This is a genomic window from Thalassospira sp. MCCC 1A02898, from assembly GCF_001618185.1.
In the GTDB taxonomy this organism is placed as follows: Bacteria; Pseudomonadota; Alphaproteobacteria; order Rhodospirillales; family Thalassospiraceae; genus Thalassospira; species Thalassospira tepidiphila.
In genome coordinates this window covers 341,606-399,276 of the sequence record NZ_LPXK01000010.1, presented here as the reverse complement: position 1 = coordinate 399,276, position 57,671 = coordinate 341,606, and the positions used below count along the sequence as shown (strand labels likewise).

45 protein-coding genes (1 of these 45 cut by a window edge) are annotated in these 57,671 nt (G+C 53.6%); 19 read left to right on the top strand and 26 right to left on the bottom strand.

Going from position 1 to position 57,671, the window contains the following annotated elements; all coding sequences use genetic code 11:
• Both AUQ41_RS10945 and AUQ41_RS10940 read right to left on the bottom strand, forming a co-directional pair.
• Window positions 1-2,864: the 5' portion of a hypothetical protein gene (locus tag AUQ41_RS10945; protein WP_063088454.1), read on the bottom strand. It extends 526 nt beyond the left edge of the window; the window shows 2,864 of its 3,390 coding nt (coding positions 1-2,864); the start codon lies at window positions 2,862-2,864; its stop codon lies beyond the left edge, outside the window.
• A complete protein-coding gene (locus AUQ41_RS10940; protein ID WP_198155630.1) occupies window positions 2,864-3,925 on the bottom strand; it encodes a DUF4007 family protein in 1,062 nt (353 codons plus the stop codon). The genes AUQ41_RS10945 and AUQ41_RS10940 overlap by 1 nt, the downstream gene beginning before the upstream one ends.
• Before the next feature lie 68 nt (window positions 3,926-3,993).
• Here AUQ41_RS10940 and AUQ41_RS10935 point away from each other — a divergent pair, with 68 nt between their 5' ends.
• Window positions 3,994-5,169, top strand: a complete 1,176-nt coding sequence (locus AUQ41_RS10935; RefSeq protein ID WP_063088452.1) for a cysteine desulfurase family protein — start codon at window positions 3,994-3,996, stop codon at window positions 5,167-5,169.
• A gap of 140 nt (window positions 5,170-5,309) precedes the next feature.
• Here the strand turns inward: AUQ41_RS10935 and traI are convergent, their stop codons facing one another.
• From traI to AUQ41_RS10920, 3 genes are all read right to left on the bottom strand, one after another.
• Window positions 5,310-6,443 carry a TraI/MobA(P) family conjugative relaxase gene (gene traI / locus AUQ41_RS10930; RefSeq protein WP_063088451.1) on the bottom strand — a complete coding sequence of 378 codons (1,134 nt, stop codon included), beginning with the start codon at window positions 6,441-6,443 and terminating at the stop codon, window positions 5,310-5,312.
• Window positions 6,440-6,814, bottom strand: a complete 375-nt coding sequence (locus AUQ41_RS10925; RefSeq protein ID WP_063088450.1) for a ribbon-helix-helix protein, CopG family — start codon at window positions 6,812-6,814, stop codon at window positions 6,440-6,442. Before AUQ41_RS10925 ends, traI begins: the two co-directional genes overlap by 4 nt.
• Window positions 6,815-6,889: 75 nt before the next feature.
• Entirely contained in the window at window positions 6,890-7,432 is a 543-nt protein-coding gene (locus AUQ41_RS10920; protein ID WP_143588764.1) for a toprim domain-containing protein, read from the bottom strand.
• Window positions 7,433-7,447: 15 nt separating this feature from the next.
• On the opposite strand from AUQ41_RS10920, the gene AUQ41_RS10915 reads away from it, so the two are divergent.
• Together AUQ41_RS10915 and AUQ41_RS10910 are read left to right on the top strand one after the other, a co-directional pair.
• On the top strand, window positions 7,448-7,819 hold the full coding sequence (locus AUQ41_RS10915) for a hypothetical protein (RefSeq protein ID WP_143588765.1): 372 nt from the start codon (window positions 7,448-7,450) through the stop codon (window positions 7,817-7,819).
• 220 nt (window positions 7,820-8,039) lie between these two features.
• Window positions 8,040-8,780 carry a hypothetical protein gene (locus AUQ41_RS10910; RefSeq protein WP_143588766.1) on the top strand — a complete coding sequence of 247 codons (741 nt, stop codon included), beginning with the start codon at window positions 8,040-8,042 and terminating at the stop codon, window positions 8,778-8,780.
• Window positions 8,781-8,998: 218 nt separating this feature from the next.
• Here the strand turns inward: AUQ41_RS10910 and AUQ41_RS10905 are convergent, their stop codons facing one another.
• Window positions 8,999-9,958, bottom strand: a complete 960-nt coding sequence (locus tag AUQ41_RS10905; protein WP_157092646.1) for a hypothetical protein — start codon at window positions 9,956-9,958, stop codon at window positions 8,999-9,001.
• Window positions 9,959-10,128: 170 nt separating this feature from the next.
• Here AUQ41_RS10905 and AUQ41_RS10900 point away from each other — a divergent pair, with 170 nt between their 5' ends.
• The 4 genes from AUQ41_RS10900 to AUQ41_RS10890 are packed head-to-tail and all read left to right on the top strand — an operon-like array spanning window position 10,129 to window position 13,698.
• The gene (locus AUQ41_RS10900; RefSeq protein WP_143588767.1) at window positions 10,129-11,151 is read left to right on the top strand and encodes a hypothetical protein; all 1,023 of its coding nucleotides are present in this window, start codon (window positions 10,129-10,131) and stop codon (window positions 11,149-11,151) included.
• Window positions 11,152-11,153: 2 nt separating this feature from the next.
• Window positions 11,154-11,987, top strand: a complete 834-nt coding sequence (locus AUQ41_RS10895) for a S9 family peptidase (RefSeq protein WP_063088444.1) — start codon at window positions 11,154-11,156, stop codon at window positions 11,985-11,987.
• The gene (locus tag AUQ41_RS20550) at window positions 11,977-12,585 is read left to right on the top strand and encodes a DapH/DapD/GlmU-related protein (RefSeq protein WP_083952898.1); all 609 of its coding nucleotides are present in this window, start codon (window positions 11,977-11,979) and stop codon (window positions 12,583-12,585) included. The genes AUQ41_RS10895 and AUQ41_RS20550 overlap by 11 nt, the downstream gene beginning before the upstream one ends.
• Before the next feature lie 3 nt (window positions 12,586-12,588).
• Window positions 12,589-13,698, top strand: coding sequence for a hypothetical protein (locus tag AUQ41_RS10890; RefSeq protein WP_063088443.1), 1,110 nt, complete (start codon window positions 12,589-12,591; stop codon window positions 13,696-13,698).
• 203 nt (window positions 13,699-13,901) lie between these two features.
• Here AUQ41_RS10890 and katG read toward each other — a convergent pair whose 3' ends face one another.
• Window positions 13,902-16,085 (bottom strand): catalase/peroxidase HPI, encoded by a 2,184-nt coding sequence (gene katG / locus AUQ41_RS10885; RefSeq protein ID WP_063088442.1) that lies wholly within the window; start codon window positions 16,083-16,085, stop codon window positions 13,902-13,904.
• 506 nt (window positions 16,086-16,591) lie between these two features.
• Here katG and AUQ41_RS10880 point away from each other — a divergent pair.
• The 3 genes from AUQ41_RS10880 (at window position 16,592) to AUQ41_RS10870 (ending at window position 19,383) form a co-directional block, all read left to right on the top strand.
• The gene (locus AUQ41_RS10880) at window positions 16,592-17,602 is read left to right on the top strand and encodes a cation diffusion facilitator family transporter (protein WP_063088441.1); all 1,011 of its coding nucleotides are present in this window, start codon (window positions 16,592-16,594) and stop codon (window positions 17,600-17,602) included.
• 108 nt (window positions 17,603-17,710) lie between these two features.
• A complete protein-coding gene (locus AUQ41_RS10875) occupies window positions 17,711-18,643 on the top strand; it encodes a 2-dehydro-3-deoxygalactonokinase (RefSeq protein ID WP_063088493.1) in 933 nt (310 codons plus the stop codon).
• An 80-nt stretch (window positions 18,644-18,723) separates the two neighbouring features.
• A complete protein-coding gene (locus AUQ41_RS10870) occupies window positions 18,724-19,383 on the top strand; it encodes a 2-dehydro-3-deoxy-6-phosphogalactonate aldolase (RefSeq protein ID WP_063088440.1) in 660 nt (219 codons plus the stop codon).
• 242 nt (window positions 19,384-19,625) lie between these two features.
• Here the strand turns inward: AUQ41_RS10870 and AUQ41_RS10865 are convergent, their stop codons facing one another.
• The 4 genes from AUQ41_RS10865 to AUQ41_RS10850 form a co-directional block, all read right to left on the bottom strand.
• Entirely contained in the window at window positions 19,626-22,148 is a 2,523-nt protein-coding gene (locus tag AUQ41_RS10865) for a tectonin domain-containing protein (protein WP_063088439.1), read from the bottom strand.
• Between the two features lie 29 nt (window positions 22,149-22,177).
• Window positions 22,178-23,965: a type II and III secretion system protein gene (locus tag AUQ41_RS10860; protein WP_168173435.1), complete on the bottom strand. Its 1,788-nt coding sequence runs from the start codon at window positions 23,963-23,965 to the stop codon at window positions 22,178-22,180.
• 298 nt (window positions 23,966-24,263) lie between these two features.
• The gene (locus AUQ41_RS10855; RefSeq protein ID WP_063088437.1) at window positions 24,264-26,714 is read right to left on the bottom strand and encodes a tectonin domain-containing protein; all 2,451 of its coding nucleotides are present in this window, start codon (window positions 26,712-26,714) and stop codon (window positions 24,264-24,266) included.
• Window positions 26,715-26,910: 196 nt separating this feature from the next.
• The gene (locus tag AUQ41_RS10850; RefSeq protein WP_063088436.1) at window positions 26,911-27,846 is read right to left on the bottom strand and encodes an AraC family transcriptional regulator; all 936 of its coding nucleotides are present in this window, start codon (window positions 27,844-27,846) and stop codon (window positions 26,911-26,913) included.
• A gap of 355 nt (window positions 27,847-28,201) precedes the next feature.
• Between AUQ41_RS10850 and AUQ41_RS10845 the strand changes: the two genes are divergently transcribed.
• The 3 genes from AUQ41_RS10845 (at window position 28,202) to AUQ41_RS10835 (ending at window position 30,058) form a co-directional block, all read left to right on the top strand.
• On the top strand, window positions 28,202-28,984 hold the full coding sequence (locus AUQ41_RS10845) for an SDR family oxidoreductase (protein ID WP_063088435.1): 783 nt from the start codon (window positions 28,202-28,204) through the stop codon (window positions 28,982-28,984).
• Window positions 28,985-29,154: 170 nt separating this feature from the next.
• Entirely contained in the window at window positions 29,155-29,427 is a 273-nt protein-coding gene (locus tag AUQ41_RS10840; protein ID WP_063088434.1) for a GIY-YIG nuclease family protein, read from the top strand.
• A gap of 283 nt (window positions 29,428-29,710) precedes the next feature.
• Window positions 29,711-30,058, top strand: coding sequence for a hypothetical protein (locus AUQ41_RS10835; protein ID WP_063088433.1), 348 nt, complete (start codon window positions 29,711-29,713; stop codon window positions 30,056-30,058).
• Window positions 30,059-30,139: 81 nt separating this feature from the next.
• On the opposite strand, the gene AUQ41_RS10830 is transcribed toward AUQ41_RS10835, so the two are convergent.
• The 9 genes from AUQ41_RS10830 to cysD form a co-directional block, all read right to left on the bottom strand.
• Window positions 30,140-31,243, bottom strand: coding sequence for an ABC transporter substrate-binding protein (locus tag AUQ41_RS10830; RefSeq protein WP_063088432.1), 1,104 nt, complete (start codon window positions 31,241-31,243; stop codon window positions 30,140-30,142).
• Between the two features lie 169 nt (window positions 31,244-31,412).
• Window positions 31,413-32,051 (bottom strand): CDP-alcohol phosphatidyltransferase family protein, encoded by a 639-nt coding sequence (locus tag AUQ41_RS10825; protein ID WP_063088431.1) that lies wholly within the window; start codon window positions 32,049-32,051, stop codon window positions 31,413-31,415.
• Between the two features lie 92 nt (window positions 32,052-32,143).
• Window positions 32,144-33,079: a glucosaminidase domain-containing protein gene (locus AUQ41_RS10820; protein ID WP_063088430.1), complete on the bottom strand. Its 936-nt coding sequence runs from the start codon at window positions 33,077-33,079 to the stop codon at window positions 32,144-32,146.
• A 63-nt stretch (window positions 33,080-33,142) separates the two neighbouring features.
• Entirely contained in the window at window positions 33,143-33,853 is a 711-nt protein-coding gene (locus AUQ41_RS10815; RefSeq protein WP_063088429.1) for a GNAT family N-acetyltransferase, read from the bottom strand.
• 118 nt (window positions 33,854-33,971) lie between these two features.
• Window positions 33,972-37,334, bottom strand: coding sequence for an error-prone DNA polymerase (locus tag AUQ41_RS10810; protein ID WP_063088428.1), 3,363 nt, complete (start codon window positions 37,332-37,334; stop codon window positions 33,972-33,974).
• A gap of 14 nt (window positions 37,335-37,348) precedes the next feature.
• Window positions 37,349-38,995, bottom strand: coding sequence for a DNA polymerase Y family protein (locus AUQ41_RS10805; protein ID WP_232308368.1), 1,647 nt, complete (start codon window positions 38,993-38,995; stop codon window positions 37,349-37,351).
• Window positions 38,907-39,719 (bottom strand): ImuA family protein, encoded by an 813-nt coding sequence (locus tag AUQ41_RS10800; protein ID WP_063088426.1) that lies wholly within the window; start codon window positions 39,717-39,719, stop codon window positions 38,907-38,909. Before AUQ41_RS10800 ends, AUQ41_RS10805 begins: the two co-directional genes overlap by 89 nt.
• 160 nt (window positions 39,720-39,879) lie before the next feature.
• Window positions 39,880-41,799 (bottom strand): sulfate adenylyltransferase subunit CysN, encoded by a 1,920-nt coding sequence (cysN, locus tag AUQ41_RS10795; RefSeq protein WP_063088425.1) that lies wholly within the window; start codon window positions 41,797-41,799, stop codon window positions 39,880-39,882.
• On the bottom strand, window positions 41,799-42,704 hold the full coding sequence (cysD, locus tag AUQ41_RS10790) for a sulfate adenylyltransferase subunit CysD (RefSeq protein WP_063088424.1): 906 nt from the start codon (window positions 42,702-42,704) through the stop codon (window positions 41,799-41,801). Before cysD ends, cysN begins: the two co-directional genes overlap by 1 nt.
• 350 nt (window positions 42,705-43,054) lie before the next feature.
• Between cysD and AUQ41_RS10785 the strand changes: the two genes are divergently transcribed.
• From AUQ41_RS10785 to AUQ41_RS10775, 3 genes are all read left to right on the top strand, one after another.
• A complete protein-coding gene (locus AUQ41_RS10785; protein WP_063088423.1) occupies window positions 43,055-43,864 on the top strand; it encodes a hypothetical protein in 810 nt (269 codons plus the stop codon).
• 199 nt (window positions 43,865-44,063) lie between these two features.
• Window positions 44,064-44,864 carry a hypothetical protein gene (locus AUQ41_RS10780; RefSeq protein ID WP_143588768.1) on the top strand — a complete coding sequence of 267 codons (801 nt, stop codon included), beginning with the start codon at window positions 44,064-44,066 and terminating at the stop codon, window positions 44,862-44,864.
• A 157-nt stretch (window positions 44,865-45,021) separates the two neighbouring features.
• The gene (locus tag AUQ41_RS10775) at window positions 45,022-46,239 is read left to right on the top strand and encodes a PLP-dependent aminotransferase family protein (RefSeq protein WP_063088421.1); all 1,218 of its coding nucleotides are present in this window, start codon (window positions 45,022-45,024) and stop codon (window positions 46,237-46,239) included.
• Between the two features lie 107 nt (window positions 46,240-46,346).
• Here the strand turns inward: AUQ41_RS10775 and AUQ41_RS20545 are convergent, their stop codons facing one another.
• The 4 genes from AUQ41_RS20545 to AUQ41_RS10760 all read right to left on the bottom strand — a co-directional run bounded on the left by AUQ41_RS20545 (window position 46,347) and on the right by AUQ41_RS10760 (window position 49,967).
• Window positions 46,347-46,481 (bottom strand): DUF2474 family protein, encoded by a 135-nt coding sequence (locus AUQ41_RS20545; protein ID WP_083952901.1) that lies wholly within the window; start codon window positions 46,479-46,481, stop codon window positions 46,347-46,349.
• The gene (gene cydB / locus AUQ41_RS10770; protein WP_063088420.1) at window positions 46,481-47,479 is read right to left on the bottom strand and encodes a cytochrome d ubiquinol oxidase subunit II; all 999 of its coding nucleotides are present in this window, start codon (window positions 47,477-47,479) and stop codon (window positions 46,481-46,483) included. The genes AUQ41_RS20545 and cydB overlap by 1 nt, the downstream gene beginning before the upstream one ends.
• Complete coding sequence (locus AUQ41_RS10765) at window positions 47,476-48,864, bottom strand: cytochrome ubiquinol oxidase subunit I (RefSeq protein ID WP_063088419.1); 1,389 nt, start codon at window positions 48,862-48,864, stop codon at window positions 47,476-47,478. The genes cydB and AUQ41_RS10765 overlap by 4 nt, the downstream gene beginning before the upstream one ends.
• Window positions 48,865-49,070: 206 nt before the next feature.
• On the bottom strand, window positions 49,071-49,967 hold the full coding sequence (locus tag AUQ41_RS10760; RefSeq protein WP_348638991.1) for a LysR substrate-binding domain-containing protein: 897 nt from the start codon (window positions 49,965-49,967) through the stop codon (window positions 49,071-49,073).
• A gap of 109 nt (window positions 49,968-50,076) precedes the next feature.
• On the opposite strand from AUQ41_RS10760, the gene AUQ41_RS10755 reads away from it, so the two are divergent.
• Window positions 50,077-51,081, top strand: coding sequence for a YeiH family protein (locus tag AUQ41_RS10755; RefSeq protein ID WP_063088418.1), 1,005 nt, complete (start codon window positions 50,077-50,079; stop codon window positions 51,079-51,081).
• 170 nt (window positions 51,082-51,251) lie between these two features.
• On the opposite strand, the gene AUQ41_RS10750 is transcribed toward AUQ41_RS10755, so the two are convergent.
• Window positions 51,252-51,653, bottom strand: coding sequence for a DUF779 domain-containing protein (locus tag AUQ41_RS10750; RefSeq protein WP_063088417.1), 402 nt, complete (start codon window positions 51,651-51,653; stop codon window positions 51,252-51,254).
• Window positions 51,654-51,725: 72 nt separating this feature from the next.
• Entirely contained in the window at window positions 51,726-53,246 is a 1,521-nt protein-coding gene (gene adh, locus AUQ41_RS10745; RefSeq protein ID WP_063088416.1) for an aldehyde dehydrogenase, read from the bottom strand.
• A 376-nt stretch (window positions 53,247-53,622) separates the two neighbouring features.
• Here adh and AUQ41_RS10740 point away from each other — a divergent pair, with 376 nt between their 5' ends.
• Complete coding sequence (locus tag AUQ41_RS10740; RefSeq protein WP_063088415.1) at window positions 53,623-55,527, top strand: sigma-54-dependent Fis family transcriptional regulator; 1,905 nt, start codon at window positions 53,623-53,625, stop codon at window positions 55,525-55,527.
• Window positions 55,528-55,620: 93 nt separating this feature from the next.
• The gene (asnB, locus tag AUQ41_RS10735; RefSeq protein WP_063088414.1) at window positions 55,621-57,555 is read left to right on the top strand and encodes an asparagine synthase (glutamine-hydrolyzing); all 1,935 of its coding nucleotides are present in this window, start codon (window positions 55,621-55,623) and stop codon (window positions 57,553-57,555) included.
• Window positions 57,556-57,671 lie beyond the last annotated feature (116 nt).

Below are 57,671 nucleotides of genomic sequence, written 5' to 3'. Positions count from 1 at the left end.
ACTTGCAGTTCAGCAAGCATAAGGTCCGTTAGGCGGACAAGCATTGACGGATATGAATCGACCAGTTCTTCAAGCCCGGCACGGACATCATTTACGACTGATTGGATCTCTGTTTCACTTTCCAGAGCGCCTCGTTCACCGAAAGCTGCTGGAATATCATCAAATAGGAACTTATTCGGGTCATTGGCAAGTTTGAACAGGTCGCGCACTCTTATGGCGTTCGCGGAAAGCTGTGTTGTGCGCTTGGTCCACGATTGAAGTCGGTCGAAAATTGCGATCAGTCCGCGCGCGACATCAATCGGTGCTAGATGTGTAAGACTGTTGCTTGTGTCGAGGTCCCGAACAACTTCCGCCATGCTTGAGAGCAGGCGTCTGGATAATACAGAGAGATCCATCCAACGCAGTTGAATCTCCTTTGCATCCTTTGCAAGAATTTCTACATCAATGTCTTTGAAGCGCGCTTGGAAAACACCCTCTCGGTATAGGGCAACCTGTTCACGTTGGGAAAGGATGAAGGCTACCGCAAGTATGGGCATAAGGCCGTCTTTTACGCCAAATGGCGGCTTCGACCAAAGATCATAAATTTCTGCCACGTTTACTGTGCGGTCGCCCGCTTGTTTGAGTAGTTCACTTGCAGCCTCCCACAGTAAATGAAGGCCGCAAGGGTCATTAGTATTTGAGGGCGAGCTAAACTCCCACCCTTCTCCATGGTCATCGTAGAGGCCTGTTGCCTCCAAAAGTGACGCGTAAAGGCCGCCTTCGGCAGGATATCCTTCAATACCTAGGCGCGGTGAGCCTTCTTTTGAGACCATCGCACGGAGCAAAGCGTTTTGCGCAGCAGTTGCATTGCTTGAGGGCTTAATGCGATTGAGAAGTTCATTGTTAAGTTTAGGGGAATTGGGATAGCGCGCAGCTGCGAGCTCTGAAGCAACATTGTTGAGTTCTGCATGTCGCCACTGTTGTGGCTCCCGGTCTTTTAGATACCAAGTGGCGTTATCGAGCGCGCGACGAATTTCTTCTTCAATTTGTCCCTGCAAGACAGCCTGGCGGGCTTGCAGCTCGCGTTGTGCCACGGCATCGCCCGCAAGGTCTGTGTGTTCTTCTTGCACTTCGTGAAGCGCAATCAGTTCTCGCGCGAAGTCTGTAATTGCCCAGGCTCTCTGTGACATGCCCGTCGCGACATCCCATTCTTTAGATCCATCGGCTGCTGCGCGACAAATCTCCTGGGCTTGTTCACTTGTTTCTCCTTCTGTAGGTATCGCTAATAGGAATTGACCTATTGTACCTGCATGAGGATGGTAGGTGCGAACTCGTTCTTTAAGGCTGTTCAAGGCTGTGACGCCAACGTTGAACCAACGTAGGGCTCCTGTTTCATGGTAGTGACGTTTTGCGAGGATTGGCTGCAGTCCTGCCAGCTTTTGCAGGGCAGTGAAATCCACTTCCCGAACGTGCTCTAGTGCTTCTTGCACCGCGCGGTCAATGTCGAAGTCACTGCCAGCGTATATCGTATAGGCGTCGGCGAACTTTCTGTATATGACAAGGGACCAGGACTTAAGCTGCTGGAGGGTTGCGTCAATCTGCGCTTTTGACGTTCCGTCTACACAAGCAGCGAGTAGCTCATTCGTTGGCACTAGACCGGATCTCTCCTTGAAGAGGTCAATGAGTGCTATTGCCTTCAATAGTTTAAGGTGGAGCTCATCGCCACCAAGCGCCTCGCAGCGCTCGATTGCTTCTGCTGCCATCGCCCATCTGTGACCGTCTGGTGAGGCGAGAATAGAGGGTTCCAAGTTGATACGCAGATAGTTCCAAAGGCGGTCGGGTTCGTAAAGGCTATCCTCGGTGTTGTGGCGAATGAAATCTTGAAAACCAGAAGGCTCTGCTGAATTAAGGAAGCCAAAAATGCTTCGTTGGTTTTGGCCAAAGCGGCGACGCGATATGGGGCCGAGCAAGCAAGTTGTGACGGGGTGTAAAGGCCAGCATCCCTCAAGGGTTTCTGCTAGATAGGTAGATGCTGCAGGGCGCTGACGTTTAATTTCCGACGCAACGACACACGCAATCTTTCCAGGTTCGGATGCGGTACGACCGTTTTCGATTGCACGTGAGATTAACTCTATCTGCTCTTCACCTGCAGCATTGACGGCGAGGTCAACAAAACGCCCTTGTATTTTCGACCATTCATCACGCACTTCGCGAGATAGGCGGTTGGCATACTCTTCGAAAGCTTGGTGAAGAATTCCAACTACAATCAATCGACCAGAACTACGTGACGCGGCTTCAGCGAGTAACTGAAATAGATAAACGTCAGCGCCTTCTTGAGCAGCGGACTCCAGGAACTTTCCCATTTCGTCAATGAAAAGGATCACGCCGCCATATGTGCGGGGTTTCGCATGCGCTAGTTCTGTTAGGGCTGAAACTACTGCGTCGTCGGTCCAGTGTCCTTTGGTCGATGGGCTGACCAGCCCCTGTTCTTGCAAGGTTTCCCCTATAACCGTTGCCGCGTCATCACGACGACCAACGATGGGAATGGTGCGCCATCCTTTTGTTTTGGGAGGCAAAGCAGCATAGATCTGTTTTGCTGCGGTCTTTCCAATCGACACTTCGGCCTTTTGTTTAAGTGCGCTATCGCCACCCAGTAGTGCGCTTAATGCAACGACAAGGCTCGACTTCCCACTTCCATATGGGCCGGTCCACGTAAAGGCGCCATGACCAGTTTCCGATACGTGTTGTCCGATAGAGAGCAATACCTCTATCGAGGACTTGGGGCAGACATAGCCTTCCAAAGCAGCCGCATCGTTGTAGTCTGAGTCGATACGGATAGAGCGTTGGAAGCGTCTTGCAACATATACGCTATCTTCGAGTGCCATCACGCAGCTGCCTTTGCTTTCTTAGGTTGATAGTCTGAGACGGCATAGTCGAGTGCGGTATCCTCTGCTAGAGACACTTCGCGAAATACTTGTTTGAGGCCTGCAGTTTCAGACCATCGGAAAGCGCCGTCAGTGAACTCCTCAAGATCAAGTAATCGATCAGCAATGTCGTTTTCGTCGAGAAGGAACGCGCGCCCCGGAGATCCGGGTTCATGAGCAATAGCCTCAAAAGACAATGTTTGTGCCGTTGAATAGTGTTTCCAGAAATTTATCAAAGCATACAAGAACACACCGTTCCCTAGGGTGGATTTTGGGCCACGGGCAAATCTGAAGCCATCTCGCTTGCCAACCGCTTTGATTAACCCTAACTCCGAAAGTGGGGATTCTAGTGTGTCTTCGGGCGAAGTCTTGCCAGAAGGAATCTTCGCAGCGTAGGTGCGGAGAAAACACTCTACATCACGCCTAACTGTAGTAGCAGAAACTCGTGGCCAAGCACGATCTTCCGCAACTTTTTCAAGGGCTTGAACAAGTCTCTCGCGTTCAAATGTTGCACCCGGAAAATTGTTGAAACTCCAATGCCAAGTGGTTTTTTCGGGTCGCCCTGCTAAATGCCAATGAATTAACCAAAGGCTTGCAGGATGCTCCATATACGGATCGAGCCCGTTCTTGCCAAAAATTTGATCTCCAAGCTCAGTGGTAGTCAGCTCGTTCGCGCTTTCGCCATCGGCGATAATGCCGCAGCAGGTCGCCCAATGACGCATCGAGGAGACCATATTCTTGCCAACCCCAAACCGCGCGATTGCATCTTCACTAGTGAAGACAGCTTTGCTGTTCGGATCTCCGGCACGCTCCGCGACCGCATCATAAGCCTTTTTTAGCCATCCGTAGCGTAACGGAAAGGTTTCGTGTCCGGAAAACTGAGGCTTATATGTGTCTTGAAAAATTGGGCCGCGTGGCATCGCTTTTTGTCCTGGATTGTTGATCCAGGTCGACATTAACGCATAAAATGTAGTAGGGTCAATTTCATTCCTGGAGATATCCTCCAGAAAGGCAGAGAACAAGCGCTCGTGTTATTAATTCGAGGTTGATTTGAAGTTAAGTATTTGATGTGTAAGTGCAAAATCACAACATGATATATCTTGATCACCATGCGACAACACCGCTCGACCCTAGGGTTCGTGAAGCTATGCAGCCCTATTTCGGCGAAAAATTTGGGAATCCCCATTCGTCGGACCATGCAGTCGGCTGGGAAGCTTCTAAGTCGATTGAAGTTGCAGCAGATGCAGTAGCTGCAATGATCGGTGCAGATGCAGATGAGATTATCTTCACATCTGGAGCAACCGAGGCCAATAACATGGCATTGTTGGGAGTTGCAGGGCATGCAGTTGGTGGGGCCCGAAATAGAATTCTACTAGGCGCTACGGAGCATAAATGCGTTCTTGAGGTGGGGCGTGTACTGGAGCGTCGGTTTGGGCTTAAGGTCAAAAGAATACCGGTAGACTCTGAAGGACGTCTTGATCTGAATTTCTTGGCTGCTGAACTTGACGAAGATGTTCTGCTAGTTTCTGTCATGGCTGTGAACAACGAGATTGGAACGCTGCAAGATATTTCTGAAATCGCGCGAATGACTTCTCAAGTCGGCGGTTTGCTACACTGTGATGCAGCGCAAGCACCTTGTGCGATAGAAATGTCAATGTTTGCAGACTGGGCTGACTTGCTAAGTCTATCTGCTCATAAGATGTACGGACCAATGGGGGTCGGCGCTCTGTTTATCAGGAGAGAGCTTCAGAGTAGAATCGAGCCACTTGTGCACGGTGGAGGGCAGCAAAATGGGTTGAGGTCTGGAACGTTGCCAACAGCTCTGTGTGTTGGGTTTGGTTGTGCAGCAAAGCTTGCCTCCAATGAACATTCCACTATTGAACGAGAAATTTTAGCATGTCGCAGAGACTTCCTTCTCGAGCGCCTTAGGACACTGCCGTATCCTAATTGGATAAATGGTCCAAACAATCCAAAGTACCGCCATCCTGGCAACATCAATATTGGCTTCAAAGGGGTTGTTGCTGCTGATCTTTTAGGTAGGGTTCAACCAAATCTTGCAGCAGCAACCGGGTCAGCCTGTACAAGCGGGATTCCCGAACCATCGCACGTGCTTCGAGCAATAGGCCTAAGCGATGACGAAGCCGGGGCATCTATAAGGCTTAGCGTGGGCAGATATTCGACTGAAGACGAGTTGGCTGAGGCTGCTCATATTCTAGGGGCTGCATTGGAGAAGACATTTAGCGAGACCTCTTCAATATTCGCATAGATCGTCGCATCTCTTCAGCGTTGTTCGATATGTCATAATGAGAGTTCATGTATGCTGAGTTGAATATTCAGCTGATAGTTCTTGCGATAGTGAGGCAGTTAAAACGTTAAGATGGCTAGGGATAGCTTAGATGTCTTACTCTAGCTCAGTGTGCCTAAGGCTATGTTTTTTTCTGGAGTGGATGTTTGGGAATGGGGCTGTACCGGCTTACCCGAAAAAACACCGAGCATCTCACGATGTGCAATGATTAGTACCATTGCGAGCGGATCCTGAGATGATTCCATCAGAAGAAACGCCTTCCAATTCCGCAAAGCTCTATTGGTCATACTTGGCTGCTGATGTATGAATCTCCGAGCGCTGAGATAGCGTCGCCAGAGAAGCGAAGTGTTGTGATTTCGAACGAGCGGTCGAGGCTTGTAGCTTCGATCTAACTTGGTTCGGTATTTGCCTTCTTTGGTTAATCCGGTTTGCCGCACCTCAAACATCCCAAACCGCTCTTCCATTTTGTTCTTACTACAAGATCGATCTAGCTGACTGGCTTTCATTGCCTGATCATCTGGGCTCATCAGCACCATGCCATTGCCGCGCAACTTGAGGCTGATGTCATATCTAGCCAGAACCTCGTGCGATTCCTGCCAATTTGTCGCGTTCCCCAAACCTTCCAATATTTCCTCACGATGTTTCAACACATGCCTCTGGAATGATTCCTGCCAGGTATGGGCCTCATAGTTTCGAGCTGCAGGGGACAGCTTGTTTGGATCACGCTCCTTGCCATCGGTCATGCCAGGATCGATGGCGAGACCGTGTTTCCTCTCCATTTCGCGCGAGACCTTGGCAAGGATATTAAAGTCCCTATGTGGTGTGATCACCTTGAGCGTTTCCGGATGCACCTTGTTAAAGGCGATGTGCATGTGGAAATTATCGGTGTTGATATGCGTTCCCGCCACACGCTGATGATCGCCGTAGCCAAGTGCCTTGGCATATTCCGCCTCGATGGCCATCAGATCATCCTTTGTCAGTTTGTCTTGCTCGCCAGGACGAAATGAGATGACAAGATGATAGGTTTTGTCGGCAATATCAGGTTTCAGTCGTCGAACCGCTTCGATCTCCAGAAGGGCCAGATCAAGATCCTCGATATTTGTGCCGGCATCGCAATTGCGGATCCAGAACTGATGGAGTTTCTCGCCTTTTTCCTCGGCGGCTGCGATGTATTCCCCAAGGCGCGTGTAATTATCCGGCACCCCTGACTTTTTGCCAATCTTGGTCGCGATCATGACTTGGCCTGTTTGCGAATGCCTGGCTGAAGCTGATCACGGATCTCGCCAATGGCGGCTTTGAGCTCTGCCTGTGTTTCTTCAATATCGCGGATCAGATCATCGAACTTTTTGAGAAGGTCTGCTGAAAGCGGTTCATCAAGGGCGAGTTTGAAGAGGTTCCCGAGCATTGCCTGGTCAGCGTTGACCTTGAGCAAATCTCGAATGCCTTGCCATGCGGCGAAGTCGCTGGCACTGGGCAGCTTGGTATTCATCAACAAGCGTTTGAGCAGTTCAGAGCGGGACAGACGCATCTGATGGGCAAGCTGATCAATGCGCTCTTTCTCTTCGTCGTTCAGATAGGTTTTTATGACGTGGCGTTCGGTGGCCATGGCATGGTTCCAGTCTCGATAAAAAGGTGCCGGTGGCATTCATTCCGCCACCGGCCCAAGGGATGCAAAGCTGGATCAGGCGTCCAAGCTGGCGGTCTGCTGCTCGCGTCCCCGTGTTCTGGATTTGGCCTTCGGTTTACTTAGGCCGAGCTGCTCGGTGACAAGACCTTTCAAGGCCTCAAGACCACGTTCCTGATAAATGTCGTTAAAGTCGGTCAGGCCTTTGGCTTTTTCATCCTCATTTAGATCTGGACGCAGGATCTTCGCCCCGGTCAGCTCAGATGCTCGCTCAGCGCCCTTGATCCCGGCATTGATCTGCTTGGCATGATCGTCATCGGCGGCAATTACCAGGGCGCGATCCGGATGCTTCTTGTGAAGGGCCTCGGCCACCGGGGCGAGATTGCCGGAATCGAGCGCAACAACGACCGTCAGCCCGCTGGCCATATGCAAACTTTGGCCCGTTGAATAACCTTCAGTGACGATCATCGGACCCTTGGGGTCACCTCCGATCACATGCATCAGGCCGCGCTTCTTCCCGTCCTTGAGATACATTTTAGTACCATCGGGATGGATGGTCTGGATGTTCTCGATAAAGCCTTTGTCATTGGCCATCGGCATCAGAAGGTTGCCCGCTTGATCAATGCGCAGATCGCCTGCAGGAACCTGCTTGGTTTGCAAATAGGCGTGATTGGTCGGCGCGGGGGCGGCGTTCTGGAAAATCCCGTAGGCGCGTTTGGCGACAGCCCGATATTGCGCGCGGAGTTCCTGTTCCTGGGCTGCCTTGCGAGCCGCTGTTTCGGCTCTCGCCTCTTCCAGCTCCTTGGGATCGATCTTGGTGCCGGTCGCAACCCATTTGACCGGATCTTGCCCGGACTTGTAATTGGTTATGTTGCCTGCCGGGAGACCTTCGAGGAACCCGCGATAAGATCCACTTTTCTGGCCCTTGCGATCTCCCTCGACGGCAACCCGATGCCACTTGGCAGCCTAAGCATATACTCAGTGTAATCCGACTAAAAAAGGGGGCGAAAATCCGCGATAGATATTTGGTGAGCTCTAATAATGCTTGTATCAATACGCTTGCTCTGAGAAGAATGAGGTAATCGAACGAGCTACAGTTGTCTGTTGGGGGTTCGCCATTATACAAGCATGATGCCTTCGTCGTTGAAGCAAATGCATATGTCGATAAGTCATTCTTTGGGAAAAGGGCCTTTTTAGTACAATGCTTATGAGCTGGAAGAAAAAATGGGTTAAGTATTTTGGAACCCTAGAAGAAAAAGAGCGATTCAATACCATCAAGCGAGCAAGTTACGCTCACGGCATGATCAAGGCTGCTCTGTATGCACGAGAGATTGGCGTGTCGTCTATTTCTGCTATTGAGTTTGGGGTTTCGACCGGTGGCGGTCTGATGGCTATGGAACGTATCGCGCGGTTGATCGAAGATGAGTACGGTATCAAAGTCCATGTTGTTGGATATGATAATGGTAAAGGCCTGCCTGATCCGGTCGATTATAAAGATCACCCGGAAATTTGGGGAAAAGGCGATTTCGTTATGTTCAACAAGGATCAACTGCTCGAAAATGTAAAAGACGCAGAAATCGTTTTCGGGGACGTTAAGGATACGGCGGGTGAGCGGGAGGGGTGGTATCGATCAAATCCTATTGCCTTCATCTCAATTGATGTTGATTACTATTCATCGACGATGTCCTGCCTTGAGGCCTTGAAATTCCATCCGGATTGTTATTTGCCGGCAGTGAGCATGTATTTTGATGACATCTCTTTCTTTACAGCAAATCGCTGGTGTGGTGAGTTGCTTGCAATTGATGATTTCAACGCAGCAAACGAAAAACGTAAAATTGATATTGATCGGACATTGCCTGGCAACCGCCCTTACCAAAACGTAGGTTGGTACCGAAACATGTATGTTGGTCACATTTTGGATCATACCTTGAGGTCTGTCGAACAATAGATATCTTGTTTTGGGCAGCGGGGGGATAAACTTCTAACCCCGGAAATATCGAAGGCTCGCCATTAGGCGGGCCTTTTTGCATTCTGGGTGGGGTGAGGGCAAAGGGAACGCTCATAACTTGAAGGCTGAGAGCGTTCAAAAAACGTGCCAGTGGCACGTTTTTAGTCTGAAGGTCGAGCACGGCAAAGCCGCGCGCAGACTGCGCTGGTCCGGCACGCTCACTCCTCAACCACTCCATCAACAACCCCGGCCTCCATCAGCTCCGCCACCTCCGGAAACCAGATCCCTGAATGCGGGGCGAGGAAGACTTGCTTCAAGAAACCCTCGGCAATGCCCTGGCTGCGATAGAAGGTGATTTCCTTTTCCTGCTGGCCCTTGATGTCATAAAGCGGCACGGGGTAGTCGAGATCGATCTTGTATTGATGGAAGCCAAGCCGCCCATTGGGCCCAAGATAGCGTTTGGCACCGCCAATAAAGGCGGTCGTGCAGGCGGAGCTACAGGCTTCAAACACATAAGTGTCCAAACCCCGATTCCGGATCAGGAAGCCGACACCGCGCCCTTCATAGACATGCCCGCCATCACTGTGCAGGGCGATGCCGGTCACACCCGGATTTTCGTCAAGCAGGGCAGCCAAGCGCTGCGCCATACCCAGTGCAAAAGTGCCGGTGATGTGAATGCGGGTGTTATCCGGACTCAGTGTCAGCGCATACTGGCTGGCGCGGGCATCTTCAAGCTCCATCAGGTTGACCGGTATAAACCGCTCCGGGGCGAGGGCGCGGAAAGAGGCCGCGATGCTGAGTACGGTAAAGACCAGAGAAAGCCCAATCACCCCATAGGTCACAACGGTCCAGATATTGGCAAGAATGCTCGATTGAAGTTGGGTGGCGCGCAGCACCCCAACCACTTGCCAGACAAAAACAACGCCATGAAAAAGAAGAATAAACGCAACCGTCGCGATCAGTGCGGGAATGCGGTCTGAGATATAGGGTGGGAGCGTATAGCGGTCGGCAAACAGGATCAGAGCCCGGATCAGGATCAGGTTGATGCACAGCGCGAATAGGAGTGCGTGCTTTCCTTGCCAGTGATCCCGGATATATAGCAAGTGATTTTTCCTGTTGGGGTTGCAGATAATAGACCAAGTGCTTTTTTTTAGGGAAAAAGTGCTTCTGGTTATCATTATGATTTTATGTGATGTCTTGAATCGGCAAGTCAACCCAAAGTAGATATTTGGAGTTCAAGGGGCGAGCGGGCGACTGTGTATTAGGGAACTTAAATTTAATGTGACGTCAAAGATGACGTATGCTACCATAAGTTGTTTAGTTTCCGTGACGGAGGGGGAGAGCGCTTGTGGCTAGCGTGGTAGAAAAAGAACGTTCGTGTGTCGTTCCGAGAGAATTTATGCAATTCAAATTGACGCCCGTGAAACACACACCTGATGAATGGCGAAAAATTGACGCAATCTATATTCCAACAATACTATCTAAGTGCATAGGTTTTGACGGATTTTATCAAGATCTCCAGAAATTTGCTAGGAATGTTATTGTTATCGGAAATTCAAATTCAGCAATTACGCTGCCGGATTCAGTGCTATCTCTGCTTGGTAGTGCAGATGAATTTGCCCAAGGGTTTGAAACATTTCATCATGACCTCATAGGCATGAAAAGTAGCAATAATCCATCTTTAGTACATTCTGTTTCATATGATCTGCCCGCAAAAAGAAATTTTGCACTTTGTCACGCAAGAAAAAATGGTTTTACCGAAGTTATGCTACTTGATGATGATATTTATATTGAAGAAAGAATGTTTCGCAAAGCAGTGTATTTATTAAGTGAAGGTTTCTCCATGGTGGGGTTCTATGTTTTGGATTTTCCAGATATTTCAACAATTGATCATATTAATAGAATTACAACAGAAAAGAAAACAGGTGTTAGTGTCGCAGCAAATTGCATCTTAATTAAGGTGCCGGATGTTAGAGGGTTTTTCCCTTACGTTTACAATGAAGATTGGCATTTTATTTATGTTTCCAATTTTCACGTGCGCAAGGCGGCAGCTGGTACCGCATACCAATTGCCGCATCGGCCTTGGTTGCAGCGTGGGCGTGTCGCATTTGAGCAATTTGGCGATGTCTTGGCTGCGGGGATTAAAAGGAATCTGATATCAAGTCGCGAGCCTCTTGAGGGGGAAAGGCATTTTTGGTCATTAATAAGAGATGAGTACAGTCAACTGCTTGATAGCCTCTTGTCTCATTCGTCTATCAGCAGGACTCATTTGAAAGCAGTCGTGGAGGCGAAAGCGGCTCTCGATCTGTTTGGTGTGGATGACTTGTTGAAATTTATTCAGTCGTACGTCAAGGAAATAGAAGGAGTGTAGTAATGGAGGATAATAAATGTTTTTTTCACGAAGTTGATGGTTGCAAAATACCAGTAATATTGTCGCGTGCAAATAATGAAAACAATAATCGTCACGAGCCGCTGTTGATAATGTGTCACGGCATTTCGACGGATAAAAATGAATACTTGAATTTTCTGGTCACGATGGAGAAAAGTTTAAACGAGGTAGGTGTGTCTACCTTAAGGTTTGATTTCCGAGGGCATGGAGAGAGCAACTTATCACCAAGTCATTTTTCGATTTCTTCTCAAATATTCGATTTGTTTAATGTAATTCATTGGGTAAAGGATAAGATCCCAAACAGCCGCATATCGTTGTTTGGTATCAGTTTTGGCGCACCACCTTGTATCATGATTGATAGGTGGTTGGGAAATGAGGTGCTGGGTAAGCGCTTTCTTCTAGCGCCAGTTCTTGATTATAACCGTACGTTTCTGAACCCAGAGACAGCTTGGGGAAGAGAGAACTTTTCGCCGGAGCGGCAGATGGATGCCATGCGCGGTAATCCGGTCTACCTAAATGACGATTTTTACATGACTGGTCGGCTCTTTTCTGAAATGGCGTCCATTAACATTTTATCTAACTTTCTGTTGTGCAAAGGAACAGTGTCGATCTTCCATGGAGATGAAGATGATATGGTTCCAATTGATATTTCTCGGGACATTTCTAGAGCAGTACAGCGCGCGGAATTAACGAGCTTTGGTGGCATGGAGCACGGTTTTACTGCAAAAGGTGATGAAACAGGAAAGTCAAAGGAAACGCTTAGAAATGTCGGTAAAATGGTATCCCTAATTGAAAGTGGTATAAAAAATGGGTGTTAGAAGTATTCACGAAACTGCTGTAATAAATGCACCATTACGTTTGTTATCGGGTTGTGTTGAGTCAAAAATGGCACCAACTGTCAATACTGTGTTGCCTGAAGTATGTTTTATCGGTCCATATTGTGTTGTCGGCACAGGTGTCACTATCGGCGAAAGGGTCGTGTTGGATAGTTACACATCCGTTGATCCTGGTGTGATTATTGGAGATGATACAATAGTGATCTATCGCGCATCAATTGGCGGAGGCGCGAAAATTGGGAAAAACTGTGTAATTGGTGGATTTATTCCTGAAAACACTGTGATTGGGGATCGGTCGCGGATACTGGGCACCCTTACTCATTTGCATAGTGACGCTTCAATGGACTGGGATCATCATGAAGATTCAGAAGATTCCCCTGTTGTGGAGAGTGACGTTTTCGTCGGCCTTGGTGCCCTTGTTGTTGGCGGAGTAAAGCTGGGGCGTAAGTCTTATATCTGTGCTGGTGCTGTTGTAAATTCGGATGTGCCAGAAAAGCATATTGTGTCTCGTGGCGGGAAAGTAATTCACTATAGAGAGTGGAATGGAAAGCTTCGACACAGTCCTTTCTTCTTGGGGTGAGAAATGCAGTTTTTGTTCACAGCATTTGGTTTACACAATCCATTTCTAAGTATTCCTCTCCCAGACCACGCTGTTTTTCCCTTGGCAAAAGAGATTCGCGGAGAGTTGGACCTAGACTATACAGCGTTGATGATTGGCAACAGTTTTATCATGGACGCACAAGCGTTTGATTTCGTAGTGTCTGGGCAGCGCGAGTTTCTGTCACCGATGGCTGATACTCTTATCAGACTCAAGACTGAAGGTCTGCTAAAGACAATTGATTATAATGAGATCGTCGACGATAAAATTCCAGAAATCAAAAAAAAAGTTGAGCTGGCTTTGGAGGATCCGATCCCCTGGTTTCGTGTCGTCCAAGCGCAGTGGAGAGCGCTTAAAGACGAGTTCTCTTCTTTTCATGAACTTTATGGTTCTGAAGAAAACGAAGAAACAAACACGGTACATTCGGGGGTTCTTCAATATGTCAATGAGTGTGGAAATGTTGGCAGAGAGAAATTACTCACGCATTTGAATGGTTTACTAGAGCGTAAGCGCTCTCGTTATAGTCAGTCGGATGTCGGCCATATAAAGGAAATTGTTAAGCCACTGATTGCTCAAATTTTTATAAACGATTTGATTCGCAATCAGGTTGGTAGTCCATTTCTCGACTGGGATGATGCAAAGGGTTACTACGAAAAGCTATATGCGTTGAGTTGGCGGGATAATGTGGATAATTTGGAGTTGTTGCGACAGGCTAATCTTTTATTTGATGCCGTAATTCCGGATTTAAAGCCAAACAATATTGATGCGGTTATTCGATTTATTCGAGATGACAAAGCCGTTGATTCAATGAGATCAGAGCTAAACAGTCTTCTCGAAGCAGGGGAAACAATATCGAAAGATTTTTTCATTAAATATTCCAATAAGGTAGTTCAAAGAGAATTGGCTTTGAAATCGAAGATGAAGAAATATCGTTTTTGGGGAGCTGCAATAACTTCGCTAATTCCGGGAGGTGGAGTCGCGCAGGAACTAGGAGTAGCGGCCGCAGAAGAAAAAATAGAAGATTTAGTTTCAGATGTTAGTACGTCCAAAATGCGTTGGTACTATGCTCTACAGAATGAAGCGTACCGAAAGTAGGGTGATCACTTATCAATCTTCATCAAGTATAAAAATCAGAAAGTTTTCTATATTTGTGGGTCGAGAAATATAGAAATATTTAACCTCAATCTCCTTCTGATTTGCATACCTTTTAAACATAAAAAACACCCCCGGCCATCCGACCGGGGGTGTTCTCACATCAAAGCCCTAAAGCTCCAAATCACATCAAGGCCATCAGCCCCTCACGCCAGATCAAAGCGATCAGCGTTCATGACTTTGGTCCAGGCCGCGACGAAGTCCTTGACGAACTTCTCGTGGTTGTCGTCCTGGGCGTAGACTTCGGCGTAGGCGCGCAGGATGGAGTTGGAACCGAAGACCAGATCCACGCGGGTGGCGGTGAATTTGGTTTCGCCGGACTTGCGATCAACGATGTTATACAGGTTGTCGCCCGCCGGTTTCCAGCTGTAGCCCATGTCGGTCAGGTTGACGAAGAAGTCATTCGTCAGAACACCTTCGCGGTCGGTGAAGACACCGTGTTTGGTGCCGCCATGGTTGGTGCCAAGGGCCCGCATACCACCGATCAGGCAGGTCATTTCATGAGCGGTCAGGCCCATGAGCTGTGCCCGGTCGAGCAGCATTTCTTCCGGTGAGACGACATAGTCCTTTTTCGACCAGTTGCGGAAACCATCCGCAAGCGGTTCGAGGACATCGAAGCTATCGGCGTCGGTCATTTCATCGGTTGCGTCACCCCGGCCCGGTGCGAACGGGACGGTGATGTTAACCCCGGCATCTTTTGCGGCCTTTTCAACCGCGGCCGTACCGGCGAGCACGATGAGATCGGCAATCGAGACTTTCTTGGCAAGGCCAGCCTGGAAGTCTTCGAGTGCTTTGAGAACCTTGGCAAGGCGTGCGGGTTCGTTGCCTTCCCATTCCTTCTGCGGGGCCAGGCGAATACGTGCGCCGTTGGCACCACCACGACGATCCGACCCACGGAAGGTGCGCGCACTGTCCCACGCGGTGTTGATCAGATCGGTCGGGGAAACGCCAAGACCGAGCAGCTTGGATTTGAGATCGGCGATCTCGGAGTCCGAGAGGGTGTAGTCAACTGACGGGATCGGGTCCTGCCAGATCAGGTCTTCTTTCGGCACATCCGGGCCGAGATAGCAGGCCTTCGGGCCCATATCACGGTGGGTCAGTTTGAACCATGCACGGGCAAAGCAATCGGAGAAGTATTCAAAGTCGTTATTGAATTTCTCGATGATGGCGCGATAGGTCGGGTCCATCTTCATTGCCATGTCGGCATCGGTCATGATTGGCATGCGGCGGATCGACGGATCTTCAACGTCGACTGGCATGTCTTCTTCTTTAATGCCGATCGGTTCCCACTGGTTGGCACCGGCCGGGCTTTTCTTGAGCTCCCACTCATAACCCAGCAGCAGCTTGCAATAGCCGTTATCCCACTTGGTCGGGTGGGTGGTCCAGGCCCCTTCGATGCCTGAGGTCACGGTATCGCGGCCAATGCCACGCTTGGTGTGGTTCATCCAACCAAAGCCCTGTTCATGGACATCGGCGGCTTCGGGTTCGGCCTCAAGCAGCGATGCATCGCCATTGCCATGCGTTTTACCAACCGTGTGACCACCGACGGTGAGGGCAGCGGTTTCTTCGTCATCCATTGCCATGCGGGCAAAGGTTTCACGCACCTGGGCGGCGGTCTTGAGCGGGTCTGGCTGACCATTGACCCCTTCCGGGTTCACATAGATCAGGCCCATCTGGACCGCGGCCAGCGGATTTTCCATGGTGTCGGGCTTGGAGACATCGTCATAACGATTGTCAGATGGTGCCAGCCATTCGCGCTCAGCCCCCCAATAGGTGTCCTTTTCCGGGTGCCAGATATCTTCGCGGCCACCGGCAAAGCCAAAGACCTTAAGACCCATCGACTCATAAGCCATGGTGCCGGCCAGAATGATCAGGTCAGCCCAGGAAAGCTTGTTGCCGTATTTCTTTTTGATCGGCCAGAGAAGACGGCGCGCCTTATCAAGGTTGGTGTTGTCAGGCCAGGAGTTCAGCGGGGCGAAACGCAGGTTGCCCTTGCCGCCGCCACCACGGCCATCGGCCAAGCGGTACGAGCCGGCAGAGTGCCAAGCCATACGGATCATCAGCCCGCCATAATGGCCCCAGTCGGCCGGCCACCAGTCCTGGCTGTCGGTCATGAGATTTTTGATGTCGGTCTTGACCGCTTCAAGGTCGAGCTTTTTGAATTCTTCGGCATAGTTGAAGTCTTCACCATAGGGGTTCACCTTGGTGTCGTGCTGGTGAAGAATGTCGAGATTAAGCGTCTTTGGCCACCAGTCGCTTACTGATTTGCCCGTCTCGGTCATGCCACCATGCATTACCGGACATTTCCCTGCGGTATGTTTTCCGTCCATTTTTTCTCTCTCCGTCGTGGCTGAGATGTTTTAAACAGCTCCTGGACCCGTATCGCGTGTATCGCGCGGTCGTGGGACGCGTTGATGTGTTGCGTCCGTTTGTTGTTTCTCCCTGACCTAGTTTAACCAAAACCGGCACGATGAAACCAGAAGTTATGCGTGACGGTTTCATGTTGAAGGTAATCATCAACTCAGGGATCGCAATGCGACACGGGGTAATCAATTTTGCGCAACGGGTTTCCCATCGCTTTGAGAAGGCTAACAACGATACAGGTAATAGGGGAAATAGTTATTTCATGTGTTTTCGATAGTTTTTATCGATGAATTGATTTGGGGTGGTGAAAGTGCCGGTTTTGGCCGGGGGGCGGTTGGGGCCGTGACATTTGCAATCAGTCGGGTAGACTGTGTTCGAGTTCACATTCTTAAGGCTTTAAACATGCGGGGTTTTCCTGATCCCGAATGTTGCCAGGCCAAATCATCGCCCCACAGAAAGCGGAAATCCCCATATGTCTCATTCTTCAAAAGGTGCCATCTATATGGCGGCAGCGGCCAATTTGCTGATTGCTGTGGCCAAGTTTGGCGGGGCGGCGATTACCGGATCAGCCGCGATGATGTCAGAAGGCATTCATTCGCTTGTTGATACCGGCAATCAGGGGCTTTTGCTTTTGGGCTTGAAGCTTTCAACCCGTGAACCCGATGAACGGCATCCGCTGGGCTATGGCAAGGAGACCTATTTCTGGTCGTTCCTGGTGGCGGTAATGATTTTTGGCCTTGGTGCAGGCGTTTCGATCTGGGAAGGGGTGGACAAGGTTATTCATCCGCATGCGCTGGATGTGCATGTGGTAGCCACCCTTGGCGGGTTTGATATCCGCACCTATCACGTGGTGTTTTCGATCCTGGTCATTGCGATTGTGCTCGAAGGCCTGGCGTTTCGCACGGCCTATATCACCTTCCGGGCACAGCATCCGAATGTGTCGCTGATCAAGGCGGTACGCAGCAGCAAGGACCCGACCGTATTCGTCATTTTGTTTGAGGACTCAGCCGCCCTTTTGGGGCTTGTTGTGGCGTGTGTCGGGATTGCGGCGGCGTATTTGCTTGAAATGCCGGTTCTTGATGGGCTGGCATCGGTGATGATCGGGCTTATTCTGGCGGTGACGGCCTTTATGCTGGCGGTTGAGTGCAAGGGGCTTTTGATCGGTGAAAGTGCCAACAGCCAAAGCCGCAAGAAGATCAATGATATGGTCGCGGCCATTCCTGGCATCCTTAAGGTCAACGAGATCATTACCCTGCATCACGGGCCGCAAAGCCTGATTGTGTGTGTCAGTGTTGATTTCGAAGATACGGTCACATCGGTCGCATTGGAGGCCGCCGTATCGCGGCTTGAAAGCGATATTCGCGCCGAAATTCCCGAAGTATCGAAAGTGTTTATCGAAGCACAGAACTGGCGCGCCCATCAGAAGATTCTCGATGAATTGGGCAGTGGCCCCGATGCCGCCCCCTTAACCCACCCGGTCTAAAGCTAGGTGCTATTGGCGTGTGCGCTGGTTGCAGTTGAACTGGCGTGCGCGAAATAGTATGAGGAATAAAACCAATAAGGAATTTCACGGGAAGGGATGCGTTCGAACATGACTAAAAAGATCTTCCCGAGCTGGATCGCGGTTGATTGGGGGACGTCAAACCTGCGCCTCTGGGCGATGGATGATACCGCGAACATCCTTGGTTCGGCGGAAAGTCCGCTGGGTATGAATGCGATTGCCAGCGACCCCAAACTTTCGTTCGAGGCGGTCCTGATCGGCTTGATCGAAGATTGGCTGGGCGCTGACCCGGCAAAGCTGCCGGTGGTGATTTGCGGCATGGCTGGCGCCAAGCAGGGCTGGATCGAGGCGCCTTATTGCGATGTGCCGGCACGGCCATCCGATCTGGCCAAGGGGGCGGTAACGCCAAATGTGAGTGATCCTCGTATTTCTGTTTTTATCCTGCCGGGGCTTTGTCAGCGCGGTGACCCTGATGTCATGCGCGGCGAGGAAACCCAGCTTGTTGGCTTTATGGCGCAGAACCCGGATTTTTCCGGTTGGGTCTGTTTGCCCGGTACCCATTCGAAATGGGCGCAGGTCGGCGATGGCAGCATCAAGGCATTTCGCACCTATATGAGTGGCGAGGTGTTTGCGTTGCTGTCACAGCAATCGATCCTGCGTCATTCGGTCGATGATGCCTGGGACAATGCTGCCTTTGCCGATGCGGTGCGCAAGGCATCCGAACAGCCAACCGCCTTCCTGCACAGTCTGTTTACCGTGCGGGCAGGGGCATTGGTGGCAAAGGGGGATGCATCTGTTGCGCCGGGGGCAGCGGTTTTGTCGGGTACGGTCATCGGGGCCGAGATTGCCGATGTGTTAGGTCGCCTTGCACCGGGGGATGACATTGCCCTGATCGGAGCAGGCAAGCTGGCATCGCTTTATCAGGCGGCCTTGGCGGTTCATAACCACAAGGCAACGCCGCAGGACGGGGCTGCGATTACGCTTGCCGGGCTGTCGCGTGCTTACGGCGTTGTGACGGGCTAAAGCATGTTGCATTTAATTCCCGATCTATTCGGCCCCGGATGCATGAAATGCAAGCGGGCTTAACAAACAGGAAGACAGTTATGGCTTATCCGACATCCGTCAATGATCAGATCACCGATAGCACCTCAGGTGCCGGGCATCGCAAACTGATCGCGATCCTGCGCGGCGTGCAGCCCCACGAGGCCGTTGATATGGTGCGCGCGCTGGTCGATGCCGGGATCACGATGATCGAGGTGCCGCTCAATTCCCCCGAACCGCTTAAAAGCATTTCTGCCATGAAAGAGGCGGTCGGGAATGCCGCGATGATCGGGGCGGGTACGGTTTTGACAACCGATGACGTTGCCAATGTGAAGGCGGCGAACGGTGAATTTGTCGTATCGCCCAACTGCGATATCGAGGTGATCGCCAAAACCAAGGAACTTGGTATGGGCTCCTGGCCCGGTGTTTTGACGCCCACCGAATGCTTTGCCGCGATCAAGGCCGGGGCAGACGGGCTTAAGATTTTCCCGGCCAGCATCATCGGTGCTGAGGGCATCAAGGCAATGCGCGCGGTCTTGCCAAAAGATGTGCCGGTTTATGCAGTTGGCGGTGTCGGCCCGGATGATTTTAGCGTCTATGCCAAGGCGGGCTGTGATGGCTTTGGCCTTGGTTCGGGCATCTATAAGCCCGGCATGACGGCGGGGGATGTGTCAAAGGCCGCCATCGCCTATGTCTGCGCGCATGATGCGGTGTTTGGCTAGGCTCATCTGGCGAGACCGCAAACTTCATCGGGATCGATAGCCCATATGCGATACCCGAGAACTCGGAAATCAGATGTTGTGACTTGAGTAGACAGCCAAGACAAAATTGAAAACCCGGCAGGATCATCTGCCGGGTTTTCTTTTACCCGAGGACAGAAAAGTCCACGGGAAGGGGCTTGGACGCGATAGACCATACCAATTGCACATAATGGAACATGCGATTGGCTTGGCTGAGGATGCCCCTATTGGCGTGCGCGTTTGATTTCTGGCGCAGTATCGAACGTGATCCATGGTCGGCCGGTCTGATCAACGGTCAGGTGATTGATTTCGATATTGTTGACCTTATCAAAGCTTTGGTTGGCGCTGTTCCATTTTGCTAGGTCATTATTGATGCGGATATAGACAGAACCATCTGCTCCGACACTGATCGCACTCGCTTCCTGCCCTGTGCGTGGACGCTTCACAAAATCTTGGCCATCCCACTGACGCACATAGCCATCAAAATCGATCACCCAGATTTCTTGCGCGCGCCCAACAGCAACTTTGTCGATGCTCACAGTTGATCGGATTTCACGGAAGGTCGCGGAATTCGACGGCTTGCGATAGAGCTTGTTATTGCCGCTGGCAAAGCTGCAAACGACGTAAAGCGTATCATCAGGCGCAATACCAACATCCTCAATCGTGTTGCACGGATCATCATATTTGCGCAACGAACCGTCAAAATCGCGATACAGCCCCTGCAAAGTTGCTGATTGTCCGACATTATTGACATCTGCCCAGATTGCACCGTTGGAATCGACAACAAAGCCTTCAATCTCGTAGCTATTCGTGCCTAGAACTGTCTTTTTCGAAACAAAGGTTCGGCGGCGTTCGTCATAGGTATGGAAGCTGCGGGTCTGAGTGCTGTAGGCATAGACAAGTTCATCGTTTCCGGCCTCGATCCAGGCCTCGCCGCTTGTGATATCGCCGTTATCAAGGGTATCAAAGCGCATGTTCTTGGAAAATGTAATCGCAGACGGGCTATCTGAAACCGGACTTTCACTTGCCCCAGTGCCGACGGTATCACCGCTGCTGCGTGCCGCAATCATGCGATCTTCACTTTCATCCCGCTCGAAATAAGACGAGGCAAAAACACTGCCGTCAGTCGCAACAAACCAAGGCAACCCGTTCGGGCCACTGGCCACATCACGCGGTTCCTGCCCCAGGGTGGTTACCACCTCGAACGTTGACCCATCTTTTTTCAAGCGCATCAAACGACCCTGCTCGGACACAATCCAGACGCGGCCATCCGGGCCGATGGAAATATCGCTCGCCTTTTGCGGCAAAAGCTTGCAGGGAAAGTCATCGCAGCGCTGAACGAAGCCATCGGCATTGATCACCCAAACATCACCATCAGGCGAAACGGCAACATCAACCCCGGTTCCTTGTATACGGTTGAAGCGTTTTCTGGTCTCGTCAAACTTGAAAAGCGTACCGGATGCATCAGCAATCACAACAGTCCCGCCCGATCCAATCGCGATGTTGGAGGCGGTTGCGTCCTGCACCTGTTCCCACTTCGTACCGTTATTGAAAAAGACCCTGCCAAGATTGGAAATTCCCCATGGCGTGCCTTCGGGGTCAACAGCAATCCGCACGAGAGATCCCGGGAAGCTCTCAAAATCGCGTCGACTGTTGGACCAGCGCAGGACATTGCCGTCCGAATCAAGTGCGAAGATGCTGCCATCTTTGCCAATGGCAATACGGTCTGCTGACTTGTTTGTATCAAAGAACGTGATTGGTCCATCAGCCGTTATCGTTGCTGGATCAATCACCCCCCCCCGATCCTGGTTTGGCGGAGTGTCTTCAACCACCGCGGTTTGTGTCGAAACGTCCGGGGCAGCTATTGATTGCGCAGACTGAACGGGCGCTGACGGAACCTCTGCCGCAATGCTCTCGGGGGTGATTGAGCGGGCGGTGATCGGTTTTGCCCGCTGGTTTTCGGCTTCCTCCCCCGTCGATGAAACAGGCCTATTGGTATAGAGATCGCCATCACTCTGAACAGCCCAGACAGCACTGTCAGGCGCGATCACCAAACTGACGACATCATTAATCCCGGCAAGCTTCGTCCATGCGGCATCCGCTTCGCTCAAAAGTCGAATGTCCCCTTCGGGTGTGGCAATTCCGACTTGCCCGATGCCCCCCGCAGCAATATCGCGCGCGCGTCCATTCCATGCCTGCCAGCTTTCCCCGTCAAAGGATTGAACTGTGCCGTCAGACGCAACCGCCCAAAGCGTGCCGTCATAATCAAGCGCAAGTCTAACCGCGCTGCCTGTTACCGGACGCCATTCACTGCGCAGATCGTACCATTTGAAAACTGCACCATCGTTTTTGGCGATATAAACATTTCCAAGAGTGTCGGCTGCAACATCGACAACGTCTTCTGCCCGGTTTTCCCACCACAAACCATTATAACGAAACACAGTTCCGTCGTCCGACACCGCCCAAGGGCGATTGCCTTCGGCAGCGGCAATACGTTGCATTTTCCCCGACATCGGACGCCAGCGAACTTCAATACGGTCCCACCGCCATACCGTCCCATCCCGGCCGACCGCATAGGCCTGACCATCGGCATTCATCGCAATATCGGCTACAGAACCTGATAGCGGCACCCACGGTGCAGACGGCGGGGGTGGTGCTTCTTGTGCTGCAACATGCACAGTATTTGTCACGCCAAGAGCAACCGAAAACGTGGCAAGCCAAACAAGGGCAAGCTTCTTCTTTTCCAAACGCAACGTTCCTTCTAGCAAAGGGTGTCTCACTGCATCAGAATACGTGACTGAACCATGGCGATGTTGTCTTGAACTGTTTCATCTTCATGCCAAGACACGAGATCAACATCGCCAGAGCGGAATTCCTTGAAGAATTCCTGACCCTGGATTTTGCCAAGAATCTCGTTAAAGGCCGGACGGGGGGTAAACCAATCCTGATGACGGCGATGCAAGCGTTCAAGGTCCTGCTCAAGCGGGGAAAGCTGTTCGATTACAGCATCGCGGCTTTCTTCGGATTGACGGGCGAATTGCGGTCGACGCGGCGTCAGCAGGATCAGAACCGATCGTTCAAATTCGCGTTCGGTGCGCTGAGAGAACAGCATGTTGAGTCCCGGAATATCCATCAGCAAAGGCACACCATCGACAGATTTCGATGTTTCGCGTTCGCTTAATCCGCCAAGAATAAGCGTTTCGTCAAATTTCATGGTGACAGTGGAATTGACGTTGGTCTTGGTCGTATCGAGACGGAACTCAAAGACAACCGAGTTTGAAGGGTCGGTCAAAAAGGTACGTTCGGCCACGACATGCAGGCGTAGCATGTCGTCTGGCAAGATCTCGGGCGTTATCGCCAGTTTGACACCAACCTCTTTTTGGACCGAAACACTATCCCCATTACCACCGGAAACTGCGGCAGCCAGAATTTCGGTTCCCGAGAAGAATTCGGATGTTTGACCGGTTTGGGCCACCAGGCTTGGCTTTGCAAGTACCTGATTGTCCGCGTCGGCAGAGTTGGCAATATTCAATGAATAGGTCACCGCAGGAATAGAAATCAAGCGCGTAATGGTCTGGGTGCTCCGCTCAAAACCGTCATTGTGGTAATCCTTCACCCGGTTCGACCCGATAGAATAACCGGGGGTACCAGACAGTGGATCACCGAATTGCAGTTGCAAGCCATTAAGCAAATTGACACCGCGTGAATGACGAACATCTTCCTGCGTACCGATCAGGACAACATCAACCACCACCATGGATGTGTCACTAAAGGACCCACCTGCACCCGGAACGTCAACAGTTGGCAACGGGGCCGTCCCGCCACCATATGCCGACCCACCATATGCCGACCCACCATATGCTGAACCGGATCCGCCATAGGATGGCTGCGAAGGTTGGGATGGAAGCGCATAGGGGTCAGCGCTCTGGAATTGCGCCATCAGGACTTTGGCATCGGTCTCATAAAAACTGTCCCAACCCGACACCCGTCGCTCAAGCATCCTGACCTTGCCGGGATCATCAACAAAATCACGATAGCTTTCGAGGTAATTGCGTGCGGCCGCATCATTCATCGCCGCCAGACTGACAGTCATCGCCTTTACCACATTGGGGTCAGAAGCCTTTTCCGGAGCAATCTCTATCAATTGCTTAAGAGCCCCTTCGGCTGTTTTGGGGTCATGGGCGTAATAGGACGCGGCGGCAAGGTTATAAAGTACATGCGGGTCATCTCCGTAATGCTGCGCAACGGCGGCAAATTCCAGCTGTGCCAGCCCATAGCGACGCTGATCCATGTAAAGATGACCCAACTGATATTGGGCGACTATGTTACCCGGATCGAATTGAAGGGACTGCTTATAGCCCTGTTCCGCCAGTTCAAATTTCGACGCATCACCCGACTTGCCCATCAGGTGATAAACAAACCCGTTCAGGAACTGCAGGTCCGAATTGGTGATATCCATCTTGAGTGCCACATTTACAAGCCGCGACGCTTCTTCAAATTCATTCGATTGCAATTTTCCCATCGAGGCATTGACCAGCTCATGAATAACACTGGTATTGCGCATCGATGCGACTTCAAACCCCTGATCTTTTGTGCCCAGAGATGTATTCGAAGTCGAAAATCCCGGTTCTCCCAGTGTTTGGCAGCCTGCAAGCATCATGATAATCGGCAATGCAGCACCAGAGAGACGCATATTTTTCTTTGAAATCATTCTCGTAAAGCCTTTTAGGGTTTATTGCAGCCACACCAGGCCGCTATACCCCGCTATGTCTAAGCAGTGGTTTCCCGCGAAGGGAAAAAGGAAAAGGAAGCGTGAAAGAAAGGGGGCAACGTTAAAACGCGCCCCCTTTTCAGGCGAGGACCTAGCGCCACTGGGACGCTTTGCCCGATGCGGTGATACGCCACAGCTGGTTTCCGCCCGCAGCAACTTTTACCGCGTCGGTTTTATTCCCGGTTGCGGCCCAGCTTTTCTTGTCAGACTGATAGCTATAGATCTTGCCATCCGTGCCAACGACGTAGCTTAAACCGGACTGGAACACAGCGACGTCTGTTGCGGCACCGCTCATGCGTTGCCACTGGCCGCCATCCTGCATCCAGATTTCCTGTTTCTCGTTGACGGCCCAAAGCTGACCATTATTTGCAACATCAATACTGGCTGCTTGGCCGGATTGACGCATCCAGCGATTATTCTCAAGGCGATGGAGCGTGCCTTGTTCGTCAAGCATCCAGACATTCCCGTCTGTCGCGGCGATATCAACTGCTTTGGGCCCCTGGATGACGTTGACCTTGTAGGGGGCACTATTGCCATAGGCATAGAAGGTCTGCCCCTGATCATTGATACCCCAAAGGATATTGCCCGCAACGGCAATGCGTTTTGCCGCAAGACCTGAAATGTCTTCAAACCTTTGAGACTGGGTATTGAACATCATGACCCGCGAAGCCTCACCTTCCTCGGCAACATCACGAAGGGTTATGACGCCATCGTTCATGGTCTGCTGACGTTCAAGCAATTTGTCCGACAGGATGAAGACCGAACCGTCTGTTGCAATGGCGATATCGCGTGCCATCTGGTCGTGATCAACCCATTTTGTACCTGATACATTCGGGGATGCCTTTGCAATATCGCGCATCAGGGATGCCCAATGGGCAGGGTTCGGCTTGATCGGTTCCTGGGTCATCAAAGCCCAGTTGGTCATCAACTCATTGCGCGTGGAGTCCTGTTGCAGCATCAGGTTCAAGTTAATCGGACGCTTGGCGATCTGCTGCGCATCAAGGACGATCGATTCCTGCTTGTCCATTTCCTCGGCATTTTCGGCCGCGATACTTGTGACAATGGATGCAATAGTGACAACAACGAATGGAATAGAAAAGGCTCTGGCACCAATCCCTGCGTACCTTGCCGTATCGCGAAACGCATAGGGCAGGATCTTTTTAGCAAGTGTCCCCGCCGCATTTTGGAATGCCGACGCGAAAGCTTCCACCTTGATCGCAGCCGCATATGCAAGCGCGACGGCGGCACTTGGTGCCAAATTCACGCCTGCATCAACCAGAGTGTCCACCGATGGCGGCCGGTAGCCGACATCATACAGACGCGCCATATTTGTGCGCATGTTATTTGCACCGGCACGCAAAGCGACACCGCGCTGCCAGCTTTCCCACGAACGGCTCATTTCCGTTGCCGTCCATTTGCGGGTGTCCTGAATATAGGTCGCAAAATAGGTCAGGAAATCAAGTTCGTAGGGATGTTTGTAGCCCTGGGTAATCAGTTTTACAACGCGTTCATATACTGCCACCAAAAGGGCTGGTGATTGTTCAGGTTCAGTCCGAATCACTTCCATTGCATCGGTGAAGTAGGATTCGTCAGTGATTTTCTGCGCTTCCATATAGCGTCGGATAACGCTTTCAACCGCATCCGGCGTTTTCAGGATGTCTGCGACAATTTCCATCCCGCCCGGGATGGCGAACAGACCGTTCGTTGTACGCGGCGTGCTTTCCCAGCGCATGGTCAGGAATTCGCAAGCCTTGTCTGACCTGACATCACTTAAAGAACGGGTCGAACCTTTCGGGCAGCTCCAGCACGTCCCGCCATCGACGAAATCGAAATGCTCGCCTGGCTCACATGTCAGAGGGGCTTCTCTATTTGCTGCGGTCAGGAGCTCGTTACGGACACATGCACGCGGATGCGAGACGGCTTCCCAAGTGCGCACCGAGTTTTCAGGGCAGCTGTAACAGCCGCCATTCGGGTCCGCAAATGTCCCTGACGGGCAAACCGACCCAAGAAATTCAGCAGAACGCGCGTTTGCGAATGCCTTGCCGCAGGCATTCCACTCTGTGACCGCGGCCCAGGTACGGCCGTAACCATCCGGGCATTTCCAGCATTCACCGCCATTGCGCGGGTCGGTCTCACTTCCTGCTGGGCAGCGATTATGTGATCCAACGCGGGTTGCAGCAAGAAACTCCGGGGGATTTACTGCTTTGGAGCAGGCCACATTGGTATCAACAGCATTACCTGTGCGATTATAGCCTTCCGGGCAGGTGTAGCACGCCCAAAGCCCGACATCGAAGAAAGAACCCGGCGGGCACTCACCCTTGGCCTGACCAACCTTTGTTGCCTTCTCAAACCCACAAGCAGGTAAAAGCTCTCCGGTGAAAAGGTCAGCTGCACCACATAGCGCGTTGCTGGTAATTGCACCGCGTTGCGTCTGAATGTTTTGGGCCTGCGCCATATTGATATGCGAGAAGAAAAGCAGTGCGAAGATACCGGCCAGGAAAATACCTGCGTATCGTTTCGACTGCCACACCAGATAAGCCATTAGTCGTTCCTTACCACTGCAGTTCGTCAATAGCAGTCGCCAGGATACGGGCCGCGTGAGACCGATTCATAAGATTTTTCAGCGCCTGCTAACAGTTGCTTTAGGTAGCGACCAAGCGTTCGGCAACTGCATATTTCCAGGGCGTTTCTTTTTTGTCGTGAAGTGGATATCTGTGTCTAAAATTGGATATTTTGGCCTAAGCCTCGCGTGCTGTTTTGGTCGGACGCTCGCCAAATTCTTGCATATATTCCTGTGCAAAACGTCCCATATGACCAAAGCCCCATCGCCGGGCGATGGTCGCAACTGAGTCCGTGCTGTCAGTTGACATCAGATCATTGCGAACAAGTTTTAAGCGGACCTTGCGAATATATTGGCGCGGCGTCAGCCCAAAGGCATCAATGAAGCCACGCTGTAAAGTGCGGTAACTGCACTCGGCAATTTCCGAAAGCGAAGCCATATCAAGGGTTTCAGACGGGTTCGCGTGGATATAGTCCTGTGCGCGTTTGACATGACGCGGAACAACACGCGAAACTTCCTGGCCGGTGAGGGTATCCCGCACATTGCTTTTCAGATGGGTCAGGATCTGGGTCAGCAATAGATCGCAGGCTTGGGATGCCACCAACATATTTGGATCATCCAGCAGCCCGTGATTAAGGGAGTTTTCAAGAAACTGCATATATTGCCGGATCATTTGCCCGCCGGGGGTCGCAAGGTCGGCAACCGGATCAAATTCTATCTGGTAAAGTCCCAGATGCTCGCCGCCAAGGCTTCTTGCATGTTCCCTGATCCGTGTTTTAGAGATCGGCAGGACATAAGAATAAAACTGTTCCTGATAGGCGGTTGCTTCAATGCTGAGATCGCGCATCATGCCTTGATCGGGGGTCAGATCCCACGTGCGGCCAAGATGGGTGATTTCGCCCCAACCATCGGTAGGAACGAACAGCGCCATTGTATCGTGGCATGCCCCCGCAGACTGCCAGTCGACACGCGCTGTCCCGAAAGTGCCATGCAAAAAGGGTTGATCCCCGATCATGGCAAGCGCCATATCGGCATCAATCTCTTCACCTTGTCGATTGATTGTGAGTTGAACCGGCGACGAAAAATCAGAAACGACTTCCTGCAGTTCGGCCAAGTCCTTCGACCGGACTATTGTAAATTTCGAATGCAATGCCATACGCTGTGCTGTGTCCCTAGCAAGCGACCACGACGATCTAAGCCCTTGATTTGGGCCATCTCTTTATTTCTCATACAATAAGATAGAACCCAGTAGCCTGCAACAGAAGTCAGCATTTTATCGCGACTAACTCTCAATACAGGCAAAATGCTTCCTGACATTGTGGGTCGAGATCACGGATAGCCGACACAAGGACGGCGTTTTGAGGATAACTCGACCTTGCCTCTTTAAGCTGCGAAGGGCGTTTGACCTCAAGGGGGCGTGCGGGCTAAATTCCTGCCATTATCTGAATTCCTGAACATGGGAGGATCCATTGGATCTTGGAATTAAGGGCCGCAAGGCCATCGTTTGTGCGTCATCCAAGGGGCTTGGTCGTGGCTGCGCGATCAAACTGGCCGAAGCCGGTGTTGATCTTGTGCTCAATGCGCGTTCCGAAGGGCCGCTGAATGAAACCGCGGAATATATTCGTGATACCTATGGCGTGAATGTCACAACGGTCGCTTGCGACATCACAACCGAAGAAGGCCGTAACAAGGTTCTGGCCGCTGTCGATGCGCCGGACATTCTTGTCAACAACGCCGGTGGCCCACCCCCGGGTATCTGGTCCGACTGGGGCCAGAAGGAATGGGAAGCCGCCGTTCAGTCCAACATGCTCACCCCGATCCTGCTGGCGACTGCGGTTCTGCCGGGCATGATTTCGCGCCAGTGGGGCCGGATTGTGAATATCACGTCGGGTTCGGTTAAATCGCCGATCCCGCATCTGGGCCTTTCGAACGGTGCGCGTGCCGGTCTGACCGGTTTTGTTGCCGGGACCTCGCGCCAGGTGGCCAAGGATGGGGTGATTATGAACAACCTCCTGCCGGGCCAGCACGATACGGACCGTATCAATGCGCTGATGACCAACAAGTCCAAGGCCGAAGGCATTTCGCTGGAAGAAGCACGCACCAAAACCCAGGCGGGTCTTCCCACGGGCCGGTTTGGTGATCCGCTTGATTTCGGGGCGACCTGTGCCTTCATGTGCAGCGAGCATGCGAAATTTATGGTCGGGCAGAATGTCCTGCTTGATGGTGGTGCCTTCAACTCCACCATGGGCTGATATGTCGCCTTTCGTCACGGGACGGTCTGCAAACACCCATTTGCTGCGCTTCCGGTGCTCACGTACGTCAAGTACGCTGCGCGCCGGTTCTCGCAAACAGGCATTTTCGACACGCCCTGTGACGAAATCCAACATATCACCAAGTGCCCAACACAAAGGGTGGTGCTAGCATGGCGTCATTCACCTTTGTTTATGTGCTGCGCGAATGTGATTTCAGGCCGGGGCAGGGTAAGGCCACTTTGCCCCGGACCTATGTCGGCTGGTCGACCGATGTTGAGGCGCGTCTTGCCACGCATAATAGCGGCAAGGGGGCCAAGACCACGCGCGGGCGGCAGTGGGAACTGGTGTATGTCGAACGGTTCCGCACCTTCGGGCAGGCGATGAGCCGGGAATGGCATCTTAAGCGCGATCGCAAGCTGCGTAAGATGCTGGCAGGTGGATAGGCTGGTTGATTTGGACACAAATCAGGGCTTGCATCATTGCGCCAAGTGACAGATATGTCCCAGAGCCTGTTACGATTAGCTTGCATAACTTTCGTTCGCGTTTCGCGAACCCTTCGGGCCGGGACATTCCTCAGCCCTGCAGCGTCAAGGGTCTTGACCGTAGCACCGCTACGCTCTGCGACCCTTTCCTTGCTGGACAGAGGACTGCCCTCGGCAAAAGCGGTACAAGCTAATCGCAACAGGCTCTAGCAAATAACGCATTTAAACCGGGGTACCATCGATCATGGCATTCGTTCGCAAAAATCCACTGAAACTCAACAATCTGCAGCTGCGCACCCTTGTGCTGGCCCAGGTGATTGCCAAGGACCCGAATTCGGGCAAGATTGACGAGGCCACCGGCGAAGCAACGCTTTTGCGTGTTCCCCATGCCCATGGCGACCACGTTCATGTTGGCAAGTTTACCGTGGCCGCCCGCGATGCCAGCGGGTTCGATAACCCGGCTGTCTGGGTCGCCCTTGCCCGCAAGGGGCTGGTCAAGGAAGGCTATCCGGCCAGCATCGTTCTGACCAAGGACGGCATGGAATATGATACCGGCCTTGGCGATCATTTCCTTGAGGAAAGCGATCACTAGGATCAGTTGATAGCGATACCAACCTGATACGAAAAAGCCCTGCATGTGCAGGGCTTTTGTTTTTGCAATGATGTGCGTTGTTTAGTCGACCCGGATGAATTTTCCGTCCTGGATGGCCACAAAATAGATGTTGCGATTGCCATCGCCAAAGGCATCAAACACCAGTTCCTGATGCAGCCCCTGTTGCGGCGGCAGATTGGTCAGCGCATCAGCAAGCGATTGATCCGGGTGCTTGGTACGGAGTGCGGCAAACAGGACGGTCGCCGCGTCATAGCCCAGAACCGCGGTATAGCCGGGCTGACGACCGAACATTTCGTTGAATGCGGCGACAAATTTCTGGAAGCGCGGATTGGTGTCATAGCGGTCATAGGCCTGTGCCAGTTCCACGCCCTCGACCGCCTCGCCACCGACCTCGATCAGGGCCTGTGAACCCGCCCATTCTGAGACCGCAAGCGGAACGCTTGAGGACAGTTTGCGGATTTCCTGCGCCATCATCGCACTGTCTGTGCTGTTGGTGATCAGAACGATGGCGTCGGGATCGTCGGCCAACAATTGGCTCGCTGCTTCGGCGTGGGTGATATTGTCGGTATTGATCCAGATTTTGGAGATGACCCGCCCGTCAAGGGCATCAAGTTCCAGAAGAAATTCCCGATACCAGCTGTCGGTAAAGGCCTGGTTCTGGCCGTCAAGGGCAAGGCCGACCCGTTCATAGCCTTGATCAATATAGCGACGGGCATAGGCACGCGCATTCTCACGCGTAGTGGTGTTCATGCGAAACAGGTTGTCACGAAAACCGGCAAAGTCGGCCGCAGAGACCGTCGGCGAAATGGTCACGACACCCAATTCATTGATCACCGGCAGCATTGCCATGCCGATCGAGCTGATGATCGGACCGACAATCGCGTCAACGCCAAGACGCTTGAGCTCGCGCACGTGATTTTGGGCCACTTCCGGTGTTTTCAGATCATCACGTGGAATGATTTCCACCATGCGACCATTGATGCCGCCATCGGTGTTGACCTGTTGGGCGGCCAGTTTCAACGCATCAAGCGCGTCCGTTCCGGCATCCGATCCGGGGCCGGACAGGCCGGCAATGAAACCGATTTTGATCGGGCCTGATTGATCACAGGCAACCAGCAAGAAGCATCCGACAAAGACAGAGCTCAGAAACCTGATGGACCGCATTTTATTCCTTGCAGTTTTTCTTGATCGGCCCGATAGGCTGGCCCTTTGTTATTGCCTTATCCTGTCATGATCGTCAGCGACAAGGCGACAGATCCGATATGGCAGTTCCCCGAATGTGTTTCAAGCGGTTGATATTGCGATATTTGCCACAATAACCGTAACCCAAGTCCTAGCCAAAGTCGCGTCTGGCCTGCAGCACCCGTCCCATCGTGGTCATCAGGCACAAGGCACCGAAAATGGCGGCGATCATGTTAAACGAGGCCGGGAAGATACAAATAAGACATAAGACCAGTATGGTCTCGCTGCCTTCGGTGATGCCGGTCAGGTAGAAAAAGCTCTTCTTGCCCTGGGCGTCGCCATCCGTGCGCCCCTGCTTGGCGGCAATGATCGCATAGGCCAGAAAACTCGACCCGGTGCCGACAAAACAGAAAATCAGAAACGCCGCCATCAGGGCATGTTCCGGGCGACCGATGGCAAAGGCCAGAATGATTCCCGAATAAAACAGAAAGTCGGACACGATATCGTAGTAACCGCCAAGATCACTTTCCTGGCTTTTTGCATTGGGATGGCGCGACCGTGGCGCTGCATGGCGTGCAACCGCGCCATCAAGCCCGTCCATGAACCGTGATCCAAGGATCAAAACAAGTGCTGCGTAATCAAGTTTCAGCACAAGACAGCCTGCCGCCAGCAGGCCAAGGAAAAAGCCAACGCCGGTGATGAAGTTTGGCGTAATGCCCGTGCCCGAAAGCGTACGCGCAATCGCATTCAACGGCACATCAATCAGCGGGCGCAGGCGGGCATCAAACATCTGGTGTTTCCGGTTATCTCGTTGAAACAGCGACTATAAGCGCAAGTTCGATGGAATGAAAATCACCAGTTTGTTGATTGCAGGTAAGATGGCTATTCACCCGACGGGATCAGTTGGTAATAAGGGCTTTCTTCAAGCACCGCGTCATCGACGGGGCTGAGTTTGTTTTGTCGAATGACGGCCTGGATTTCTTCGATATAGACATTGCCGCGTTCGGAATATCGGGTCAGTGTTTCGGCCAAGACAGATCCCGAAAGGGGTTCCTGATCGGCGATCATTCTGGCGCGCAAATCGCGAAATTCCGTGTAAGCCGACCCGGTATTGAGGTTCATCATATAGGCCCGGACCGAACCGAACGGTGTCTTGAAAGCCGCGATCTTGTAATCACCAAGGTGCTTTCGCTGTTCTTCGGGTGTGATGCCTTCGCCGCCATAGGTCCATTGACCAAACAATGCGTTGCCAAGGGCGGCAAAGCGCGATGTGCCCCAGCCGCTTTCGATGGCCATTTGCGCCATGGCAAGCGACGGGGGAACCGGTGCAATGCGTTTTTCAAGTTCCACGATGGTTGCCGGGTCTTCGGGGGCTGTTTCAACACGGTATTGTTCGGCCAGTTCAGCAATGATCGAAAGATCGTTGGTGCGGATCGCATCGCGAAGGACACTGCTTTGCAGGGCGATTTCCTCGTTCGCAAGCAGGGTCAACGGGCCGAGTGTCCGGAAAAATGTGCGTTTCTTGGCCGTGACCGTCAGTTGATCGGCAAGTTCGTCACGCCATCTCGTCGGGATGGTTTGCAGGAAAAGCCGGGGAACGATGCGTTCCCCCGCGTTCCAGCGTTCTGCGGTATAGCCAAGATCCTCAAACAGCTTTTCAAGCTGTTCATAGCCATTCAGTTCAATGCGGATAACGTCGCTTTGGTCGGGCGTTTGCAGAAGGATATCCGCCCGTGCAGCGGGAAGGAGACCCGCTGCCATCCCAAAGGTGGCAACCGCCAGAACGGAAAATGTGCGTATCAGGACACGTTTAAACATGGTGTGCCTCGCTGATCTGACCTGACATCGGTGCAGGATCAGAATGCTACCATGCTTTGGGGTTTAACGGCGAAAATCTTCAAGACGTTTGCGCTGTTTTCCTGCCTCGTCAAAGTTATCGGGTGCCAGCCACGCCTCGAACGCGGCCTTGACGGCAGGCCATTCTTCAACGATGACGGAAAACCATGCGGTGTCGCGGTTGCGACCCTTATAAACCATGTGGTTGCGAAACGTGCCTTCATAGGTGAAGCCATACCGTGTGGCGGCGGCACGCGACGGGGCGTTCTGATCGTCGCATTTCCATTCATAGCGGCGATAGCCCAGCTCATCAAAGGCACGCTTCATCATCAGATACATCGCCTCTGTCCCGCCGATGGTTTTTGAAAGGGCCGGGGCATAATTGATATTGCCGATTTCGATCACGCCATTGTTGGGATCCATCCGCATGAAGGCGGCAACGCCGACGGCCATGTTGGATGCCTTGTCGATGATGGTATGGAGCATCGGGTCGTTATTGGCGTTCATGCCATCCAGCCACGCCTTGTAGGCGGTGAAATCGGCAAACGGTCCGGTCGGAAGGTATGCGAAGCGCGACCCATCGGGCACCTTGCTGTTGGCAGCAAACAGTTGCGTGGCATCGCGGGCAACATCAAGCGGGCTTACGATGACGTGGCTGCCGATCATGTCTTTGCGCGGTGGCAATGCGCATCCGGTCCAGTTTTCAACCGGGTGGCCGACGGGTTTGCCAAAGATGTCTTTGTGGGGCGTGGTCATGGTGGTTCCTGTTGGTCTGATAAAGTGTGGTTTCTGATCAGCAGGATGGTTGGAATTGGTCCTCTGTTCCAGTGCCAGTTTCGCAAATGTGATGGTGCCAATCGTGGTTGCCAATCAATCAATGGAAATCATGGCTGTCGATCTTAAGGCGCTTGTGACTGGCGGTGGGTGTTTCCGGTTTTGAGCCCAGCTGATCCAGATCACCGGCAACTCGAGATGCTATGGGTGATGCGGCTTCCCCGGTTGGCAGGGCGGTGTGTGGGCTGGCCCAGCGCAGGTTGCGTGGATGGTTGTTGGCATCACGCGCAATCTTTGTGTTCTCGCTCATGGATTGCAGCATATGGGTCAGATCGACCAGCTTGTCGGCGATGATGTGGGTGACACCATCTTCGCGTTGCAATTTGCCGGTAACACCAAGAACGGTCGCGGTCATCACCTCGCGACGATGTTGTTCCATCACCTTGCTCCAGACCACAAGGTTGGTGATGCCGGTTTCATCCTCTAACGTGATGAAAACAACCCCCGATGCCGTGCCCGGGCGTTGGCGGACAATCGCAAGCCCCGCATGGGTCAAGCGATCCCCATTTCGCACATTGGGCAGATCACTGGCGGTGCAGACCCCGGCGGCACCCAATGCATCACGCAGCATCGCCATCGGATGGCCCTTAAGCGACAGGCGCAGGCTGGCGTAATCTTCGATGATCTCTTCGCCCGGGCCCATGATCGGCAAATCCACCGGGGCCTCGGCGCCAAACTCGGCCGAGACCCCCATATTGTGGTTAAAGTTCTGGGCTGCCTCAAACAGGGGCAGGCTTGCTGGTGCCTTGCGCCCCTTGCCAAACCGGCGCACGGCCCAAAGCGCTTCGCGCCTTGATAAGCCAAGTGAGCCGAACGCATCGGCCTCGGCCAGTTTTTCAAGGGCGGCCGGGGATAATCCTGTCTGGCGGGCCATCAGATAGACATCCTGAAACCCGCCAGCGGGCCGATTGGAAATCAGGGCAAGGGCATCAAGTTCACCAAATCCCTTGATCTGGCGGAAACCAAGCCGCACGGAATGATACCCTGCGGTTCGGCCCAGTTCGCGTTCCAGCTGATTGTCCCAGAAGCTGTGATTGATATCGATTTCAAGCACGCGCACCCCGTGATTGCGCGCATCATTGACCAACTGTGCCGGGGCATAAAACCCCATCGGTTGCGAATTCAAAAGCGCACATAAAAACACATCCGGGTGATGGCATTTAAGCCAGGACGACGCATAGGCCAGAATGGCAAAGCTTGCGGCGTGGCTTTCGGGGAAGCCATAATCGGCAAAGCCTTCGATCTGTTTGAAGCAGCGTTCGGCAAATTCCATGTCATAGCCGTTACCCAGCATGCCATTGATGAACTTGGTGCGATGTTCGCCAATGGTGCCGGTGCGCTTGAACGTTGCCATGGCACGACGCAGGTTATCGGCCTCGCCACCGGAATAGCCGGCGGCGACAATGGCGATCTGCATCGCCTGTTCCTGAAACAGCGGCACACCGCAGGTGCGTTTCAATACCGCTTCGAGTTCCGGGGACGGGTAGTCGACCTTTTCGCGGCCCATGCGCCGCTGCAAAAACGGATGCACCATGCCGCCCTGAATGGGGCCGGGGCGGACGATGGCGACCTGAATGGTCAGATCATAAATGCTTTGCGGTTTTAAACGCGGCAGCATGCTCATTTGTGCGCGCGATTCCACCTGAAAGGTGCCGATACTGTCGGCCTTTTCCAGCATGCGATAGGTCGCACGGTCTTCCTTGGGCAGGGTCGCCAGATCGTAATCGATGTTCTTGTGCGTGCGCAGCTCATCAAGCGCTTTTCGGATGCAGGTCAGCATGCCAAGGGCCAAGATATCGACCTTAAGGATACCCAGCGCATCAATGTCATCCTTGTCCCATTCAATGGTGGTCCGGTCCGCCATGGCGGCATTGGCAATTGGCGAGAGTTCACAAAGCGGCCCGCGCGTAATGACAAAGCCGCCAACATGTTGCGACAGATGGCGGGGGAAGCCCGTCAACTCGCCTGCGATATCGAGAACGGCCTTGAGGCGCGGTTCATCGGGATGAATGCCAGATTGGCGCATCATATTTTCATGCGCGCCCTTGCTGCTGGATCCCCAGATGGTTTTGGTCAGTTTGACGATGGTGTCTTCGGACAGGCCAAACACCTTGCCAACATCGCGAATGGCGCTACGCGATCGATATGAAATCACCGTGGCGGTCAACCCGGCCCGGTCGCGGCCATAGCGTTCATAGATGAACTGAATAACCTCTTCGCGGCGTTCATGTTCAAAATCAACATCAATATCCGGCGGTTCATTACGCGCATTGCTGATGAAGCGTGAAAACAGCAATTCCACCTTGTTGGGATCGACCGAGGTGACATGCAAACAAAAACATACCGATGAATTGGCCGCCGATCCGCGCCCCTGACACAAAATGCCGCGGGACCGGGCAAAGGCAACAATGTCATGCACGGTCAGGAAATAGGGGGCATAGCCCAACTCATCAATCAGTTTAAGTTCTGTCTCGATCAGGTTTTTGACCTTGTCGGGCACACCTTCGGGGTAGCGTTTATGTGCGCCTTCCCAGGTCAGGCGGGTCAAACGTTCCTGGGTGCCTTCGCCCGACCCGTCATTTTCATCGGGGTATTCATAGCGCAACTCATCCAGGCTGAAGGTGCATTGATCGGCAATCTCGACGGTGCGGGCCAACCAGTGCGGGTGACCCGGAAACAGACGCGCCATTTCACGCGGTGATTTGATATGGCGTTCGCCATTGGGGAATAAACGGTATCCGGCATCCTCAATCGTGCAGTGATGGCGAATGCAGGTCAGGACATCCTGCAATGGTTTGCGTGATCGTAAATGCATATGCACGTCATTGGTCACCACGGCCGGAATGCCAAGCTCGGCCTCGACCATTTCGGTAAACTCAAGACGTTCTGTGTCAAACCCGTCCATGAACCGCCCGACCGCCAGCCAAAGGCGATCTTGGAAATGCGATTTCAAACTGATCAGCTCAGCGCGAAAGGCATCACCCGGCACCTGTGGCGGCACGGCGATAAACAGCAACCCTTCGCCATGGGTGACAATATCGGCAAGATAAATCTCGCACGATCCCTTGGGCGCGCGGCGCTTGCCAAGGGTGAGGAGCCGGCACAGCCGGGCATAAGATGCGCGATCCGTCGGATAACACAGCAAGGATGGACCATCCATCGGATCAAGCCGACAGCCGACAATGTAACTCAACCGGTCGGCATAATTGCGATGTGCGGTATGACCGCGCACCACCCCGGCCAGCGTGTTGTGATCGGTAATCGCAATCGCATGCAAGCCCTTGGTGGCGGCGGTCAGGACCAGTTCCTCGGCATGCGAGGCCCCACGCAGGAAGGAAAAATTGCTGCTGACATGCAGTTCGGCATAGGCCGGATCATCGGTGCTGTTGGTTTGTTTGGTCATGGCATCAAATCACATCACCCGGCAAACAAACCATGCACCGACCAGATATCCTGCCCGGCATGGCCACTGCGAAACAGCCAGATCAAGCGGCCTTTCTGATCACAAATGCGGAAATAATCGCGTGTCATGTGCGACAGGGCGTAATGATCCCGGTCCAGATGGCTCCACCATTCCGGGCAGATGCGCTCTGGCCCGTCGGCCTGCAAGACATCAATCATCATCTTGCGCCAGCGCAGTTTTGTCGGCGCGCCGTTGGCACTGCGTTCCATGACATCAACCGGTTCAGGCGGATCAATCAGACGCACCGGGCGTTTGGGCAAAGGCGCATCGGTCAGGCGGCCCGGTTTGGCCGCCCCGGTGGGCGGCTGCCGGATGGCAGCCCGTTCGGGCAGGTGGCTGGCGTGATGGGCCGGGCGATACAAAATGTCCTTTGGCCCCAAATGATGGGCTATGCGATCAAGCAGTTGGGCAAGTGCGATATGATCGCTGCTGTCTTCCTGTTTGCGATCAAGCCGGACCTGACGAAAGGCGACATGTTCGACCCAGGGGGCATAGACAATCACCTGTTCGATGCCAAACCCGGTATCAACCCCGGGCATCTTTTCCGCAAGCAGACGCAGGATATGGCTTTCGGACTGGCAGGGCGTGCCCGTCGTGGTGGTGATGGTATGGGCATGGCCATCGACCCGAATGGACCGGACGATCAGACGCCGCAGACCAAGGTTTTCATCGCGTAGCTTGGCGCAAAGCTCGGCGACCATGCTTTCAATTGCATGCGCCAGCGTGTCTGCACTCCCCAATGGTTCGCCAAAGCTTTGTTTGATCAGCCACGGCGCATCGGGCAGCTCAAAATTCAGATGTTCGGGCAGACGGCCATAAAACTGATCAAGGCGATGCAACACATCTGGCCCAAGGCGGGTGGTGATATTGGCACGCGGCAGCGGCGTAATATCGCCCAGTTGTTTCAGGCCAAGCCGCGACAGAACCGCGTTGATGTCATCAGACAGCCGCAGGCACGATACCGGAAACTCGGCCGCAATCCCGTGATCCCGCGGCAGCGACAAAATGCGCTCATCTGACGTGCCCTGATGGCCTCCTGTATGGCAACGCGCCGCGGCCCATGCCGCCCCGGCGGTATCGGCAATGGCGGTGCGGGCAGCAATGCCTTGGGCCTTCATGTCGTGCAGGATTTGTTTGATCATGGCACTTTCGCCGCCAAACAAATGACTGCCACCAGTGATTTCAAGCCATAGACCGGCATCGCCATTAAGCCCATGCGCATGCAAGTCCCGATCCGGCGCAATCCATGGGCTATAGCGGTCCATGAAGCGCACCAGACGGGCAAATTTGCCATCGCAGAGTTCAGAATCTTCGGGGCTGTCCTGAAGATCGGGCAGGATGCTGCGCGCATCAGAAAGGCGCATGCCGCCATGAAGTCCGGCCTTTTGTGCCGCTGCATTCAGGCCGCAAACGAGCACGCCCTTGTGGTCACTGAGGGTGATCACGTGCGGGGTGGCTTGTGTGTTTGAGGCCTGTGGGGCAGTTTTCGGATTGTCAGCATCGCGGGGCTGATCAGGCGTGGGCGTGCCTGTCTTGTGTTGAGGCTTCTGACAGTCGGTTTTCCAGTGGGTCAGCCACAGATAAAGAAAACGTTGTTGCATCGGTTTTGACTTTCCAGCTTCCCGGTCGGACCCCGCGTCCCCCGATCAGGCTGAGATGATGGTCGTTTCCTGTTGGTCGTTCTGTTGGTTCCAAGGCGTTTACAGGTGTTATTTGCCAGCGCGTCCACGCGCTTGAGGTCGGAATGCGCCCGTTTCTGGCAAGCGGGCGCAAAACAATGATGCGTGTGCCGCCACTTTCACAGGCCAGTTGCAGGCGCCTTGCCGTGGTCAGGTCATAGTCGGTGGTTTCAATGATCACGGCCCGGACTTGGCCTGATTTTGCCACTTCCTCACAGGTCCAAAGAGCGGTGGCCTGTTGATCGACCGTCATCATCAATGGTTCGGGTTCAAGAACCGTCATCGGCAAGGACAGGGCATAAAACCCGCCCTGATCAAGGGCGCGACGCTGCCGGATCCAGAAGATGCCCTTGTCGGATGGCGGGGCAGATGGGGCATCAGAGGGGGCATCCACAGACAATGTCGCCAGATACCACGCCAGAAGCGATGCGGCGCAATCATCATGGCTGCACAACACTTCATGCAACCCAATCGGGGCAAGACCGCCGATGCTGATATGATCGCGCAGGAACGTGCCGCCAAAGGCACGCGCAATTACCCCGTCTGCCCGATCTGGCCCACCGGACAGACAGGAAACCTGAACCTTCCATTGCTGCTCGGCCCGCGCCAAAGCCGCGCGTGCCTGATGAATGCGTCTGTCTGACATTTTATTGTTCCTGTTTTGTTCTGCTTTATGTGGTCAAAGCGGAACAGGAGTCAAGGCGTATCCAATCGGGTTTTTCAGGATCGGGGATATGTGGTTGAAGCAAAAGAAAACCCGACATTCGCAAATGCCGGGTTTTCCTGAATACATGTCTGAGTGCAGATCAGATTTCCGGGAACCAGGCCCCGAGAACACCGAATTCTTCAAGCTTGGAGACAATGGCTTCTGCGGCTTCTTCGGCGGTCTGATCGGATGTATTGACCGTGATCTCGGCGTTTTCCGGGCGCTCATAGGGGCTGTCGATCCCGGTGAAGTTCGCGATCTCACCGGCACGGGCCTTTTTATAAAGGCCCTTCACATCGCGCTGTTCGCAGACTTCAAGCGGGGTGTCGATAAACACCTCGATAAACTCGTCTTTTTCAACAAGGCTGCGCGCCAGTTGGCGTTCGCTTTTGAACGGCGAGATAAAGGACACCAGCGTGATCACACCGGCATCGACAAACAGCTTGGCGGTTTCACCAACACGGCGGATGTTTTCCACGCGATCGGCATCGGTAAAGCCAAGATCCTTGTTCAGGCCATGACGGACATTGTCGCCATCAAGGGTGTAGGTATGTTTGCCAAGGGCATGGAGCTTTTTCTCAACCAGGTTGGCGACGGTGGATTTGCCCGCACCCGACAGGCCGGTGAACCACAGAATGACCGATTTCTGGCCTTTCTGATAGGCACGCGCGCCCTTGTTGATATCCATTTCCTGCCATTTGATGTTGGTTGCACGACGCAGGGAATGGTTGACCATGCCCGCCCCAACGGTGGCGTTGGTAAAGCGGTCAATAATGATGAAGCGGCCCGAATGACGGTTCTGATCATAGGGATCAAAGGCCAACGCCTTGTCGGCCGAGATATTGGCAATCCCGACTTCATTGAGCTCAAGCGTCTTGCCAGCCACATGTTCAAGCGTGTTCACATTGACCTTGTATTTAAGGTCGCTGATCTGCGCATTGGCAACCTGTGCGCCCATCTTGATCAGATAGGGACGGCCGGGCAGAAGGTGATCTTCGTGCATCCAGATGATGCGGGCTTCGAACTGATCGGCAAAGTCGGGTTTGGCATCCGCATGTGCCAAAATGTCACCACGCGAAATGTCGATTTCATCTTCAAGGGTCAGGGTGATCGCCTGACCGGCAATGGCTTCTTCAAGGTTACCATCAAAGGTGACGATGTCCTTGACCTTGCTGGTCTGACCCGATGCGGTAACGACAACCTCGTCACCCGGTTTGACGCGGCCTGATGAAATGGTGCCGGAAAATCCCCGGAAATCAAGGTTCGGGCGGTTGACCCACTGCACTGGCAAACGGAACGGCTTTTCAATCGCATCCTGTTCGACCTGCACATCTTCAAGATGGGCCAGAAGCGTCGGGCCGGAATACCAGGGCGTATTGGCGCTCGGCTCGATCATGTTATCGCCACGCAGGGCCGAAAGCGGGATCGCGGTGATCGAGCTATAGTTCAGCTGTTCGGCGAATTTCAGATACTCGGCAACGATCTGATCAAACTTCGACTGGTCATAGTCGATCAGGTCCATCTTGTTGACGGCCAGCACAACATGCTTGATGCCCAGAAGCGATGTGATGAAGCTGTGACGGCGGGTCTGGGTCAGAATGCCCTTACGCGCGTCAATCAGGATGACGGCAACATCGGCGGTCGAGGCACCGGTTGCCATGTTACGGGTATATTGTTCGTGGCCGGGGGTATCGGCGACGATGAATTTGCGCTTGTCGGTCGAGAAGAAGCGATAGGCCACATCAATGGTGATGCCCTGTTCGCGTTCGGCCTGCAGGCCATCGAGCAGTAAGGCGAAATCAATTTCGCCACCTTGCGTCCCGACCTTGCGGCTATCTGATTCAAGGGCGGCCAGCTGATCTTCAAAGATCAGTTTGGAATCCCAAAGCAGACGCCCGATCAGGGTCGATTTGCCGTCATCCACGCTGCCGCAGGTGATGAAACGCAGAAGGCTTTTTTCTTCCTGAGCCTTGAGGTAGCCGAGAATATCATCGGCGATCAAATCAGACTTGTGTGACATCAGAAATAGCCTTCCTGCTTCTTCTTCTCCATCGACCCGGCCTGGTCGTGGTCAATCATTCGGCCCTGACGTTCGCTTGAACGGGTCAGAAGCATTTCCTGGATAATGTCGGGCAGGGTGGCTGCCTCGGACTCAACTGCCCCGGTGAGCGGGTAGCAGCCAAGGGTCCTGAAACGCACCGATTTCATTTCGGGTGTTTCGCCCGGATTGAGCGGCATGCGGTCGTCATCGACCATGATCAGCATGCCGTCGCGTTCGACCACCGGGCGTTTGGCGGAATAATACAGCGGCACAATCGGGATCTGCTCAAGATAGATATATTGCCAGATATCAAGCTCGGTCCAGTTGGAGATCGGGAAAGCACGGATGCTTTCGCCCTTGTTGATCCGGGCGTTATAGATATCCCACAATTCCGGGCGCTGGTTTTTCGGATCCCAGCGGTGGGTTTCTGTGCGGAACGAAAATACGCGTTCCTTGGCACGTGCCTTTTCCTCGTCACGTCGCGCACCGCCAAAGGCTGCATCGAACTTGTATTTGTTCAGCGCCTGTTTAAGCGATTCCGTCTTCATGACATCGGTATGCAGGCTGGAGCCATGGGTGAACGGGCCAATGCCGCGCTCCACACCGTCCTGATTGATGTGAACAATCAGATCAAAGCCGTATTCAGCCGCCATCCGGTCGCGAAATTCGATCATTTCGCGGAATTTCCAGGTGGTATCGACATGCATCAATGGAAAGGGCGGCGGCGCCGGATAAAACGCCTTGCGCGCCAGATGCAGCAGAACTGATGAATCCTTGCCGATGGAATAAAGCATCACCGGCCGCTCGAACGATGCCGCCACCTCGCGGATAATGTGGATACTCTCTGCCTCAAGCTGGCGGAGATGGGTCAGATTAGGCTGCATTCTCTTTCCTGCCGATCAATCATAACTGTGGCAATCAACACATAATTTAGTGGTTATAAAAGTATTTCACTTAGCTTTGATGGGTAATATGGAACGCCCCGCAACGCAAGTGTGATTTCTATTTTTACACAAAATTTTGTAGTCGAATGACTATCAACACCTTTAATAGTGTTTAATATATCTGCTGCATTTGTAAAAGCCAACCGATCTATCAGCTACACGTTTTCAGGCTGCTCAGAGGGAGGGGAACTACCTCTGGTGGATAGGTGTGACGAGGGTCACAGGAAAGTCCAGGCGCAGAAAAGTAGTGTGACAGTGAGGGAATTTAACTTTGACGGGGCTAGGCAGATATGAAATTCGACATCACGATCTGGGGCGAGGCAAGGGATGTAATCCGCAAAAATCTTTTCATTTTTGCTGCTGTCGTTGCGACATTATGGCTACTGGATATCGCTATTTATGCAGTGAAACCTGAAGCAGATTCCCCCCAGTTGCCTACTTATATCGTTGGTGCTTATCTGGCCATCGCCTGTCATATGACCATTTTGCGTAACGTGAGCGGATTTACCGCCGTAGGGGCGCTTCAGAAATGGGCGTTCTTCAAGTTTTGCATGCGTGGATTGGCTATTGTTGCCGTCACGCTGATCCCCGCACTGTTTGTGATGGTTCCGCTTTTTGGGGTGCCCGAAATAAAGGCGGCCAGTGAAGAAGCTAGATATGTTCTGGTATTTTCTGTTGTGCTGGCATTTTACGGGCTTGGAATGCTGGTCGTACTTAGTCTGGTAGGAACTTGGCTGCCTGCTGCAATCGTTGCTGATGGATCGTCGTTAAAGCGTGCTTTTGCGCGTGGCCGTAAAACCATTGGTTACGTCGCGCCACGTTTGATTGCCGGGCCTGGCGCGAATATCTTGTTGTTCTTGGCGACGATCTTCCTGTTGCCAGCGCAGTTTTCCGTTGCGATACGCACCTACACCATTCAGGTCGGTGAACTCAATTTCGTTCCATTCGATATTGCTGTGAACGGTTTTGGGTACTTGGTCTGGGCAACTGGCATCGTATTGGTTGCCGTGGTTCTTTCACGTGCCTATCAACTTGGTGAGGCCCGATTGCTAAAAACGGATAAACAAAGCGAAGAGGTCGCATTAGCAGACCCTGTGTGAAACACCAAATTCAGATCGAGTTCTGAACGGCTGCGCGGCGGCTTAGTTTGTCTGCTGGGGCTGATTGGTTTTGCTCTATTTGACAGGCTAGGCTGGGTTTTTGGCATTTCAGCCAAGAACGATCCAGATGCATTGACCAGATACCCCATTCATCGCCATATCAATTGCACGCAATTGCGGCGGCGATATGTGGGGGGTGATGAACGCACAAGCACAGCCATTCAAGACCTGGATTATTCAGGATGGTATGGCCCTGATGTGGCAGGGGCGGGGCATTGTTGCCATTTCGGTGCTGCTGACGGTTCTGATCAGCGGACTTGGCTCTGTCATGCCCGGCCCGGCATTGCTTGATGCTGAAGGGGCGACCAACCTGATGGGCACCATCTGGCAAGTCATCTGGTTTGCGATTTATGCCATTCCGCTGATCCCTGTTGCCTATGTCAGCCACATAGCTGTCCTGCGCGGCGAGGTCGGGTTTGCGGCCATGCGCGTGCAAGGTTTGGCCGGGTTGTTGCGTTTTGCGCGGGGCATGATGGCTGCTGCATTGGTGGTAGCGGTTTTGGGCACGCTCTATCAGCTTGTGTTTGTGTCCGACCTTCTGTTGATGAGTGCAGGTCGCGTTGATGCGTCGGCCGCTTTGCGTCTTGGTGTGGGGGCTGTGACGGCCCTTCTGGTCTTTGCCCTGTTTTTGCTGTTGGGCGCATGGGGTGCGATGATCGTTCAGGCGGGGCAGGCAAGGTTTGGCGATGTTCTGGCCGTTGGACGGCGATGCTTCTTCTATCTGCTTGTGCGACTCTTGGCGGTGGTTCTGTTCCTGCCCATTCTCTCAGCCTTGGTGTTGCCGGTCATGGGGCAGGTGGTGGCGATACTGGTTGCCATCGGCATCCCCGCCGATCCGGCATTTCTGATCGTCAGTGCGGCATTTTCCGCGTTGATCGGCTGTTTCGCGATTGTGCTGATTTCTGTGACCTTTTGCCGGGCCTGGCAGTTGGCAAAGTAGAGGGCACAGCGCAAAACCGCATGGGGCTGTAACAAGCTTGGCGATAGACAAAATTGTAATTTTATTTCAAATTTTAATGACTCGATAAAATAAACTTGATTTAGGTCAGTGTTGCTTGCCAAATAACGGCAATGTTGCTGACCTAAAGAGTGCTGCCATGTCTGTTCAATGGAATGAAATGATCGTCGCCGATGCCCGTGCCCTGCGGGCGTCCGAAATTCGTGACCTGCTGAAAGTGGCTGAACGGCCAGAGATTATTTCATTTGCCGGTGGCGTGCCCGATCCAAAGCTTTTCCCGCTTGCGACCTTTAATGATGTTTATGGTGATCTGACCGGCGATGAGCAGGCCGGGCGTCGCAGCCTGCAATATTCCATCAGTGAAGGCCTGCCCGGGTTGCGGCAATGGATTGCGGACGATTTGGCGGCGACGGGGGCTGTGCGCGATAATGATAACATCCTGATTACCTGTGGTGCGCAGCAGGGGCTCGATATGCTCGCCCGCCTGTTGCTGGAACCGGGGCGCGAGATCGTTCTGGAAAAGCCAAGCTATCTTGGCGCGATGCAGGCCTTTTCCATGCGTCGGCCAAGCTATGTCGGCATTGCCATGGATGATGAGGGGCCGGTGATTGCCGAACTTGATGCCGCCTTTGCCAAGGGCGCGCGAATTGCCTATCTGTCGCCGGATTTCCAGAACCCGACCGGGCGATCCTATTCGCTTGATCGCCGTTTGGCGGTTCTGGAGACTGCCCGCAAATATGGCGCGGTGATCCTTGAAGACGCGGCCTATTGCAAGCTTGCCTATGAAGGTGAGAGCCTGCCGCCGCTTTTGGCACTTGATGACGCCCATGGCGATCCGGATGCCGGAACGGTTATTCAGCTTGGTACTTTTTCCAAAACGCTGGCACCGGCCCTTCGTATTGGCTGGATCACGGCACCGCGGCCGGTGATCAAACAGCTTGTTCTGATGAAGCAGGCGGGGGATCTGCATGTTTCAACGATCAATCAGGAAATTGCACTGCGTGCCGCATCGAAACTTTTCCCAAGCCATCTGGAAACCCTGCAGGATGCCTATCGCGCCAAGCGTGATGTGATGCTGGGCGCGCTTGCGGACTTCATGCCCGAAGGTGTCAACTGGTCGCGCCCGCAAGGGGGCATGTTTGTCTGGTTAACATTGCCCGAAAACATCAACAGCCGCGAACTTCTGATCGATGCGATGGAGGATGCCAAGGTTGCCTTTGTCCCCGGTCAGGCATTCTTCTGTGACCAAAGCGGCATCAATACCGCGCGCCTGAGCTTTGCCACCGAAAGCAGAGAACGTATCCGTGACGGGATTGAACGTTTGGCCCTGCTGATCCGGCGCAAGGACAACCAGTAAGCAAAAAAGAACCCGGCAGCGGGTGGGGAGTGCTGCCGGGTAGAGACCTGCTGTCGGGGGTATGACGCAGGTCACGGGAGTTTGGTTCGGTTAGGTCAAGCGGATCATTACGCCTGCCCCATCAGGGCACGCAGCAAAAGTGATGCTGCGCCAAGCACGACAACTCCGCCGACATAAAGGCCGACAAACCACAGCCATCTGCGGGCTTTTGGGGATTTGACAGGTGATTTGATGCTGGCCATCAGTGATACCCCTCATCCCCGGTTTTGCCGCGAAATACCCAATAGGCATAGGCGGTATAGGCCAGAATGATCGGTAGCAAGATGGCGGCCCCCACCAGCATGAAAGCAAGGCTGTTTTCCGGCGCGGCTGCATCGCGGAAGGTGATCATCGGCGGGACGATATTGGGATAAAGCGTGATCCCGAAGCCAAGGTAACTCAGGAAGAAAATACCCAGCGTGATGCCAAACACCGTCTTTTCACGCTTCTTGACCGCATGCCATAACCAATAGAGCAAACCAACCGTCACAAGCGGGATCGGGGCAAGGTACAGCATGTTTGGCAGTTCAAACCAGCGCTGGGCATAGGCCGGGTTGACATAGGTCGTCATCAGCGACACCACGCCAAGATTGGCCGCCATCCAGATTACGGCTGGTTTGGCAAGTTTGCGCAGGTTGCCCTGAAAATCGCCTTCCATCTTCATGATCAGCCAGCCGGTGCCGAGCAGGGCATAGCCGACGACAACAGCCGTGGCACAGAACACCGAAAACGGGCTCAGCCAATCAAACGCACCGCCAACAAAACGTCCGTTTTCAACAGCAATGCCTTCGATAAAGCCGCCCAGCATGGCACCTTGCATCGCAGCTGCGATGATCGATCCGGCGGAAAAGGCAAAGTCCCAGTGTTTCTGGTGGTTCTTGCTTTTGAACCGGAACTCAAACGCCACACCACGGAAAACGAGCGCCAGCAACATGGTAAAGACCGGAATATAAAAAGCCGTCATCAGCAATGAATAGGCCTGCGGGAAGGCGGCATAAAGTCCACCGCCCCCCAGGATCAGCCAGGTTTCATTGCCATCCCACACCGGGGCGACGGTATTCATCATCCGGCCGCGATTTTTCGGCTCTTTGATGAAGGGGAACAGGATGCCGATGCCAAGGTCAAAGCCATCCAGCGTGACATAGGCAAAGACGGCAACAGCAATCAGCAGAACCCAGATCAGTTGATAATCCATGATCATTCTCCTGCCACAGGCGGATGTGCGGCTGTCGATTGGCGACCACCGGCCCGCAAGATTTCGGTTTCTTCAGGGATGTGGGCCGCACGCGGATCCTTGACCATGGCGCGCAGGATATAGGCCGTGCCGACCCCGAACACGATGGCATAAACCACGACAAAGGCGATCAGCGATCCGGCAATGGCGGTCGGGACGACGGGCGATCCGGCTTCTGATGTGCGCATCAGGCCATAAACCACCCAGGGCTGTCGCCCGACTTCGGTGGTAAACCAGCCGGCCAGAATGGCGACAAAACCGCTTGGTCCCATCAGAAGGGCAAAGCGATGCAGATAGCCACAGCTATAAAGCTTCTTGCGCAGACGTGCGATGACACTGGCAATGCCCAGAAGTGCCATCAAAACACCCAGCCCGACCATGATGCGGAAGGTCCAGAACACAATTGCCGCATTCGGGCGATCTTCGGGGGCGAAGTCCTTAAGCCCGGTGATCTTGCCATCCCATTCATGGGTCAGGATCATCGAACCCAGTTTTGGAATCTCGAGTGCGTATTTGGTTTCCTCTTGCTCCATGTCAGGCATGCCAAACAGGATCAGGGGCGCACCTTCGCGGGTTTCAAAATGCCCCTCCATCGCGGCCACTTTGGCGGGCTGATGTTCAAGGGTATTCAGCCCATGCAAATCACCGGCAAAAATCTGGATCGGGCCAAGGATGGCCGCCATCCACATCGCCATGGAAAACATGATCCTGGCCGCACGGTTTTCGCGATCACGCATCAGATGCCATGCACCAACCGCACCAACCACAAGGGCTGTCGTCAGGTAAGCTGCCAGCACCATATGCACCAGACGATACGGGAAGCTCGGATTGAAGATCGCATCGATCCAGCTTGAAACAACCGCCCGGCCATTTTCAATCACGTAGCCGTCCGGTGTCTGCATCCAGCTGTTGGCCGACAAAATCCAGAAGGCTGAGAAAAGCGTGCCAATCGCAACCATGGTGGTTGCGGTAAAGTGCAGCTTTGGCCCGACACGGTTCAAGCCAAACAGCATGATGCCAAGGAACCCGGCTTCCAGGAAGAAGGCGCTCAGCACCTCATAGGCCAGAAGCGGGCCGATCACACCGCCGGTGAATTCGGAAAACGGTCCCCAGTTCGTGCCGAACTGATAGGACATGACAATTCCGGAAACCACGCCCATGCCAAAGGCAAGCGCAAAGATTTTCATCCAGAATTTGTAAAGCGAAAGGTATGTCTCGTCCCTGGTGCGCAGCCAAAGGGCTTCGAGCACAAACAGGAAACTCGCCAGTCCGATGGTAAAGGACGGGAAGATAATGTGGAACGAGACGGTAAAGGCAAACTGTATGCGCGCCAATAGTTCTGCATCAAGCATTGGCAGGGTCCTCTAAGGTGGCGAAGCCTCTGGACAACTCCGCATCTTCCGCGATCGGAAGTGCCCTTTGACGGATGCATGTGTCGGTTTCGGGTGGCGCATGCACAGGTTGCCCTGTCAGACCGACCATTAGAACCGACCCCGAAATGCTGCATTGCGAATGCGCAATTTACACTTGGAATATTTTTAAATTCGATTGTTGCGATCTAGGTATTCAGGGGCGAAAGGCACAGTTTCTCAAGTGCCAAAGAACTTTGCGTTTGCTGGCGTTCCTTGTGGCGGAGCACCATGAATTTGCGCGGCGGGATCGGGAAGTTTGCGCGCGCAAGGCGGCCCTGGGCGATCAGCGAGCTGACCGCGAATTGTGAAACGGCGGTGGCGGCGATGCCGTTTTCAACTGCGGTAATGACGGCCTCGTTGCTGGGTAACACAAGTGCGGTGCGCAGGCGCGCGGGATCAACGCCGAGATCGCTCAGGGCGGCTTCGAATTCTGACCGTGTGCCGGATCCTGCTTCGCGCAGGATCCAGTTGGTCTGGGTGACAAGCGCCTGTGGGCTCAGCGCCCGGCCACTGGCCCAAGGGTGTTTGGGGGAGACGACAATCACCAGGGCGTCTTCGGCGACTTCGCGTTTGGCCAAGGCCGGTTCATCAATGTCACCTTCGATAAAGCCGATATCGGCAGCCCCGCCACGGACGGCGTCCGAAACGGTTTTGGTGTTGCCAATCGTCAGGCGGATTTCAATGCCGGGATACTGATCATGGAATTTCATCAGGAACGGCGGCAACCAGTAACTGGCAATCGTCTGACTGGCATAAACATTAAGCTCCCCGCGCTGCATGCCGCCCAGTTCCGCCAGCGTCAGTTCCGCCGCCCGTGCGCGGGCCAGCGTTGATTTGGCTTCATCCAAAAACAATCGCCCGGTCTGGGTCAGTTCGATCCGCCGTCCCACCCGGTTAAACAGCGCGACACCATAAAAGCCTTCAAGGTTCTTGATCGCGGAGCTGACGGCCGATGGCGTCAGGCCAATGGCCTCTGCCGCGCGGGTCAGATGTTCGCGTTCGGCAACCGCGACAAAGATCTGGAGCTGTTCGAGTGTCATCATGGTTATGTTCAATCGTTTAATTTAATCGAATGAAATATGAGTTTTTATTCGATGGAAGTAAATGGTTGGGCATGAGATTTTCTGCCTGTGATCAAAACACAGGAAAACCATGTTTTTTAACACTCACCTCAAACCGATCCTGCCCGGGCTTGCCGTGACCATCTTGGTCGCACTTGCCGCCAAGCTGGCCGAACATGCCGAGCGTGTGTTGTTCGGGCGTGGCTGGGTGGAAAGTCTGGTCTTTGCCATTCTGATCGGGGTGGTGGTGCGATCGGTGTTTGGATTGGCGCCGCGCTATTTTGCCGGGGTGCGGTTTTGTGCCAAGACGGTGCTTGAAATCGCCATTGTGTTGCTGGGGGCGTCGATCAGCGCGCAGGCCATCGGATCGGCCGGGGGCGGGTTGGTTGTGGCCATCATTCTGGTCGTCTGTATCAGCCTGTTTGTCAGCTACCATATCGGCCGCGCGCTGGGTCTTTCGAACCATCTATCGATGCTCGTCGCGTGCGGCAATTCGATCTGTGGCAATTCGGCAATTGCGGCAACCGCGCCGGTGATTGAGGCGCAATCAGATGATGTGGCGGCCTCGATCTCATTTACCGCCGTTCTGGGTGTATTGTTTGTTTTCGTCTTGCCGATGCTTCAAGCCGGGCTTGGATTATCGGCAACCCAATACGGGATTTTTTCAGGCCTTACCGTCTATGCCGTGCCACAGGTTCTGGCGGCAACCGCCCCGGCCGGCACCCTTGCGGTTCAGGTTGGTACACTGGTCAAGCTGATCCGGGTTCTGATGCTGGGGCCGGTGATCTTTGCGCTGGCTGTGATTGGCGGTCGGGCACGTGAAACCAAGCTTCCGATTGCGCAGGTCGTGCCGTGGTTCATCATCGGCTTTATCGCCATGATGGTGGCCTGTTCGTTTGACTTGATCCCGGATGTTGCGCGCGCGCCGATCAAAACGACCTCGTCCTTCCTGACCATCCTTGCGATGGCCGCTTTGGGATTGAGTGTTGATATCCGCAATGTCCTGCATGTTGGCGGGCGGGTGGTGATGGCGGCCCTGTTGTCCCTGATGTTTCTCTGTGCCCTTTCGGGGGTGGTGCTTGTGGTTCTGGCATAAAAAATGCCCGCTGCCCAAATGGGGAAGCAGCGGGCAAGGGGGAAGAAGCCGCACATGCGCCGGATAAGCTGGCAGCTTCTTATGGCGTTTCGCTGGGGGTGGACACCATGGGAGGAGATGTCGGAAACGAAACGCCCGGGTAGATCCAGGATCGAAAAGCCTTGGCTTTGCTAATCCGTGATCGGTGCCTTTTCTTCATGCGCCTTCAGCGCATTCCATTCATCGTCGCTAAAGATGCGTGATCGGGTCAGGAAGCGTTTGCCCTCTGGTCCTTCAAGCGAAAACATGCCGCCGCGCCCATCGACCACATCAATGATCAATTGGGTATGACGCCAATATTCGAACTGTGCGCGCCCGATATAAAACGGGCTGCCTTCAATCTCGCCCAGCAACACGTCCTGATCACCGGTTTTGAATTCCCCATCCGGAAAGCACATCGGCGCACTGCCATCGCAGCAGCCCCCGGACTGATGAAACATCACCGGCCCGTGGATATCCTTAAGTTTCCTGATCAGTTCAATCGCGGCATCTGTCGCAACCACCCTGTCAGGCGCGTTTTCTGATCCAGTCAATGTCACCTCCTTCTTTGCGAAAGGCGACCGGACGCAAGGTTGGCCTCGCGTCCGGCTGTGAAGAGGATCGGATCAGAAGAAGCCCATCGGTTTCGGATCGTAGGAAACCAGAAGGTTCTTGGTCTGCTGATAATGGTTCAGCATCATCTTGTGGTTTTCACGCCCGATGCCCGATTGCTTGTAACCGCCAAAGGCCGCATGCGCCGGATAGAGGTGATAGCAGTTGGTCCACACACGACCGGCCTTGATGTCGCGGCCAAAGCGATAGGACCGGTTGGCATCACGGGTCCAGACACCAGCCCCAAGGCCATATAGCGTGTCATTGGCGATATGCAGCGCCTCGGCATCGTCCTTGAACGTGGTGGCCGATACGACCGGGCCAAAGATTTCCTCCTGGAAAATCCGCATGCGGTTATGGCCCTTGAAGATGGTCGGCTGGATATAGAAACCATCGGAAAGATCGCCACCCAGATCGGCCTTGTCACCGCCACACAGGACTTCGGCACCTTCCTGTTTGCCGATATCCAGATAGGACATGATTTTTTCCATCTGTTCGGTCGAGGCCTGCGCACCCATCATGGTGTCGGTATCAAGCGGGTTGCCCTGTTTGATGTTGGCAATACGCGACAACACGCTATCCATGAACTTGTCATAGATGCTTTCCTGAATGATCGCGCGCGACGGGCAGGTGCAAACTTCCCCCTGGTTAAGGGCAAACATCGCCATGCCTTCGGCGGCTTTCTGACGGAAATCATCATCCGCCGCCATGATGTCTTCAAAGAAGATGTTCGGCGACTTGCCACCAAGTTCCAAGGTGACCGGAATGATGTTTTCCGATGCATATTGCATGATCAGGCGACCGGTGGTGGTTTCCCCCGTAAAGGCGACCTTGGCCACACGGTTGCTTTGTGCCAGCGGCTTGCCGGCTTCCACGCCGAAGCCCTGCACAACGTTGACCACACCCGCCGGGATCAGATCGGAAATCAGTTCCATCAGAACACAGATCGATGCCGGGGTCTGTTCGGCCGGTTTCAAAACAACACAATTCCCCGCGGCAAGGGCCGGGGCCAGTTTCCAGACCGCCATCAGGATCGGGAAGTTCCATGGAATGATCTGGCCGACCACGCCAAGTGGTTCGTGGAAGTGATAGGCAACCGTGTTGTCATCAATCTCGCCAATCGAGCCTTCCTGCGCACGAATGGCACCGGCGAAATAACGGAAATGGTCAATGGCGAGCGGAATGTCGGCTGCCAGCGTTTCACGCACGGCCTTGCCATTGTCCCAGGTTTCGGCGACGGCCAGCATTTCAAGATTGGTTTCCATACGATCAGCAATCTTGTTGAGCATGTTGGCCCGTTCCGTGACCGAGGTCTTGCCCCAGGCCGGGAAGGCGGCATGTGCGGCATCAAGTGCCTTTTCAATGTCTGCAGAGCTGGATCGTGCAACTTCGCAGAACGGCTTGCCATTCACCGGCGAGACATTTTCAAAATACTGACCCTTGGCAGGGGCCACCCATTCACCGCCAATGAAGTTTTCATAACGGCTTTTGAAGCTGACCTTGCTGCCAGAGTCATTTGGATTCTTGTAGATCATTTGGGTTCCTCCGAGATAACGGGCGATTTGCCGCCCGCATTTTTGATTATGACGATCCGTTACCCGCAAAGGTCGTGCCACTTGCCGATTTCGATAGCGGTTTGTCAGAAAGAACCTGTTTTTCAGATGGTTGCGCGTTTCCCGTTGAACCGGGTGTTTTGTGCCATCGGCATGACTGGAACAGGGCGATTGGCACAAAATGTTCCAAAAATGGAACACTCGCGGTTTTGCCGGATTTGGCGGGCGAAACTGTTTGGCGTGGGGGACGTCAAATGTGTTACGATTTGGCCTGTGATCGGCTGTGGCAAAAGTCACGCACCGGAAAAATCCGGGCCAAAACAATGGCAAAAACACCGACACAAGGGAGATAGCGTCTATGTCAGGAAACATTCCCGGCGGACGGATAGAAGCAGCCCTGCAGCTGAGCGGCGGGGCGCAAAATCGTGCGGTGCTTGAAAGCTGGCAACGGTGTGAACAACGCTTTGGTCTGGCTCATGACACCCTGCGCCGTCCCGAAGTCATGCCCGAAAGCCAGACCCGGCAATTGCGTGATCGCAACGGGCGGCTTTATCACCATGCCCATGACCTTGTGCGTACGCTGTATCGCAAGATCGATGCATCCGGCTATGCGGTGTTTCTGACCGATAATAGCGGTGTGATCCTTGACAGTGTTGCGGCCCATTCGCTTTTGCCGTCGTTTCGCACCAACGGCCTTTTGCCCGGCGCGGTCTGGAGCGAGGAACGCGAAGGTACCAATGGCATTGGCACCTGCATCGTCGAAGGTCGTCCGATCACCATCCACAAGGACGAACATTTCCTGGCACAGCATTCGGTTCTGACCTGTACAGCCGCCCCGGTATTTGATCCCGATGGCAAGGTGTGCTCGGTCCTGGATGTGTCGGCTGTGCGCGAAGATATCAAACGCCCCGATTGCCTGCGCGTGCGCGGCATGGTGGCCGATTACGCCGATGCGCTTGAACGTATCCTGTTTTTTGATGAGCGTGCCGGTGATGTGATTGTTCATCTACATCCCGATGCCCGCCATGTCGGATCAACCCGTGATGCGATGATTTCGATTGCGCCAGATGGCACAATCAGCGGGGCGACATCGACCGCGCGGCGCATTCTGGCGGCGTGCGACAATTCCGCCGACATCGCCGATATGTTCGAGATGGATGTAGACAACCTGATTGCCAAACTGGCAAGCCCGGACGGGCAGGGCACCTCGGCAACCCCGCTTAATATCGCGGGCGGCGGGGTTTTGTTTGGCAGTGTCACCATCCCGCAACGCATGCGCCGCCGTTATGTCGGGCGCTCAACACCGGTGGCGCGCAAGGCGCCATCCCTGCCAGCCCGACGCACGACCGACATCCCGGACAAGGACGCCGCCCTTCGGCGTATTTTTGAAATCGGAACGCGGCTTCATGCGCGCGATATCAATGTTCTGATGTCGGGTGAAACCGGCAGCGGCAAGGAATATCTGGCCCGTCATATTCATGATGCCACCCTTGGTAAATCAAAGGCGTTTGTGGCGATCAACTGTGCCGCCCTTCCCGAAGGACTGATTGAAAACGAACTGTTTGGTCATGCCGGTGGCGCCTTTACCGGCGCGGCACGCGATGGTTTTGGCGGTCGTATTCGCGAGGCCAATGGCGGCACGCTGTTTCTCGATGAAATCGGCGATATGCCGCTGGCCGCCCAAGGCCGATTGCTGCGTGTTCTTGAAAGCCGCACGGTCGAGCCGCTTGGCAGTACAAAGTCCGTGCCGGTCGATTTCCGCCTGATCTGTGCGAGTAATGTCGATCTGAATGCGGCGGTGGCCGAGGGAAAATTCCGCGAAGACCTGCTTTATCGCATCAAGGGCGCGCGCCTTGCGGTGCCGCCGTTACGCGAACGCAGTGATCTGGCTGATCTGATCAAACGGCTTTTGGCGGCGTTGTCCGATGAATATGTCGCATGCAGTGATGATGTTCTGGCACTTTTGACGGCTCACCGCTGGCCGGGCAATGTGCGCGAATTGATCAATGTTTTGCAATATGCCGCCGTCTTTGCCGAAGACGGGGTGATTGAGCCCCATCATCTTCCCGATGATTTCGTTGCGATGCAGGATACTGCACCGCCGCCATCGCCGGGTCAGACCATCGCACGGGCAGAGGCAGACGCCCTGCGCCAAGTCCTTGATGATCAGCAATGGCACATCAGCAACACCGCCAAGGCGCTGGGCATTGGGCGCAACACGCTTTATCGCCGGATGGCGCGGCTTGGGATCAATCGACGTTAAAAAACGTCGAATAACCCGGCTTTTGCGAATGTTTTCATTGTAGGGCACGCCGTTATTGTTTTAAGTAACGGCAGGGCTTTACAGGATATTTTCATGTGTGGAATTGCCGGTTTATGGCTGTCTGAACAAGCTGATGCAACGCGCTTAGGCGATCGTGTGTCGCGCATGAATGATGCGCTGTATCACCGTGGCCCGGATGGCGGTGATGTCTGGCTTGATGAGCAAGAAGGAATTGCCCTCGGGCAGCGCCGCCTTGCCATTATTGATCTTTCCGATGCCGGCAAACAGCCGATGCATTCCGCCAATGGCCGTTATGTCATGGTCTATAATGGCGAAATCTATAACGCCCCGGAATTGCGTGAAAAGCTGGCCTCGGCCAACATCACGTGGCGCGGCCATTCCGATACCGAAGTCATTCTTGAATGCATTGCCCATTGGGGCCTGCGCGATACCATCAAGCGCCTGATTGGCATGTTTGCCATCGCCCTTTGGGATCGACAGAAAAAGAAGCTGTTTCTTGTGCGTGATCGGCTGGGCATCAAGCCGCTTTACTGGTCGCGCTATGACGGCCATATCGGTTTCGCGTCCGAAGTCAAAGGGCTTCTGGCAGGCGATGCGATTTCGCGCGAGGTCAACCAGACCGGCCTTGATGCCTATTTGCGCTTTGGCTATGTGCCATCCGGGCTTTCGATCTATGCCCATGCCAAGATGCTCAAACCCGGCCATATCCTTGAAATTTCATCGCATGATCAGGCGACCGAAAACGCCTATTGGTCGGTCGAAGATGCGGTCCTGAACGGTCAGACACATGCCTGGAGCGGCGATGATCAAAGTGCGATTGACGCGCTTGAAGATTTGCTGCGTGATGCGGTGCAACGCCGCATGGTGGCCGATGTGCCGTTAGGCGCGTTTTTATCCGGCGGGATTGATTCATCAACCGTCGTTGCCCTGATGCAGTCGGTGTCAGACCGGCCGGTCAAGACATTCTCTGTCGGGTTCGAGGACGAGGCCTTTAACGAGGCCGCCTTCGCCGGTGAAGTCGCCAAGCACCTCAAGACCGACCATACCGAACTTTATGTCACGCCAAAGGATGCGCTTGATCTGGTGCCGAAGCTTTCGGAAACCTATGACGAGCCGTTCTTTGACAGTTCTGCCATTCCAACCTATCTGATCTCGGCCCTGACCCGCAAACACGTTACCGTGGCCTTGTCTGGCGATGGCGGGGATGAGACTTTTGGCGGTTATAATCGCTATTTGTGGGCCAAGCAGCTCAGTCGCGCGGCCGGCAGCATTCCATTTGGCAGCGGGCTTGTATCGCGTGGGCTTACCATGCTGTCGCCCGACCATTGGGATAAGCTTGTTGGCCTGATGCCGGGCAAGAAGTCGACCAGCGCGATTGGCGATAAAATCCACAAGGCCGCACCACTTTTGGCGATCCGTGATGATATTGATCGTTATCATGCGCTGATTTCGCTGTTTGATCCTGACAAGTTGCGCGGCAAGCACGCATCGAGCAAGAAATTCCGGGTGCCGGGCGAGAAGTTCTGTCGTAACCGTCATCTTGATTACGTGTCCTCCATGCAGGCCATGGATACGATGATGTATATGGTCGATGATGTGCTGACCAAGGTGGACCGGGCATCGATGGCCAATTCACTTGAAGTGCGCGTGCCGTTTATTGATCACCGGGTGATCGAGTTTGGCTGGCGTTTGCCCGCAAGGCTTAAGATGAATGGATCGGTCGGCAAATATGCCCTGCGTCAGATCCTGTATAAATATGTCCCGCGCGAAATGATTGACCGGCCGAAAACCGGCTTTGGCGTGCCGCTGGCCCAATGGCTGCGCGGGCCGCTTCATGAATGGATGGGGGACCATCTGGCCAATGAAGCGATTTATGCCGATTTCGGTCTGGATCGTCGCCAGATCGAAAAGCTTCGGTCCGAGCATATGTCAGGCAAGCGCAATTGGGGCCATCAGCTTTGGACGATTGCCATGCTGTCTGACTGGCAGAAACGCTGGCTGGCCTGATCTGCTCTTACATCTTCTCTTACATCTTGCGTGTTGCGCATTCTTTGAGCCCCGTCTGGACCTCAGGCGGGGTTTTTCATTTTCGTTCACGAATGAATGTTTTCTTTCCTGTGGTT

Bases quoted from the DNA above. Each gene is read 5' to 3' on its own strand.
- AUQ41_RS20545 (WP_083952901.1), bottom strand. From the start codon at position 46,481: ATGGCCAGCATCAAATCACCTGTCAAATCCCCAAAAGCCCGCAGATGG.
- adh (WP_063088416.1), bottom strand. From the start codon at position 53,246: ATGATCTACAAGAATCCAAATGACTCTGGCAGCAAGGTCAGCTTCAAA.
- AUQ41_RS10880 (WP_063088441.1), top strand. From the start codon at position 16,592: ATGTCTCATTCTTCAAAAGGTGCCATCTATATGGCGGCAGCGGCCAAT.
- AUQ41_RS10905 (WP_157092646.1), bottom strand. From the start codon at position 9,958: ATGATAACCAGAAGCACTTTTTCCCTAAAAAAAAGCACTTGGTCTATT.
- cysN (WP_063088425.1), bottom strand. From the start codon at position 41,799: ATGTCACACAAGTCTGATTTGATCGCCGATGATATTCTCGGCTACCTC.
- AUQ41_RS10820 (WP_063088430.1), bottom strand. From the start codon at position 33,079: ATGTTTAAACGTGTCCTGATACGCACATTTTCCGTTCTGGCGGTTGCC.
- AUQ41_RS10835 (WP_063088433.1), top strand. From the start codon at position 29,711: ATGGCATTCGTTCGCAAAAATCCACTGAAACTCAACAATCTGCAGCTG.
- AUQ41_RS10830 (WP_063088432.1), bottom strand. From the start codon at position 31,243: ATGCGGTCCATCAGGTTTCTGAGCTCTGTCTTTGTCGGATGCTTCTTG.
- AUQ41_RS10775 (WP_063088421.1), top strand. From the start codon at position 45,022: ATGTCTGTTCAATGGAATGAAATGATCGTCGCCGATGCCCGTGCCCTG.
- AUQ41_RS10925 (WP_063088450.1), bottom strand. From the start codon at position 6,814: ATGGCCACCGAACGCCACGTCATAAAAACCTATCTGAACGACGAAGAG.
- AUQ41_RS10935 (WP_063088452.1), top strand. From the start codon at position 3,994: ATGATATATCTTGATCACCATGCGACAACACCGCTCGACCCTAGGGTT.
- asnB (WP_063088414.1), top strand. From the start codon at position 55,621: ATGTGTGGAATTGCCGGTTTATGGCTGTCTGAACAAGCTGATGCAACG.
- AUQ41_RS10890 (WP_063088443.1), top strand. From the start codon at position 12,589: ATGCAGTTTTTGTTCACAGCATTTGGTTTACACAATCCATTTCTAAGT.
- cysD (WP_063088424.1), bottom strand. From the start codon at position 42,704: ATGCAGCCTAATCTGACCCATCTCCGCCAGCTTGAGGCAGAGAGTATC.
- AUQ41_RS10810 (WP_063088428.1), bottom strand. From the start codon at position 37,334: ATGACCAAACAAACCAACAGCACCGATGATCCGGCCTATGCCGAACTG.
- AUQ41_RS10870 (WP_063088440.1), top strand. From the start codon at position 18,724: ATGGCTTATCCGACATCCGTCAATGATCAGATCACCGATAGCACCTCA.
- AUQ41_RS10785 (WP_063088423.1), top strand. From the start codon at position 43,055: ATGAAATTCGACATCACGATCTGGGGCGAGGCAAGGGATGTAATCCGC.
- cydB (WP_063088420.1), bottom strand. From the start codon at position 47,479: ATGATCATGGATTATCAACTGATCTGGGTTCTGCTGATTGCTGTTGCC.
- katG (WP_063088442.1), bottom strand. From the start codon at position 16,085: ATGGACGGAAAACATACCGCAGGGAAATGTCCGGTAATGCATGGTGGC.
- AUQ41_RS10780 (WP_143588768.1), top strand. From the start codon at position 44,064: ATGAACGCACAAGCACAGCCATTCAAGACCTGGATTATTCAGGATGGT.
- AUQ41_RS10920 (WP_143588764.1), bottom strand. From the start codon at position 7,432: ATGCCGATGGCCAATGACAAAGGCTTTATCGAGAACATCCAGACCATC.
- AUQ41_RS10840 (WP_063088434.1), top strand. From the start codon at position 29,155: ATGGCGTCATTCACCTTTGTTTATGTGCTGCGCGAATGTGATTTCAGG.
- AUQ41_RS10815 (WP_063088429.1), bottom strand. From the start codon at position 33,853: ATGACCACGCCCCACAAAGACATCTTTGGCAAACCCGTCGGCCACCCG.
- AUQ41_RS10825 (WP_063088431.1), bottom strand. From the start codon at position 32,051: ATGTTTGATGCCCGCCTGCGCCCGCTGATTGATGTGCCGTTGAATGCG.
- AUQ41_RS10800 (WP_063088426.1), bottom strand. From the start codon at position 39,719: ATGTCAGACAGACGCATTCATCAGGCACGCGCGGCTTTGGCGCGGGCC.
- AUQ41_RS10855 (WP_063088437.1), bottom strand. From the start codon at position 26,714: ATGGCTTATCTGGTGTGGCAGTCGAAACGATACGCAGGTATTTTCCTG.
- traI (WP_063088451.1), bottom strand. From the start codon at position 6,443: ATGATCGCGACCAAGATTGGCAAAAAGTCAGGGGTGCCGGATAATTAC.
- AUQ41_RS20550 (WP_083952898.1), top strand. From the start codon at position 11,977: ATGGGTGTTAGAAGTATTCACGAAACTGCTGTAATAAATGCACCATTA.
- AUQ41_RS10765 (WP_063088419.1), bottom strand. From the start codon at position 48,864: ATGCTTGATGCAGAACTATTGGCGCGCATACAGTTTGCCTTTACCGTC.
- AUQ41_RS10860 (WP_168173435.1), bottom strand. From the start codon at position 23,965: ATGCGCAATACCAGTGTTATTCATGAGCTGGTCAATGCCTCGATGGGA.
- AUQ41_RS10895 (WP_063088444.1), top strand. From the start codon at position 11,154: ATGGAGGATAATAAATGTTTTTTTCACGAAGTTGATGGTTGCAAAATA.
- AUQ41_RS10910 (WP_143588766.1), top strand. From the start codon at position 8,040: ATGAGCTGGAAGAAAAAATGGGTTAAGTATTTTGGAACCCTAGAAGAA.
- AUQ41_RS10740 (WP_063088415.1), top strand. From the start codon at position 53,623: ATGTCAGGAAACATTCCCGGCGGACGGATAGAAGCAGCCCTGCAGCTG.
- AUQ41_RS10760 (WP_348638991.1), bottom strand. From the start codon at position 49,967: ATGATGACACTCGAACAGCTCCAGATCTTTGTCGCGGTTGCCGAACGC.
- AUQ41_RS10755 (WP_063088418.1), top strand. From the start codon at position 50,077: ATGTTTTTTAACACTCACCTCAAACCGATCCTGCCCGGGCTTGCCGTG.
- AUQ41_RS10805 (WP_232308368.1), bottom strand. From the start codon at position 38,995: ATGCAACAACGTTTTCTTTATCTGTGGCTGACCCACTGGAAAACCGAC.
- AUQ41_RS10875 (WP_063088493.1), top strand. From the start codon at position 17,711: ATGACTAAAAAGATCTTCCCGAGCTGGATCGCGGTTGATTGGGGGACG.